Raw genomic sequence first — 57,671 nt, forward strand, 5'->3', positions numbered from 1 at the left:
GGCGTGACGGACAATAATGTCGTTTATATTTTGGTTGCCGACGGACGTAACTTTTGGTACTCCAATGGCATGAGGTATGCTGAAATGGGAGCTGTCATGAAAGCGTTGGGAGCGAAGGATGCTATCAATCTGGATGGCGGTGGTTCGTCTACGTTCATTATCCGCTCGAAGGCGGGATTTGAAGAGAACCGTTTTGCTATCCGCAATTGGCCTTATGATAATGGCGGTGTCGAAAGAGCAGTTGCCAACGGACTGTTGGTGGTGACCGATAATTAATAGTTTGAATCTTAATAGTTGAATCATTATGATACGAAATAATAGAATGTATAGTTGCTGGCAAGGTCTATGGGGAATCATCTGTTGTCTGTCCTTGCTGCTGGGTATGGCAAGCTGTCAGGACTTTACGGATGATACGGGACGCACAATGCCCGAACCGGATTTGAAGTTTGCGGACGGAACGCTGAATCTTCCGTTGGAAGAAAAGGAATATACGGTGGATATCGAATCCAATCTGCCTTGGCGTGTGAAGACTTCCGCCACTTGGATTGACTTGCTTTCATCGAACGGGATGGGTACGGGAAGTTTCAGAATATCGGTATCCAAGAATGCGAATGTAGCTCCCCGCGAAGCGGAAATTGCAGGCTGGATTATCGAAGGTGCCGAAACAAAGCTGAAAGTGGTACAGGAAGGAGTGGGCATCGCTTTAAAAAAACGTGCGGTGAAAGTAGGTGCGGAAGGCAGTGCGGAAGAGGTGATACCTTTTTCGACAATGGTTACTTACACATACGAACTATCCGAAGGATGCGACTGGATACACGTTACCGACGGGGCGGCAATTACTCCGGGCGTCATCAATGAATCGGAACTGAAATTGGCGATTGACCCTTATACGGATATAGACGAGGGACGTACCGCCTCATTGTACCTGAAAGGTTCGAATGGGATTACCGACGTACTGACAATAACGCAGGATAAGAAACCTTTGGGAGACATCGATTACCTGAGAATGTTCTACGAAAGTGCGAACGGAGATAACTGGACGAAGAAATGGAACTTTGACGCTCCACTGGAAACTAACCCGACAAACTGGTTCGGATTGAAGTTTGAGAATAAGAGGGTGGTTGAGATTGATATTCAGTCCCCGAATAATATCGAAGGAGATATTATCCCCTTATGCAACTTGTCGGAACTGAGAAGCATAAAGTTCAAACATCAGAAGTTAGCAGGTATTCCCGAGGAAATAGGACAACTGTCCCAATTGACCACTTTATGGATAATAGAATCTGCTGCAAGCGGAAACTTGCCGGAATCTTTGGGAGAATGTGAATTATTGACTAGCTTTAACATCTCAAATCATCCAACTTCCACTCCGGCCGGATTTAACAACACGTTTACTGGTAATCTGGATATGTTGATAAATATCCCCGGTATGGTGACAATAAAGGCATATTGTAATAATTTGAGCGGGCCGCTTCCGGTTATTCCGTTAGACGGAAACAATAAACCGACCACTTGGAAGAGCCTGAAAGAGTTTATGATTTATACCAACGGATTCAGTGGAAGTATCCCTTACGGATATGGAACGGTAATCGAGAAGAGTGGTTCGAGTGGTATATTCAGAGTGAATGATAATCAGTTGAGTGGACAGATACCTGCGGATATCAAGGCATGGTCGCAATATGCAACCCGGAAAGCTGCGTGGATATTGCAAGGGAATAGTCTTACTGAATAAGATAACTTAATTAATTTATTAACTTAACACATTTATCTGTCTGTTTACAATGAGAAAATACTTCGTTATCCTTGTCTTAGCTCTCTGTTCCGTCGGAACATTGAAAGGGCAGACCGCATCAGATTCTTTGGCAATCGTTTCTGCACAATGGGAGATAATACATGCTCAAAAGGGAATTATCCACAAGAGTGCGTCTATACCTCAGCTTTATCAGTGCCCCCAAGTTATCAACCTGATAGAGATTGACCCCGGCAAAGGGATGAAAGCGGGTATTGCCATATCGGACGGTATGAAAAAGACAAGCCGGATAGCTTCCGAACATCATGCGCTTGCGGCAATCAATGGTTCTTATTTTGATATGAAGCATGGGAATTCTGTCTGTTTCCTGAAAACAGACAGGCAAGTGATTGATACGACAACGATAAACGAGTTTAAACTACGTGTCACGGGAGCCGTTTACGAACGGAAAGGAAAGATGAAGCTGATTCCCTGGAACAGACAGATAGAAAAAAAATATAAGCGAAAGGTGGGTACAATATTGGCATCCGGACCGTTATTATTAAAAGACGGTCGGGTATGCGACTGGAGCTTGTGTGGAAAGGACTTTGTCCAGAATAAGCATCCCCGTAGTGCTGTTTGCATGACGAAGGATGGAAAAATACTGCTTGTCACGGTGAACGGACGTTTTCCGGGGCGTGCCGAAGGGGTGAATATCCCCGAACTGGCACACTTGCTTCGGATATTAGGCGGTAAGGATGCGTTGAACCTGGACGGTGGCGGTTCCACAACATTATGGCTGTCGGGGGCACCGGAGAATGGTGTCGTCAATTATCCTTGTGATAATAAACGTTTCGACCATGCCGGAGAACGCGGAGTGCCCAACATCATTTATGTTTATGAATAACCTTATTGTTTATCAGCTATCGCACGACTTGAAGTTGCGAATAAAATGGAAAATGAAATGAAGAAACTTTTAAGATGCTCCCTGTTGGGGCTATTATTATTGTGCAGTGTCGTTGTAAACGGAGCGCAAGTCCCCAAATATATCTTCTTGTTTATCGGTGACGGCATGGGATTCAACCATGTGGAAGCAACCCAAATTTATGCGGAGAAAGTAGGAACAGATACGGGCGAATGTTCACTGTTATTCCCCACTTTCCCTGTGATGACTTAAGTATGCACGCGCTCGGCTTCTCACTTGATTACGTGTTCATCCGCCGCAGCTACCGCTTTGGCTACCGGAGAAAAAACGACGAACTATGTAATCGGAATGGATGCGGAAAAGAATCACGGGTTAAAATCCCTGGCACGCCAACTGAAAGATAAAGGTTATAAAATAGGAATAATCACTTCTGCTTCTATCGACCACGCTACCCCCGGTGGATTTTATGCTTCACAACCCGACCGTTTTATGTATTACGAAATAGGAGTGGATGCCGCCAATTCCGGTTTCGATTTCTTCGGTGGGGCGGGATTGCTCGAACCTCGCAGCAAGCGTAACCTTTCGGCGCCTTGCCTTTATGACCTGTTCAATCAGAAAGGCTATACGATGTTTCGTGGAATGGACGCTTATAACCGTGCTGCTGCAAAGGATAAAATTCTCCTCTTCCCAACCGATACAGTGAGCAAAAGCCTGAAATATGCGATGGACCGTTCCGCCAAAGACTTGAGTTTGCCTGACTTGACAAAAGCCTGCCTTGCTAATTTTCAGGAAACCGCGAAGAAGGGTTTCTTTATGATGGTAGAAGGCGGAAAAATAGATTGGGCGGCCCATGCCCACGACGGTGGCGCTGTTGTGAAAGAAACCATTGACTTCGACCAATGTATCCGCTTGGCTTATGATTTCTACAAAAAGCATCCGAACGAGACATTGATATTAGTGACTGCCGACCACGAAACGGGCGGTCTTGGACTGGGCAACTCCGATATGAACCTGAATATCGACTTGCTTCAATATCAGAAGTGTTCACAAGAAGCCTTGACTGCTGCTATGCGTGAAATGAAAAGCGGAAAGATGATTCCTTCGTGGGAAGACATGAAAGCGTTTCTGAAAAAGAACCTGGGCTTTTGGGAACAAATTAAGATTACTCCGCGTGAAGAACTTGAATTATTGGTTTGCTACGAAGAGTCTTTCTTGAAGAAGAAGTCGAAAGATGTGGTCAGCCTTTACGCGAAAGATGAACCTTTAGCGGTGGCTGCTATTGCCTTGTTGGATAAGAAGGCGTCATTGGGATGGACAACTAAAACGCATACGGGAGCACCCGTGCCATTGTATGCGATAGGCAAGCAGGCTGTTCTTTATTCGGGCAGGAGAGACAATACGGATATGGCTAATGTTTTGCGGAAATTATTCCTTATCAAATAGGGAGAGGTTTATCAATCAAGAATGTGAGTCAGTATTTGAGTTAGAGGAATCCCGTATGAAAATGAACTAAGCCAATACTGAACATAAATATATGGCTGGATACTACATAATGTCGGCTCTATATGGCGATTTTGACGTTGATTTATTAATCGACAACTGGAGTCGGCCACTTAGCTGACTGAAGTCGGCTGCTTAGTCAACTGGAGTCGGCTATATAGCCGACTTTAGTCGACTGATACGATGTCGGCTGTTTCAATCCGGTATCCGGTCATATTCTTCTTACGTTCTTCCACATAAGAAAACACCTGAGTTTTTGTTTGAACTAGAGCTTCTTTTCTTAAAAGTGTGAACAGTGTGAAGGATGTGAGGAGTTTAAAATGGGGTTGTGAAATCACAGCAAACATCTGTTATTCTACAGTTTATGAGACTGTGAAAAGCGTGAAAGATAAAAGATGAACTTTTATTATAAAGGGTATCTAAATTTATACTTTTGTCAGCTATCATTTTCTGTACTAGATATTTTATGCCTTATTAATTAAGGTACAAAAATAGGCAATTTCTGTTATATAGCGGACATGAATCAGAATAAAACTTTTTCCGGAGAATTGGTTTTGCTTGTTTTGTTTCTCATTCGTGAGGGGGCTTTTTCAAAAAAAACTATCTATGCTTTTTGCAAGTCCCGTTCTTCATATTTGCAGATCGCCTCTATCCATTCTTCTGTCAGTGGCATGGATTCATGTCTTTCAAGATCGAAAGTAACCATAACAGACTTGCAGATACATTTTACTTCATTCGTTTCTGTGTCGATAACCCGCTGGATCAGGTGAAAGCTTTTGGTGCCTATCTTAGAAACAGCAGTCTGTACGGCGATATGATCGGATGCGAATATCTGTTTGACGAAATCCGCTTCGATGTGGACAACGACAATCCCGATCTTTTCCCAATCTACTCCGGGGCATACTGAAGCGAAGTATTCAGTCTTTCCTAAGTCGTAAAAGGAGAAGTAAACTGTGTTGTTGACGTGACCAAATTTGTCTACATCATTGAATCGCAATTGGATAGGTAATGTGTGATGAAATACGATTTCTTCCATTGTTTTCTCTTAAACGTTTTAAATTCGACACAAAAATGGCACTTTTGCTTTCTTGCTTGAAATTGAGGCAAAGATAGAGATTTCTAATGATTCTGCTTTCGGAGATAAGGAAGATTTTCGTTAATAATCGTTTAAAACGAAGTTTTGGGATGTTTGTTCTGTTAGGGAAACACGCTTGTAATAATGTAATAGTTAAATTGTTGTCTGCCAATAGTTGATTTTAAAGGGTGATTTAAAAACGTCAGGATAGATTTCACTAAATGGAATAAATGTGTTATTTTTGCGTCTTGTTCTTAACGGAAATTAATCAAGAAATGATAGAAGATATTAAAAAAGCCTGTCAGGTGATGAATGAAGGAGGAGTGATCCTTTATCCCACTGATACCGTATGGGGTATAGGCTGTGACGCGACTAATGAGGAGGCTGTACGCCGGGTGTATGAGATTAAGAAACGTGCTGATAGCAAAGCTATGTTGGTGTTGGTGGATTCTCCGGTTAAAGTGGATTTTTATGTACAGGATGTACCTGATGTAGCATGGGATTTGATTGAAGTTGCCGACAAGCCGTTGACGATTATTTATTCCGGAGCACGAAATTTAGCACCTAATCTGCTGGCCGAAGATGGCAGTGTAGGGATTCGTGTGACGAATGAAGATTTTTCCAGAAGACTCTGTCAGCAGTTCCGTAAAGCAATTGTTTCTACTTCGGCTAATGTCAGCGGGCAGCCGGGTGCTGCTAATTTTAGTGAAATTAGTGATGAAATCAAATCGGCGGTAGATTATATCGTTGGCTTTCGTCAGGATGATATGAATAAGCCGAAACCCTCAAGTATTATTAAGTTGGAAAAAGGTGGAGTGATAAAGATAATTCGCGAATAAATGAAAGGAGAAAAACTTAGTTTATTGCAGCGTTGTATCAAATGGCGGGAAGCGAACATAAAGGAGAAGCAATTTATCCTGATATTAAGTTTTCTGGTCGGAATCTTCACTGCGTTTGCTGCGTTAATATTGAAATTTTTTATCCATCAGATACAGAATTTCCTGACTAATAATTTCAATGCAACAGAAGCTAACTATTTGTATTTGGTATATCCGGTAGTCGGTATTTTCCTTGCAGGTTGGTTTGTGCGTAATATTGTAAAGGATGATATCAGTCATGGGGTCACCAAAATTCTATATGCCATCTCCCGTAGGCAGGGACGTATCAAGCGACACAATATCTGGTCGTCTACTATCGCCAGTGCCATAACCATCGGATTTGGTGGATCAGTCGGAGCAGAGGCACCAATTGTACTGACAGGTTCGGCAATCGGTTCCAATCTCGGGAGCGTGTTTAAGATGGAGCATCGCACGTTGATGCTGCTCGTAGGTTGTGGTGCGGCAGGTGCCATTGCCGGTATTTTTAAAGCTCCGATTGCGGGACTGGTATTTACCTTGGAAGTGTTGATGATTGACTTAACCATGTCTTCTTTGCTTCCCCTGCTGATTTCTGCCGTGACAGCAGCAACTGTTTCGTACATAGTCACTGGTACGGAGGCTATGTTTAAGTTCCACCTCGATCAGGCATTTGAACTGGAACGTATTCCTTTCGTTATCTTGCTGGGAATTTTTTGTGGGCTGATTTCGTTGTACTTCACACGTGCCATGAATTCGGTAGAAGGTGTATTTGGCAAACTCAATAACCCTTACAAGAAACTGGCTTTTGGTGGTGTGATGTTGAGTGTATTGATTTTCCTTTTCCCACCTCTTTATGGTGAAGGATATGATACGATTAATCTTTTGTTGAATGGAACGTCTGCCGAAGAGTGGGATACGGTCATGAACAACTCTATGTTTTATGGCTATGGTAATTTGTTGCTGGTTTATCTGATGCTGATTATCTTATTGAAAGTATTTGCTTCCAGTGCAACAAACGGTGGAGGTGGTTGTGGTGGTATCTTTGCTCCTTCGCTTTATCTGGGATGTATTGCCGGTTTTGTTTTCTCTCATTTTAGCAATGACTTTGCTTTCTCCGCTTATTTGCCGGAGAAGAATTTCGCATTGATGGGAATGGCGGGAGTAATGAGTGGTGTCATGCATGCTCCATTGACAGGGGTGTTCCTGATAGCCGAGCTGACAGGTGGATATGATTTATTTCTTCCGTTGATGATTGTATCTGTAAGTTCATATCTGACAATTATTGCTTTCGAACCTCATAGTATCTATTCGATGCGTTTGGCTAAGAAGGGACAATTGCTGACACATCACAAGGATAAAGCTGTGTTGACGCTGATGAAAATGGAAAACGTGGTGGAGAAAGATTTCGTTGTCGTACACCCGGAAATGGACTTGGGCGAACTGGTGAAAGCAATTGCAGCTTCCCATAGAAATGTCTTTCCGGTGACAGATAAGAAAACGGGTGAATTGTTGGGAATTGTATTGCTCGACGATATTCGCAACATCATGTTCCGACAAGAACTTTATCATCGTTTCACTGTTAATAAATTGATGATATCTGCTCCTGCCAAAATCTTCGATACGGATGGAATGGAGCAGGTTATGCAAACATTTGACGATACGAAAGCCTGGAATCTTCCGGTCGTAGATGAGGAAGGCCGCTATCAGGGATTTGTCTCTAAATCAAAGATATTTAATTCGTATCGGCAAGTGCTGGTACATTTTTCTGAAGACTAATCCGTGCCTAAGTAATGATAACATATTTAAAATGATGAAGAAAGAGGACTTAAGAATAGTATATATGGGGACTCCCGATTTTGCAGTAGAGGCCCTGCGTCAATTGGTAGAAGGCGGTTATAATGTAGTGGGTGTGATTACGATGCCCGATAAACCTGCCGGACGCGGACATAAGATTCAATATTCTCCTGTCAAACAATATGCGCTCGAACAGAATTTACCGTTGCTTCAACCGGAAAAGTTGAAAGATGAAGCTTTTGTGGAAGCGTTGCGTGAATGGAAAGCGGATTTGCAGATTGTAGTTGCTTTCCGTATGTTGCCGGAAGTGGTATGGAATATGCCGCGACTGGGTACATTTAATCTTCATGCTTCTTTACTTCCTCAATATCGTGGAGCTGCTCCTATCAACTGGGCGGTTATCAACGGTGATACGGAAACCGGGATTACGACTTTCTTTTTGAAGCATGAGATAGATACCGGAGAGGTCATTCAACAGGTACGTGTGCCTATTGCAGATACGGATAATGTAGAAGTGGTACATGATAAATTGATGATGTTGGGAGGAAAGCTGGTTCTTGAAACAGTAGATGCTATACTGAATGGAACGGTCAAACCAATTCCTCAAGAAGATATGGCAGTTGTTGGTGAACTCCGTCCTGCTCCGAAGATATTTAAAGAAACTTGCCGGATTGACTGGAACCAGCCGGTGAAGAAGATCTACGATTTTATCCGTGGATTATCACCTTACCCCGCTGCCTGGAGTGAACTGATTGCTTCCGAAAAAGCAGAAAGTGTGGTCGTGAAAATATTTGAAAGTGAGAAAGTTTATGAATCACATCAATTGGTTGCTGGAACAATCGTGACTGATGGCAAGAAATTTATGAAAGTAGCTGTACCGGATGGATTTGTATCTATTCTTTCTTTACAACTACCCGGTAAGAAACGACTGAAAATCGATGAGTTGCTTCGTGGTTATCACCTGGAAGATGGGTGTAAGATGAAGTGATCTGACAATAAGATAGAATAAAAACCGTCCCGAACACGAGACAATTAGAACCTAAAATAAAAGAATTATGAAACCGATTATCGCTCCTTCTATTCTTTCTGCCGATTTTGGATATTTGGCAAAGGATATTGAAATGGTAAACCGCAGTGAAGCGGAGTGGGTACATATTGATATTATGGACGGAGTATTTGTTCCGAATATTTCATTTGGCTTTCCGGTACTGAAATATGTAGCGAAGTTAAGTAAGAAGCCGTTGGATGTGCATTTGATGATTGTGAATCCGGAGAAATTCATTCCGGAAGTAAAAGCATTGGGTGCTCATACGATGAATGTGCATTATGAAGCTTGTCCACATCTGCATCGGGTGATTCAACAAATCAGAGAAGCCGGGATGCAGCCTGCTGTAACGATCAATCCTGCTACTCCTGTAGCTCTTTTACAAGATATTATCCGGGACGTGTATATGGTGCTTATCATGAGCGTGAATCCAGGATTTGGCGGGCAGAAGTTTATCGAACATTCGGTAGAAAAAGTTCGTGAACTGCGTGCCCTGATTGAACGGACAGGTTCGAAAGCCCTGATTGAAGTAGACGGTGGCGTGAACCTGGAAACAGGAGCCCGTCTGGTTGAGGCGGGAGCCGATGCGCTGGTGGCTGGAAATGCTGTCTTTGGTGCACAGGATCCGGTAGAAATGATTCGTCAGTTGCACGAACTGTAACTAATCTATTGAATTCCTTTTATATCCATCGATATCCATTTATACGCCTGCTTATCCCTTGGATAGCAGGCATTTTTTGTGGAGATCATTTTTTTGACCGTTCATGGGATCCCCTTTGTGGTATTCTCTTCTTTGGCTTTTTTGCTGTATTGTCTTTTGCTCTTTATTTTCTGAAACGCTATTCGCTGCGATGGTGTTTTGGGATAGCTATCTCCGCTCTTTGTTTTACGGGAGGATGGCTTGGGATGACTGGACAATTGCAACAGGCTGTCTGCTCTTTTCCGAAAGAAGAAACTGTGTACCGGGTTTTGATAACGGATGCAGCTCAACCAAAAGAACATACTTACCTCTGTCAGGCATTATTAAAAGAACGTCGTGATACTGCGGGCATATATCCGATAGGACATACTGCGGTTCTTTATCTACAGCAAGATTCGTCTGCCTCCCGTTTGAAGAGTGGAGATGAACTGCTGATTTCTGCCCGCATTTCTCCTCCTCTTAACAATCGAAACTTTGATGAATTTGATTATGCCCGCTTCCTGATGCGGAAAGGTATTAGCGGAACAGGATATGTTGCATCCGGGAAATGGATAAAATGCGACGGAATGAATAACTTTGACCTCAAAAGTGTAGCCAGCTCTTGTAGAAGAAACGTGGTTTCACTTTATCAGGAACTGGGATTCAACGGGGATGAACTGGCAGTACTTTCAGCACTAACAATAGGAGATAAGACAGAATTAAGTGATTCGGTTCGTGAAAGTTATTCGGTAGCAGGTGCAAGCCATATTCTTGCTTTATCCGGTTTGCATATCGGACTTTTATATACAATGCTTTTTTTCATTCTGAAACCTATTGCCCGAAGAGGAAATATAGGTAGATGTGTGCGTTCTGTTTTTCTTCTTGTCTTATTGTGGACCTTTGCTTTTTTTACAGGGCTTTCTCCGTCGGTAGTACGTTCGGTCAGTATGTTTTCGATTTTAGCTATGGCGGATATGGTTGGTCGTGAACCTTTATCTTTAAATACATTGGCAGTAGCTGCGTGGTTGATGTTATTCTGCAATCCTGCATGGCTGTTCGATGTTGGTTTTCAGCTCTCTTTCCTTGCTGTTGCTTCTATTTTGCTTATCCAAAAGCCGATCTACCATTTGATTACCGTGAAAAGTAGAATAGGAAAGCATGTTTGGGGACTGATGAGTGTATCTGTTGCCGCACAAATAGGAACAGCTCCGCTTGTTCTGTTTTATTTCTCCCGATTTTCCGTGCATTTTCTGTTGACGAATTTAGTTGTTATTCCTTTGATTACGATTATCTTATATGCTGCTGTCGTAATGCTTCTTCTGACTCCTTTCTCCTGGCTTCAGATAGGAGTGGCCGGAGGTGTTAAGAAGCTGTTGGAAGGACTTAATTTCTTTGTCCGATGGGTAGAACGGCTTCCTTGCGCTTCTATAGATGGAATTTGGCTTTATCAGTCAGAAGTGCTAGGTATCTATATTGTTATCGCTCTGCTAACCTATTATTTCATGAATCGCCGATACCGGAATCTGCAAATCTGTCTTTTTTCTATCTTGTTGATGGGGACTTATCATGCAACACTGTATTGGCTGGATTGTCCTCAAACGAGTTTAGTCTTTTACAATGTGCGTGGTTGTCCGGCAGTACATTGCATAAAAAGTGACGGGCAATCCTGGATAAACTATATGGATACTCTCTCCAATGAAAAACGTCTGAAACACATGACAGCTAACTATTGGAAGCGTCATCACCTTCTTCCTCCCCAAGAAATAACGGCTGATTGCCGGCACGCTGAACTTAACCGTCAACAGCAGATTATATCCTATCATGGTTGTCGTGTATGTGTCATAAACGATAACCGTTGGCGAAACAAATCCACCGTTTCTCCGTTATATATTCAGTATCTTTACTTATGCAAAGGATATGACGGTCATCTGGAAGAACTCGCCCAGGTCTTTTCTTTCTCTTACGTCATATTGGACGCGTCCCTCTCGGAATACCGCAAACACCTACTTGAAAGCGAATGCAAGAAATCCGGTCTGCGATTTATCTCTTTGTCCGACGAAGGTTCTGTCCGCTTTTTGCTCTAAGTACAAAGATTTATCGTACATTTGCACCTTGATAAAGTTTAAGAGTATGTTGACGAAAGTAATTGAACAAGCCAAAATAGACCATTTTACCAAATGGTTTGAACGAGCTGACAAAATAGTAATTGTATCCCATGTTTCTCCTGACGGCGACGCTATTGGCTCATCATTGGGATTATATCATTTCCTGGATTCACAGGAAAAAACAGTAAACGTAATTGTGCCGAATGCCTTTCCCGATTTCCTGCGATGGATGCCGGGCAGTAAGGATATTCTTTTGTATGACCGTTACAAAGATTTTGCCGATAAGTTGATAGCCGAAGCTGACGTAATCTGTTGTCTCGACTTCAATGCATTGAAGCGTATTGACGATATGGCAGATGCTGTGGCTGCATCTCCTGCACGTAAAATCATGATCGATCATCACCTGTATCCCGAAGATTTCTGTAAGATTGTAATGTCCTATCCTAAGATTTCTTCTACTTCCGAATTGATATTCCGGCTGATTTGTCGTATGGGATATTTCAGTGATATCACGAAGGAAGGTGCAGAATGTATCTACACAGGCATGATGACAGATACAGGAGGATTCACTTATAATTCAAATAACCGGGAAATTTATTTTATCATCAGCGAGCTGCTTTCCAAAGGAATCGATAAGGATGATATTTACCGTAAGGTGTACAATACCTATTCGGAGAGCCGTTTGCGTTTGATGGGCTATGTATTGTCGAACATGACTGTTTATCCGGATTGTAATTCGGCATTAATCACATTGACAAAAGCCGAGCAAAGTAAGTTTAACTATATAAAAGGTGATAGCGAAGGCTTCGTAAACATCCCCCTTTCCATCAAGAATGTTTGTTTCTCCTGCTTCTTGCGGGAAGATACAGAGAAGCCGATGATTAAAATCTCCCTTCGTTCGGTAGGAACCTTTCCATGTAATCAGTTAGCCGCTGAATTTTTCAACGGTGGCGGACATTTGAACGCTTCGGGCGGTGAGTTTTTCGGAACGATGGAAGAGGCAAAAGCGGTCTTTGAGAAAGCGCTTGAGAAGTATAAACCTTTGTTAACAGCAAAAAGCTAAAGATGGAAGGTTAAAAGTGAATATGGAAAGGTTAAAAGATACGAACTTTCAACTTCCCCCTTTCAACTTTTAATGATTTTGAGATACATTTGTGCGGAATATAGCTAAATAACAGATAATGAAGAAACTTGTATTTTTATTTCTCTCTTTGTTAACCGCCGGAAGTCTGTTCCAGGCATGCGACAATTCGAAGACTTATGCAGAAATGCTGGAAGACGAGAAAAATGCGGTGAATAAGTTCATCAAAGATAATGATATTCGTGTCATTTCACTGGAAGAGTTCGAAAGAGACACTGTTACGGCTTCAAAAGAAGCTGGGGATGGATATGACGAATATGTTGCTTTTTCCAACGGCGTATATATGCAGATCGTAGATCGTGGCGGGAAAGAGGAAGGTGAGAATGGGGTTGAGTTTATTAATGAAGTAGACACTTTTGCTAATAATAATGTCATTTGTACTCGTTATGTAGAAAAGGATATGATGACAGGAGAGGTTACTTGTTTCAATGTACCTTTAGAAGAATGGATGGATGCTCCTGATTATTATAAGTTTCCATTAACATTCCGTTATGTACAAAACGCGTCTACTGTTTATGGAATCGTTTTATCCGGTAGTTTGGAATATGATTTATTATGGAATAGTAATGGCTATGGAACTGCAATTCCATCCGGATGGTTGATTGCCTTACCTTATTTGCGTAATAATGCCCATGTACGTCTGATCGTACCTTCTAAGATGGGGCATACAACTGCACAACAATATGTCAATCCTTATTTCTATGATATCTGGAAGTTTGAGAAAGCAAAAAGCTAAAGCACTAACATTAGATAAATCTTTTAGTTAAAAACCTATGACTCTAATCAAATCTATCTCTGGAATCCGCGGAACCATCGGCGGAGGAGCGGGAGAAGGACTGAACCCGCTTGACATTGTAAAATTCACCTCGGCTTATGCTACGTTAATTCGTAAGACCTGCAAAGCGAAGAGCAACAAGATTGTTGTGGGACGCGATGCCCGCATCTCGGGTGAAATGGTAAAAAACGTAGTAGTCGGCACATTAATGGGAATGGGCTGGGATGTAGTAGATATTGATCTTGCTTCTACTCCGACCACAGAACTTGCTGTGACAATGGAAGGCGCTTGTGGCGGTATCATCCTGACAGCTTCTCATAACCCTAAGCAGTGGAACGCACTGAAGTTACTGAATGAACATGGCGAATTTCTGAATGCAGCCGAAGGCAACGAAGTGCTTCGTATTGCTGAAGCAGAAGAATTTGACTATGCCGACGTAGATCACTTGGGTTCTTACCGCAAAGACCTGACTTATAACCAGAAACATATCGACAGTGTATTGGCTCTTGACTTGGTAGATGTAGAAGCTATCAAAAAAGCAGATTTCCGTGTAGCCATTGACTGTGTAAACTCGGTAGGCGGTATCATTCTTCCCGAACTTCTTGAACGTTTAGGTGTGAAACATGTAGAAAAACTCTACTGTGAACCTACCGGAAACTTCCAGCACAACCCCGAACCGCTTGAAAAGAACCTCGGTGACATCATGAACTTAATGAAAGGTGGAAAGGCCGATGTAGCTTTTGTTGTAGACCCCGATGTTGACCGTCTGGCAATGATCTGCGAGAATGGCGTAATGTACGGTGAAGAATATACACTGGTTACTGTTGCCGACTATGTACTGAAACATACCCCCGGTAACACTGTTTCTAATTTGAGCTCTACCCGTGCTTTGCGTGATGTAACTCGCAAGTATGGAATGGAATACAGCGCTTCTGCCGTAGGCGAAGTAAATGTTGTAACGAAGATGAAAGCAACCAATGCCGTTATCGGCGGTGAGGGAAATGGTGGAGTAATTTATCCTGCCAGTCACTACGGACGTGATGCATTGGTAGGTATCGCATTATTCCTTAGCCATCTGGCTCACGAAGGAAAGAAGGTTAGCGAGCTCCGTGCTACTTATCCTCCTTACTTCATTGCTAAAAACCGTGTAGACCTGACTCCGGAAATTGATGTAGATGCTATCCTTGCCAAAGTAAAGGAAATCTATAAGAACGAAGAAATCAATGATATCGACGGTGTGAAAATAGACTTTGCCGACAAATGGGTGCATTTGCGCAAGAGTAATACAGAACCGATCATCCGTGTGTATAGTGAAGCTTCTACTATGGAAGCTGCCGAGGAAATCGGTCAGAAGATAATGGATGTGATTAATGAATTAGCAAAATAATATCCTGCAAAATAGGATTTTATTTATAACATTTGAGTCTCGTATATCATAAAGATAACTGAATAAGTTGTCTCATTGATATACGAGACTTTTTATTAGGATGATATCCACTGAATGATAATAGTTACTCTTCTCCTTGAGTATTAACAATAAAGTTTCTTTTGATTAAGTCTAAACTTCCTTTCGTCTAATAGTAAACTTCTCTTTTGTTATTTACAAACTTAAAATGAAAGCTTCATTTTTATAAATGCAAGCTTTGTTTTTAAAAACGGAACCTTTGTTTTTATAAATGAAGCTTGCATTTATAGATTGGAAGGGATGAAAAGCAACTTTACTGTTAATAAAAAGAAAGTTTGGACTTAATCAAGAGCAACTTTTCTATTAATAGATTACATGAGAAGTAAGCAGTGTTGAGAGAGAAGTAATCAACAAAGCTTACTTCTCTGCGTCGTTAGCATAGATACACCACAAGAATATCAATTGGTATACAACTTTATAGGTCTTATATCAATGATAAACACATGGCTTAAATATGCATATTGATAAACGTACGGCATGAAAATAAAACTGATTGCATTATTTATAATGATGAGATCATTGAAAAATGGAAGAGGCAGACTCTTAGATTGTGTGAACTTAGTAGTGAAGTAATTGTTGAAAAATAGAGGTACTTGATAAAATAGAGTTGCATTTTCCGTATAAAAACGTATCTTTGTGTAAAGAGAATCAAAGACATCGATTATTAATGGCTATTTTCTTTCGCACTGCGAAACAAAACATATAAGCGATTGCCTGATATTTAATAGATGATATTAATGATTAACACAATGAAAATGCGCTTGATTTTTCCTTTTGTTCTATTGATTTATTCATTGATCTGTCAGGCAGATGGTGGTAAAGATTCATATATCTTCCGGAAAGTAGATTATCAGCAAGGATTATCTAATAGCGCTGTGCTTTGTCTTTTTCAAGACAATACAGGGTTGATGTGGTTCGGTACTTACGATGGAGTCAATTGTTATGACGGCAGAAGCATGGAAGTTTTCCGTTCCGATTTTTCAGCTCCCAAGGCTTTGAGTAACAACGTAATCCATTCTATTCAGCAGGCGGATAATAATTGTTTGTGGATTTCTACTCATTTGGGGATTAATCGTCTTTCACAGAATTCACGGCAAGTTGTCGGATATTATGACTTTACAGATGATTATTATCTACATTCCAATTCTAAAGGAAACACATGGGTGGTGAGTCATGGTGGAATTTTCTACTATAATACATCTTATAAACGATTTGTACAGATTAAGAATCTGAAAGTACCCGTAGAAGATATGGATAAACGGGCATTCGTAACGGATGATGGTGTTTTGTGGATTTTCACTCAACAAACAGGGGAGCTGTTACAGGTTTCGCAGGATGCTTTTGATTGTGACACATTATCAATTCATTCAACTGTTTCATCTACTGATTTTCATGCGAAACCTATTGAAGATGTCTTTTATCAGAATGGCGTTCTTTGTTTTATCGATAGTGAGCATGATCTTTATGTTTATGATATTTCCCGACAATCTAAAATTTATATTCGTAACCTTTCTTCATTAGTGCAGAAGAATGGAACTATTGCAGGAATAGCCCTTTTCTATGAAGATATTATTATTGGTTTTCGAACGAATGGGTTAGTCCGTCTCCGTACTTCACAAAAATATAAAGAAGAAGTGGTCGACCGGAATGTACGTATATATAGTATTTATCGAGATCCTCATCAGAATGTCTTATGGGTTGCTTCGGACGGACAAGGAACGATTATGTATGCTAAGAAATATTCTATTGCCACCAATTTGATGCTCAATCAACTGTCATCTAACTTAAGCAGGCAGGTACGTTCTGTTATGACAGACGATAGTGGTGGACTATGGTTCGGGACGAAAGGTGATGGACTGCTGCATATACCGGATTATCGTGAGAATGAGGAGGCTTCTGCCGTTACAGTTTACTCTCCTGAAGGAAAGCAAAATGTTGTGTCTTATATACGATGGAATAAAGAATTTCCTGTTTATAAATTGGTTCAAAGCCGTTATATGGATGGCTTTTGGATAGGATCTGGAGATCCGGGACTATTTTACTATTCTTTTGAAGACAAAGCTTTGCATTCTGTGGAGAATCTGCCGGCACAACCCACCGAGATACATGGCATTTATGAGGAAAATGATAGTGTACTTTATGTGGTGACAGCCGGTTCCGGTTTTCATAAATTAATACTTGAGAAGCAGGCAGGTACCATTCGTTTCAAGTCGCAGAAAAGTTATCATTTTTTTCACGGTCAGCGAGAAATTACGATGTTCTATCCAATGTTGCCCGAAGGGGATTCTATTTTGTGGCTTGGCAGTCGGGAGAAAGGACTCGTACGGTTTGATAAGCGGACTGAAGAATATAAAGTGATTTCTTTGAAAGAAATGCTTCATAAGTCGGTAGACGATGTGCTCAGCCTGTATCGGACCAAAGAAGGGTTGTTATATGTAGGGACAACATCAGGATTGGTATGTTTGAATTCTAATGGCAAACAGATGAAAGCTACCTATATCGGACGGGAGCAAGGTTTGCTCAATGATATGATTCATGGTGTACTTGAAGATGAGAACGGACTCTTATGGCTTGGTACGAATCGGGGGCTGATTAAATATAATCCGATAAATGGCTCATCACATGCCTACTTTTACAGTGCAGGTGTTCAAATCGGTGAGTTTAGTGATGATGCTTATTACATGTGTCCATATACACAGGAGCTTTTTTTCGGTGGGATTGACGGGTTGCTTTATTTGGATAAAGAGGTGCAGGCTGCTCCGGAATTTTATCCGGATATTTTGTTACGTAAGTTGACTGTTGGACATACGCAAGTGGTTCAGGGGGATGGAGATTACTATACAGACGATGGTAAGGCATTACAGTTGAAGGGGACGGAGGTTTCATTTGCACTTTCTTTTGTTGTTCCGGATTTTTTATCAGGAGAAGATATAGAATATTCTTACCAGTTGGAAGGATATGATAAGGATTGGACCTCTTTTAGTAGTATTAATGAAGCCTCATATACAGGAGTGCCGGCAGGTGATTATATCTTTAAGGTACGCTATAAGAGGGATGTATTTGATACAGAATATCGGCATTTTTCTATTCCGGTATATATCCTTTCTCCCTGGTATCGATCGGTGGCGGCTTATTTTGTTTATTTGATCATTTTTTTGTTGTTGTTAGGGTACGTGATATATTTGCTACGTAAAAACTACCTTCAGGAACGGATGATGAAAACACTGATGGGGACAGAAAGTTGCCGGAAATCCGAGACTGTATATACAAACCGTAGGATGCTTGAAGATTTTACTCTTATTTATAATTATTGTGACCAATTGCGTGCAGAGAATCTTTCTTATGAGCAATGTCTTGAGAAAGTGTCACTGATACGCGAAACTGTGATGAGCGCACTTCTTAATCCTGACGCTCTGTTTTTGGAAGAACTTAAACAATTCTTTCCGGATCGGTTTATTGTTTCTGCGCGTATGAGTATACAGGGAGTTTCTCAAGAGGTGTTGCGTACGTTGGAAGAACAAGGGATTGATCATTCTTCTATATCGTCAATGATTCCGGAACACTTAACATTTCCAGTTTACAAGAATGCGTTATACAGTATTCTTTATTGCTGCTATCTCCGGATTACTGAAATGAAGGGTACTCATGGCGTAATAGTAGAAATGTCAGAACAGGATGGTAAGATGCAGCTACATTTTTCTTCTAAAGATGCTACTGCGAAAGCGTTGTATGAATATCTTTCAGATAAAGCTTCTTCGGTGACGGAGAAAGATTCCGATCATGTGTTTGTTGTGCATTTACTTTTAGGTTTTGTACGGTCGGCTTTGGAACGTATTCATGCCGTTCTTCGTTATGATGATGATGAGAGTGGTAGTCGGTTGACGATTATCTTTGAACCGGCGGTCTTGACAGTAGCAGGTGAACAAGGGAAAAAAACTGTGCTTTTGTTGGAAGACAGAGATGAAATGACTTGGTTGATTAGTAATTTCCTGGCTGATGAATACGTGGTTCATCAAGTAAAGAGTGTGCAGCTTGCTTTTGACGAAATTCGTCGGTCGGCTCCGGCTCTATTATTAGTGGATATGACAATGTATGCCAATGCTGAAAGTACTTTTATGGAGTATGTTAGCCGGAATCGTACTCTGCTTTCAAAGACAGCTTTTATTCCATTGTTAACCTGGAAAGTTGGTTCGGCCATTCAGCGGGAACTGATCTTGTGGTCTGATTCTTATATTGTACTTCCTTATGATATATTATTCTTGCGGGAAGTTGTCCATAATGCTATTTATGGAAAGCGGGAAGCGAAGCAGATATATATGGAGGAACTGGGAGATTTGGCGGGACAGATTGTCTGTACAACTACCGAACAAGCTGATTTTATTCGTAAATTGTTAAAGGTGATTGAAGAAAACCTGGACAAGGAAGAACTGGGCTCAACGTTGATCGCTGATCGTATGGCAATGAGTTCCCGTCAGTTCTATCGTAAATTCAAGGAAATTTCCAATACTGCTCCCGGTGATTTAATAAAGAGTTACCGTATGGAAAAGGCAGCCCGCCTGTTACTTGATGAAGAACTTTCTATTCAAGATGTTATTATGGAGGTCGGTATTTCCAGCCGGTCTTATTTTTATAAAGAGTTTACCCGTCGGTTCGGGATGACACCGAAAGATTATCGGGAACAGCGAAAGGTATGCTGATTGTCAGGTTAAATTCTTTCGTATAGGTGATTAGTTGGGAAACATTATTATTTATTTGTTTGTCACAACCTTGTGCTCTAAATTCCTTTTGTCGATTTTATTGTATTGATTATTAGTGTGTTAATCTGTGCTCTAATTTACCATTCTGTGCTTTAGATATGTGTCTTTATTTTGCCGTTTTTTTGGCAAGGTAGAGCATTGGACTTTTATTCGAATAGCCTTTATTTGCAACAATCTTTTTAAAGGGAATTAACCTTATTACTAATCAAATTTAAAGGAATTATGAATGAAAAACTAAAGTATCTTACCTTATTTGTAATAGGTATGATGTTGAGTTTGGGCATGAATGCTCAATCTGTAAAATCAATCTCCGGTACGGTAACCGATGATCAGGGAGAGGCGGTTATCAGTGGTACGGTGAAAGTTAAAAACGGTAGTACAGGAACAATCACTGACATTAACGGTAAATACACTCTCTCTGTTCCTTCCAATGCCACCTTGGTGTTTTCGTATATTGGTTATATCACACAAGAATTTAAAGTCTCGGAATTAAAGAGTAATGTTCTGAACGTAGTTCTGCAATCGGATACGAAAGCACTGGACGAAGTAGTCGTTGTAGGTTATGGTACCATGCGCAAATCAGACTTGACGGGTTCCATTTCCACAGCCAAAGGTAAAGACATGCTGAAAGCACAATCATTCAATGCGCTTGACGGATTGAAGGGTAAAGTGGCCGGTGTGAATATCTTCTCTAATACCGGTCAGCCGGGTGGAGAATCACGTGTCATCATTCGTGGTATTTCTACTATCAACGCATCAGCATCACCGCTGTACGTAGTCGATGGAGTGGTGATGTCAAACTTCGAATTGCTTAATCCGAATGATATCGAATCTATCGAAGTATTGAAAGATGCTTCCTCTGCTGCCATCTATGGTGCCCGTGGTGCAAATGGTGTTATCATGGTGACTACCAAGCGCGGTAATGCAGGAAAAGGAGTCCATGTTTCCTATGATGGTTCATTGTCTATCGGTAAGATGGCTAGAAAAATAGATGTAATGGATGCTAACGAATGGATGTCTACCTTCAAGCAGGGATTGGAAAATGCCAACGAATTTCAAGGCAAGAACTTCACAACTGATCTGTCACAGATATTCACAGACGAACGTTTGTTCAATGCAGACGGTTCTCCGAAATATAATACCAACTGGCAGGATGAAGCATCCCGCACTGCCATCTCTCATAACCATCAGATCAGTATCCAACGTACAGGAGAAGGATCTTCTATCGGAGCATTCATCAATTATACCGATCAACAGGGTATTTTGTTGAATTCTTACTTCAAACGTATCAATGCAAAATTGGCGTATGATGACAAACCGACTGATTGGCTGTCTACTTCCGCTAATTTATTAGTAAATCATACTTGGGGTAATAGAACTTCTGATAACCCTTACGGACAAGGCGCATTGCGTACGATGATCGAACAGTTGCCTTTCTTACCGGTTAAGCTGGATGGTGAATATACGCAGACGAACATTATTAATACAAGCTCTATTCTCAATAATCAGACTGATCCTAATAGCGGAAAACAAGGATTCAGCCCGGAAGGTGTAGGTAATCCCGTTGAGTTGCTCGAACGGATGCAGGCTATGCAATATCGTACGCAGATTTTTGGTAATGCTGCTTTGACTTTCCATCTCATGAAAGGATTGGATTTGAAGACCCAGTTCGGTATCGACTACCACAATAATCGTGATGCTAACTATACGCCGTTCACTCCGCGTCCGATGATTAATCAAAGTTCCGAGGGAGCAGCTTCTGCAAATAACTCCAACTCTTTGTATTGGCAGGAAGAAACCTATTTGACTTATGTGAAAGATATAAACAAACATCACATTAATGCAATGGCGGGTATGTCTTGGCAAGAGTATAATTATACCAAATTCGAAGCTTCCGACAGTAAGTATATTGATGACTTCTACGGATATTATAATTTAGGTTCCGGAACGAACCGTCCTTCTGTAGGCAATGATTACGACAAGTGGGCGATGAACTCTTATTTCTTGCGTCTGGCATATTCTTATGACAACAAGTATATGGCTACCGTAACCGGTCGTTATGATGGCTCTTCCAAATTCGGACAGAACAATAAATATGCATTTTTCCCGTCAGTCGGCTTGGGTTGGATGATTTCTAATGAAGACTTTTTGAAAGATAACTCATTGATCAGCAAGCTGAAATTACATACTTCTTACGGTCTGACAGGTAATTCGGAAATTGGTACATATAAATCATTGGCTACGGTGAGCCAGTCGAATACGATCATTGGTGATGCTCTGCATGTAGTGTCTTATCTGGACAATATGCCTAATCCGGACCTGAAATGGGAAAAGACAGGACAGTGGGACTTAGGATTCGAGTTGGGTTTATTCAATAACAGACTGAATTTCGATATTTCCTATTATTATAAGTATACTTCGGATTTGTTGCTCGACCGTCCGGTTCCTGAATCAACAGGTTACTCTTCCATTATGGATAATATTGGAGCCGTTTCCAATCGTGGTGTAGATATTCTGGTTACAGCATATCCTATTCAGACACATGATTTCCAGTGGACTTCCACTCTTAATTTAGGTTTCAACAAAAACCGTGTAGAGAAGTTGGATGAAAGTGCATCTGTTGATCCTGTCACCGGTAAGCGTCAGATTACGACCGACGGTTTTGTGGGTTACGATATGTTGATTCGTGAAGGTGAAGAGCTTTCCTCTTTCTATGGTTATAAGCGTGCCGGTATTTACGATGGTATTCCGTCTAACTGGGATCCGGAGACAATGAACATACCTTCCACTATTGGTGAAAAGGTAACTTATAAGAAACGCGAAATTATCGGTAACGGATTACCTGACTGGATGGGCTCATTCATCAATACCTTCAATTATAAAGGATTTGATTTGACTTTAGACTTCCAGTTTACATGGGGGGTGGACGTGATGCAAGAATATTATCACTCTACTGTAGCCCGTTTCCTAACTAACGGTATAGACCGTCTTTATAAGGAAGCATGGCATCCAACTCTCAATCCGTCGGGTAAAGAACAGGCAATTCGTCTGAATAACTTTGGTCAGGGAGCTAATAACCAGGCAGATGATGACTGGGTTTGCAATGGTTCTTATTTGCGTTGTAACATGATTCAGCTCGGATATACCTTCAATCCGACACTGATTAAGAAGATCGGTCTGTCTTCATTGCGTTTGTATGCGAATGTGAATAACGCATTCCTGATTACTTCTAAGGACTATAACGGATATGATCCGGATAACTCATCTCGTTTAGGTGACAACAAATGGGGGGCTAACCGCCAATTCTTCACCTATCCGCGTCCGAGAACGTTTACGTTCGGTCTTAATGTAGCATTTTAATTCACCGTTATAAAAACTATAAGAATTATGAAACTATTAAAAGTATATATATCTGCATTTTGTATGTGTTCACTTTCTGTGTTGCTGAATTCATGCGACGATTTCCTGAAAGAAGAACCATTGGATATGAAGTCATCTGACCAATTCTGGAAGACGAAAGCTGATGCGGAGTCGGGTGTGAACGCATTGTATTTCGGTGGTGTACCTTATTTACACAACACTGATGTAGGCGGTGGCTGGACTCCTAAAGCGACAATGTGGGGTGGTATTGTGTCCGGATTGTACGTTGATAAGCGTAAGGATAGAACATTTACTACGGCATCCGAAGGGTGTAATTTCAATATTGAATCTTTTGATGATATTGCAATGAAATACTGGCATGAGTTTTATAAAGGTATTTCACGTGCCAACTTTGTTATTGCCAATATTCCGACAATGACCGGTGTGCTGGATGAAGCTACTATTAATAATTATGTGGCTCAAGGTAAATTCTTCCGTGCATATGGATATTTCTGGCTGGTCAAAGAATTTGGTGGTGTTCCTTATATTTCAGAACCTTACACATCTACAGAAGGTATGTACAAAGAACGTCTTTCTGCTGAAGAGGTTTATAAGAAAATTGAAGCCGACTTGCTGGATATTGTCAACGGGGATGCATTGCCGAATAAAACGTTTTATGATAATGGCTGTTATGTCACTAGGGCAATGGCGCAGACTTTGCTGGCACAAGTTTATTTGCAATGGGCTGGTGCACCGTTAAACGGTGGAACAGACTATTATGGAAAAGCAGCACAGATGGCTTTGAAAGTGATCAATGATAGTCCTCACGAACTTATTCATCCGAATGGAACGACTGATGATTTGAGCTCGGCATATAATGTAATCAAGACTACGAAAAGTTCTGCAGAAATCATTTATGCTAAAGAATATAATTATAGTGATTATAGTGTAGGTAACTCTTATGCTTGTCGTTCTATTGGTACAGATGCTTTCCAATGGGGAGTGTTCCATCCGGGAGGAGACGTGCTGTATAATGCATACCTTCCCTGTGATATGTTGCTTAACAGCTATGCCTCTAATGATATTCGAGGACATGAGAAACAGTTCTTCTTTAAGAAATATACCGATGCTGCAGGAAAGACTTATACTTTGAACAATGCAGGCAACTGGGCGTGGTTTGATGAAAATGCTTTGATTAGCGGTCACGACGGTGATTATAATATGCCGGTATTCCGTTTTGCGGAAGTCTTGCTGATTGCGGCCGAAGGTCTGGCACGTACAAATCATGAAGATAATGCTGTCGGTGGAGCTAAATATTATCTCAATCAAGTGCGTAAACGTGCTGGATTGGCAGATGAGACGGCTACAGGAAATGATTTAATACAATCGATTTTGACTGAACGTTTACATGAGTTACCATTGGAATTTAAGATTTGGGACGACATTCGCCGTACTCGTTTGTATCCGGAAGCATCTACAGAATCAGGAAAATTGAAATGGACTGCTCTTGCATCGGCTCAAATCCAAAACAAGCCAGATGGAAGCACAAGAGCCGGTGCCATTCCTGAATATGCTTTGTTATGGCCTATCCCGTTAGATGAAATTCAGGCTAATCCTGCGTTGGAAGGACATCAGAACCCGGGATGGAATTAATTAGGTAATAATAAATATTTGTTTCTGATAGAATTGGAGAGAGGGTAAAGGCTAATTATCCTCTCTCTATTGCTTAAACGGTTAGTCTTTCGGTTGTACTCTCATTGTATACACATAAATATTATGTTTTGATTCTCAGTTATTTAACTTGTACTCTCGTTGACACTCGTTTCCTTTGGTTGACTATACTGCTATTTTTTCTTATTTTGGCGTATCAGAGGACTGATAATTGCTGAAAGATGCTTTAATTTGTAACATAAATAAAAAAGACTTGATAATCTAGTATTAATAGTTTAATTCGTAGACCATGAACAAAAAGAAACTACTATCTTTCGCAATAGCCCTGCTATTGGGAGTTTCCTCTACCTTTGCGCAAAAGCAACCGGTAGACTATGTGAATCCTTTAATGGGAACTGATTCGAAAATATCACTATCTAATGGGAATACATATCCTGCCATCGCGTTGCCTTGGGGAATGAACTTCTGGATGCCACAAACCGGAAAGATGGGTGACGGTTGGGCTTACACTTATGCATCCGACAAAATCAGAGGTTTCAAGCAAACGCATCAGCCCAGTCCGTGGATCAATGACTACGGTCAGTTCTCAATCATGCCGATGACTAAACAGTTGAAGATCGATCAGGATAGTCGTGCTTCCTGGTTCTCTCATAAGGCAGAGAAAGCCACTCCTTATTATTACAGTGTTTATTTGTCAGAGTATGACATGACAACTGAAATAGCTCCGACGGAACGTTGCGCATATTTCCGTTTCACTTTCCCTGAAACCTCTGATGCCTATGTGGTGGTAGATGCTTTCGACCGCGGTTCGTATGTGAAGGTGATTCCCGAAGAAAATAAAATAGTTGGTTATACGACACGCAATAGTGGCGGTGTTCCTCAAAACTTTAAGAATTACTTTGTGATAGAGTTCGACAAGCCTTTTACTTTCAATAAAGTATGGGCAGACTATCATTTGGTTGAAACACATCTCGAACTGCAATCCAATCACGTGGGTGCTGCTATCGGATTTTCGACGAAAAAAGGAGAACAAGTGCATGCAAAAGTGGCATCCTCATTCATCAGCCCCGAACAGGCGGAACTGAACTTGAAGGAAATTGGTAATAAGACCTTTGAACAGACAAAAGAGGCCGGTCGTAAGGCATGGAACAATGTCTTGGGGCGTATCAAGGTTGAAGACAGCGATGAGAACCGTATGCGTACGTTCTACTCTTGCTTGTATCGTTCGGTGTTGTTTCCCCGTATGTTTTACGAGGTAAACGGTAAGGGGGAGACTATACATTACAGTCCCTATAATGGTGAAATCCGTTCGGGATATATGTTTACCGACACTGGATTCTGGGATACTTTCCGTTGCTTGTTTCCATTTGTTAATTTGATATATCCTTCAATGGGTGAGAAGATGCAGGAAGGCCTGTTGAATACCTATCTTGAAAGTGGATTCTTTCCAGAATGGGCAAGCCCGGGCCATCGTGGTTGTATGGTTGGGAACAATTCAGCTTCTGTAGTGGCGGATGCCTTCATGAAGAATGTAACCAAAGCGGATGCAGAAAAAATGTACGAAGGCCTACTGAAAGGGGCCAATAGCGTACATCCGAAAGTTTCTACTACCGGACGCCGTGGATATGAATATTATAACAAACTGGGCTATGTGCCATACGATGTGAAAATTAATGAGAATGCGGCACGCACATTGGAATATGCATACGATGACTGGTGCATTTACCGTATGGGTGAAAAATTAGGCCGTCCGGCAGAAGAACTGGATGTTTATAAGAAAAGGAGTCAGAACTACCGTAATCTGTTCGATCCGGAAACTAAGTTGATGCGGGGAAAGAATTCTGACGGAACTTTCCAGACTCCTTTCAACCCTTTTAAATGGGGAGATGCCTTTACGGAAGGAAATAGTTGGCATTATACATGGTCGGTATTCCACGATGTACAAGGACTGGTTGATCTGATGGGCGGCAAGAAGATGTTTGTCAGTATGCTTGATTCTGTGTTCAATCTTCCTCCTGTATTTGATGATAGCTATTATGGAGGAGTGATTCACGAGATTCGTGAAATGGAAATTGCTAACATGGGTAACTATGCACATGGCAACCAACCTATCCAGCACATGATCTACTTGTATAACTATGCCGGCGAACCGTGGAAAGCCCAATATTGGTTGCGTGAGACGATGAACCGCCTCTATCTTCCTACTCCGGACGGTTATTGTGGAGATGAAGATAATGGACAGACTTCGGCTTGGTATGTATTTACTGCATTGGGATTTTATCCGGTATGTCCCGGCAGCAATGAATATGTAATGGGAGCTCCTTACTTCAAGAAAGCAACGATTACACTGGAGAACGGCAAGAAACTGGAAATCTCCGCCCCGAAGAATAACGATGATAATCGTTATATTCGTTCATTGAATTATAATGGCAAGAATTATACAAAGAATTATCTGAACCATTTCGATCTGTTGAAAGGCGGTCGTCTGGTGTTTGATATGGATAACAAACCGAATAAGGGAAGAGGTATCAACGAATCAGACTTCCCGTATTCATTCTCTCGTGACGCAAAGTAAGCTGATATGAATAATTTGAGAAAGAAAGTATTGATGATGACTATGGCGGCAGCAACTTTGTCCGCCATAGCTCAACAGCCGGTAGACTATGTGAATCCGATTATCGGGACCAATGGAATGGGGCATACTTTTCCCGGTGCTTGTACTCCTTTCGGATGGGTACAGTTGAGTCCGGACACAGACACAATTCCGCATAATGTAAATGGAGCTTATCAGAAAAATGCCTACGAGTATTGTGCCGGTTACCAATATAGGGACAAGACCATTGTTGGCTTCAGTCACACTCATCTTAGTGGTACGGGACATTCTGACTTGGGAGACATCTTGTTGATGCCTGCTGTTGGCGATGTGAAGTTAAATCCCGGTCGGGCGGATTATCCGGAAGAGGGATACCGTTCACGTTTTGACCATGCTACAGAAAAAGCTGTTCCCGGATATTATGAAGTGATACTGGACGATTATGGCATTAAGGCCCAACTGACAGCAACACAACGGACGGGTATACATAAATATACCTTCCCGAAAGGAAAAGATGGTCATTTGATTTTGGATCTGGTGCATGGTATTTATAATTATGACGGCAAAGTTCTATGGGCCAATTTGAGAGTCGAAAACGATACTCTGTTGACCGGATATCGTATCACCAATGGATGGGCGCGTACGAATTATACCTATTTTGCTATCTCTTTGTCACAGCCGATTAAAGACTACGGATATAAGGATAAGGAGAAAGTATTGTACAATGGCTTTTGGCGTCGTTTCAAGATGGAAAAGAACTTCCCTGAAATCACAGGTCGAAAAATTGTGGCTTACTTTAATTTCGATACGGCTAACAATTCGGAACTGGTCGTAAAAGTGGCATTGTCGGCAGTCAGTACGGAAGGGGCCATTAAGAATCTGCGTGCCGAGGCTTCCGGAAAGAGTTTCGAACAGTTGGCGGAAGCTGCTCGTACAGATTGGAATAGCGAACTGGAGCATTTCGAGATCGAAGGTACGCCCGATCAGAAAGCAATGTTCTATACTTCCCTTTACCACACCATGATTAATCCGTCTGTGTATATGGATGTAGACGGTTCCTATCGTGGGCTGGATCATAACATACACCGGGCGGAAGGATTTACCAACTACACTATATTTTCCCTTTGGGATACCTATCGTGCGGAACATCCTTTCTTGAATCTGGTGAAACCGGGACGCAATGCGGATATGGTGGAATCCATGATTAAACATGAGCAACAAAGCGTGCACGGAATGTTGCCGATATGGAGTCTGATGGGAAATGAAAACTGGTGTATGAGCGGTTATCATGCTGTGTCTGTACTGGCGGATGCAATAACCAAAGGCGTCTTTTCGAATGTGGATGAGGCATTGGCGGCAATGGTCAGTACATCCACCGTTCCGTATTATGAAGGTATAGCTGATTATATGAAGCTGGGATATATTCCGCTTGACAAAAGTGGTACAGCAGCTTCTTCTACTTTGGAGTATGCATACGACGATTGGACTATCTATCAGACAGCTTTGAAGGCAGGTAACAAGGAAATAGCGGAGACTTACCGAAAGCGTGCCCTCAATTATCGTACTATCTATGATACAAGTATTGGTTTTGCACGTCCCCGTTATAGTGACGGTTCTTTCAAGAAAGAGTTTGATGTATTACAAACCTATGGTGAAGGTTTTATCGAAGGCAATTCATGGAATTTCTCTTTTCATGTGCCGCACGATGTATTTGGCATGATCGATTTGATGGGAGGAGAAGGGACGTTCGTGCAGAAATTGGATGAACTGTTCTCCATGCATCTGCCGGAGAAGTACTATGAACATAATGAGGATATTACGGAAGACTGTTTGGTCGGCGGATATGTGCATGGTAATGAACCGAGCCACCATGTTCCTTATCTATATGCGTGGACTTCCCAGCCGTGGAAATCACAGTACTGGCTGCGTGAGATTCTGAATAAGATGTATAAGAATGATATTAACGGATTGGGTGGAAATGATGATTGCGGACAGATGTCAGCATGGTACCTTTTCTCCGTGATGGGCTTCTATCCGGTTTGTCCTGGTACAGACCAGTATGTATTGGGAGCGCCCTACCTACCTTATCTGAAGATGACGCTTCCTAATGGAAAAACATTAGAGATCAAAGCGCCGGGTGTCAGCGATAAGAAACGTTACGTGCAGTCGCTGAAATTGGACGGCAAAGTATACGACAAGATGTATATTACACATGAAGACATTTTGAAAGGAGGCGTGCTTGAATTCAAGATGGGTGCGTCACCTAACAAACGCCGCGGATTATCACCGGAGGATAAACCTTATTCATTAACTAACGGAATCAATCAATAATCAATAAAGAAATATGAAAAAGATACATTTAATCTATGCTGCTTGCCTGCTGGTAGGTATGGGGGCTTGTGCTGCAAGTGTGCAAAAGCAGGTGAAGGATAATTTTGATGTATGGAAAGAGTACAATACAGGTGCTATATTGTTTGAGGATAAAGCACCGGAAACGTTGGGATCGGACATTTATCACCGGATTATTCCCGATGCTGAATCGTACATCAAGGAACAGGCACGTACTGTATTAGCTACTCTTTACAATTCTCCGGAAGATAGTATTCCCGCAGTGCACAAGATACATTATACTTTGGAAGATATCAACGGTATTTCTGCTAAAGGCGGTGGCAATGGTGATGTGACGATTTTCTACAGTACACGTCATATTGAAAAATCTTTTGCAGCGAATGATACGGCAAAGTTGTTTTTCGAAACGCGCGGGGTATTGTTGCATGAACTGACACATGCTTATCAGCTGGAACCGCAAGGAATCGGTTCTTATGGAACCAATCGTGTGTTCTGGGCATTTATCGAGGGAATGGCAGATGCTGTGCGGGTTGCCAATGGAGGATTTGACGGACCGAATGCCCGTCCGAAAGGCGGGAACTATATGGACGGTTATCGTACAGCCGGTTATTTCTTTGTCTGGTTGCGTGATAACAAAGATCCTGAATTCCTGCGTAAGTTCAATCGCAGTACGTTGGAGGTGGTGCCTTGGTCGTTCGATGGTGCTATCAAACATATTTTAGGGAATGAATATAGTATTGACGAATTATGGCATGAGTATCAGGTCGCTGTAGGTGATATACAAGCATAATAATGTAAATATGGTGAGTGTTATGGGTAAAAGAGGATTGTTTTTAGTATGGCTGTGCCTGGTGAATATTTTGCCGGGCATGGCTCAAACCGAGAAACTGATTGATTATGTGAATCCATTTGTGGGAACAGATGGTTATGGTAATGTGTATCCGGGTGCGCAGATTCCTTTCGGAGGAATTCAGATGAGTCCGGACACGGATAGTAAATACTATGATGCGGCTTCCGGTTATAAATATAATCATTCCACCTTGTTGGGGTTCAGTCTGACTCATTTAAGCGGGACTGGTATACCTGATTTGGGAGACTTCTTGTTTATTCCCGGAACAGGAGAGATGAAACTGGATCCGGGGACACGTGAGGAGCCGGAAAAGGGATACCGTTCACGTTATTCTCATGAAAAGGAATGGGCATCACCTAATTATTATGCGGTGGAACTGTCAGATTATGGAGTAAAGGCTGAAATGACGTCAGGGGTACGTAGTGGTATGTTTCGCTTCACCTATCCTCAATCGGATAAAGCTTTTATAATGATTGATATGAACCATACTTTATGGCAATCTTGTGAATGGGCGAATCTGCGCATGGAAAATGATTCTACCATCACCGGATATAAACTGGTAAAAGGCTGGGGACCGGAACGGCATATCTATTTCACGGCTACTTTCTCTAAAAAGTTGACCGGCTTGCGCTTTATGCAGAATAAGAAACCGGTGATTTACAATACCTCCCGGTTTCGTAGCAGCTATGAGGCTTGGGGAAAGAATCTGATGGCTTGCATCTCTTTTGATACAAAAGCCGGAGAGGAAGTGATTGTAAAAACTGCTATTTCATCGGTCAGCACAAACGGAGCAAAGAACAATATGGCGGAACTTGCCGAACTCGCTTTCGATGATCTGAAAGCTAAAGGAGAAGCACTATGGGAAAAAGAACTTGGAAAATATACCCTTACTGCCGACCGTAAAACGAAAAGAACTTTCTATACATCGGCTTACCATGCGGCTTTGCATCCGTTCATCTTTCAGGATGCAGACGGGCAGTTTCGAGGATTAGATAAAAATATAGAGAAAGCCGAAGGATTTACCAACTATACGGTATTCTCTCTTTGGGATACCTACCGGGCTTTGCATCCCTGGTTCAATCTGGTGCAGCAGGAAGTGAATGCCGATATTGCCAATTCCATGTTGGCTCATTATGATAAGAGTGTGGAGAAAATGCTGCCTATCTGGTCGTTTTATGGAAATGAGACTTGGTGTATGATTGGTTATCATGCAGTTTCCGTATTGGCTGACATGATTGTGAAGGGAGTAAAAGGGTTCGATTACGAACGTGCGTATGAGGCTATGAAGACCACGGCGATGAATCCGAATTATGACTGTTTGCCGGAATATCGTATGATGGGATATGTGCCTTTCGATAAAGAGGCGGAATCAGTATCTAAAACATTGGAATATGCGTATGATGATTATTGCATGGCACAGGCTGCCAAGGCTTTGGGTAAAGAGGATGATTATCGTTATTTCTTGAATCGTGCACTCTCTTATCAGACTTTGATTGATCCGGAAACGAAGTATATGCGTGGCAAGGACAGTCAGGGAAACTGGCGTACACCGTTTACTCCGGTAGCTTATCAGGGACCCGGATCTGTAAATGGATGGGGGGATATTACGGAAGGCTTTACTGTACAATATACCTGGTACGTACCACAAGATGTACAAGGATATATGAACGAAGCTGGCGAAGATTGGTTCCGCAACCGGTTGGATGAACTGTTCACAGTAGAGTTGCCGGATGACATTCCGGGAGCACATGATATTCAAGGCCGTATCGGAGCCTATTGGCATGGAAATGAACCTTGCCATCATGTAGCGTATCTTTATAATTACTTGAAAGAACCTTGGAAATGTCAGAAGTGGGTACGGACGATTGCTGAACGTTTCTATGGCGATACTCCGGATGCATTAAGTGGCAATGACGATTGCGGACAGATGTCGGCTTGGTATATGTTCAATTGCATTGGCTTTTACCCGGTGGCTCCTTCAAGCAATATGTATAACATCGGTTCTCCTTGCGTTGAGGCAATAACAGTTCGGATGAGCAACGGAAAAGTGATTGAAATGGTAGCAGATAATTGGTCGCCGAAGAATGTGTATGTAAAGGAATTGTATGTGAATGGCAAGAAGTATGACAAATCTTATTTGAAATATGAGGATATACGTGATGGCGTGAAACTACGTTTTGTCATGAGCAATAAACCGAACTATAAGCGTGCGGTATCGGATGAAGCGGTAGCTCCTTCTTTGTCGTTGCCTGGAAAGACAATGAAATATCAGGCTAATTTGATGAAAACGTGTATATCAAACCAGTGAAAATGACTTTTGAAGGAGTATTACCCAGTCCGTTTGATAGTACGAAGTGATGTTTTTATTACATTTGCCATTGTAAAACGATTATTAATTAAATATCTAAATCATGAGAAGATATTTCCTGTTAGTTGTGTGTTTGTGCTTGGCATCACTACTTCGTGCACAGAATAAGTTAGAGTTAATTTCTCCCAATGGAGAGCTGAAAGTGTCCTTGAATCTCTCGGATAAAATCTATTATAGTATAGATTATAACGGAGATGTATTGTTGAAAGACAATTCCCTTCAGTTGACATTGAGGAATCAGGTGTTGGGACAAAATCCCAAACTGCGCCGTCAGAAACGTACGAGTGTCGACGAGCAATTAACTCCTATTGTTCCTTTGAAATATGCGAAAGTCAATAATCGTTATAATCAATTGCTACTGACCTTTAAAGATTATTCAGTAGAATTCCGTGCTTTTGACGATGGAGTTGCTTACCGGTTTATTACCTCACAAAAAGGTGATGTTGAAGTAATGAACGAAGAGTGTGCTATCAACTTCCCGTCGGATTATCTTCTTCACTTGCAACAACCGGGAGGCTTCCATACAGCTTATGAGGAACCTTACACACATGTTCAAAGTAATGCGTGGAAGCCTGAAGAACGGATAGCTGTTTTGCCAGTATTGATTGACACACAAAAAGACTATAAAATATTAATCAGCGAGTCGGATCTGGCTGATTATCCATGTATGTTTCTCAAAGGAACGGGGACGAACGGAGCAATCTCTGTTTTTCCTAAAGCTCCGCTTGCGTTTGCCGAAAACAGTGATCGAAGCGTGAAGATTACTCAAGAAGCTGATTACATTGCTAAAACAAAAGGTACGAGAAATTATCCTTGGCGTTACTTTGTGATAAGTAAAAATGATAAGCAGTTGATTGAGAATACAATGACTTATAAACTGGCTGAAAAGAATCAACTTCAGAATGTTTCATGGATTAAGCCGGGACAGGTGAGCTGGGAATGGTGGAATGACGCTTCTCCTTACGGACCGGATGTGAATTTTGTTTCCGGTTATAACTTGGATACTTATAAGTATTACATTGATTTTGCTTCTAAATTTGGTATTCCATATATTATTATGGATGAAGGTTGGGCTAAAAGTACACGTGATCCTTATACACCTAATCCCAAAGTAGACTTGCACGAGTTGATTCGTTATGGCAAAGAAAAAAATGTAGAGATTGTGCTTTGGTTGACATGGTTGACGGTAGAAAACAATTTTGATCTCTTCAAGACTTTCAATGAATGGGGAGTAAAAGGACTTAAGATTGATTTTATGGACAGAAGCGATCAGTGGATGGTCAACTTTTACGAACGGGTAGCCCGAGAAGCAGCCAAACATCATTTGTTTGTCGATTTTCATGGCTCTTTCAAACCTGCCGGACTGGAATATAAATATCCGAATGTATTGTCTTACGAAGGAGTGCGTGGAATGGAACAAATGGGCGGTTGTTATCCGGATAATAGTCTGTATTTACCGTTTATGCGTAATGCTGTCGGTCCGATGGATTATACTCCCGGAGCGATGATTAGTATGCAGCCTAATGTATATCGGTCGGAACGTCCTAATGCTGCAAGTATCGGAACACGTGCTTATCAGTTGGCACTCTTTGTGGTTTTTGAAAGTGGCCTGCAGATGTTGGCGGATAATCCTACTCTTTATTATCGTAATGAAGATTGTACCCGTTTCATCACACAAGTTCCCGTAACGTGGGACGAGACTGTGGCACTGGAAGCTAAAGCGGGTGAATATGTCGTTGTAGCAAAACGGAAAGGCGATAAGTGGTTTATAGGAGGAATGACTAACAATGGTGAAAAGGAACGTGAGTTTACCATAAAGTTAGATTTCTTGAATAAAGATCGCTCTTATCAAATGATATCTTTTGAGGATGGTATCAACGCAGGACGTCAGGCGATGGATTATCGTTGCAAGTCAGCCCAAGTGAAAGCCGGAGAACAGCTAACTATAAAGATGGTTAGAAATGGCGGCTTTGCAGCTGTCATTGAATGATGGCACATATTCTAACTTTCCATACGTAAAAATGGGAATCATCTTTCAATCTATCACCATTCTTCTGAAACGCATTGTTCATCGAGCTTTCAGGGTGGTGATAGATTGTTCTCCACCTATCATCTAATCATTCATCTATCACCGTTTGAAATGAACATGCCTGCATATAAATATAAGCTTGTATGTAAATAGAAGTTTCAACAGGGGATACCTTTGGTTTCAAGGCGGGAAACTTTAGTTTCCATTAGGGGAAACTGCAGTTTCAGAGGCTTGAAACTAAAGTTTCCAAGGCTTGAAACAAAGTGTTTTGCGGCTTGAAACTGTTTGTTTCAAGCGTTGAAACCAATCGTTTCACGGCACGAAACACTTTGTTTTGCTATTTGTTCTAAGAAGGCAATGCCTCGGAATTAACGTTTTCTCTTAGAGAACCACTCTTTAAACTCTGCTACTCGGGCTTTGCTGACAAGTATTTTTTCTTTGATTCCTGAATAATACAAGTTGATGGACAGGCGGCTGTTGAACCATAAGTCAATATCTTTAATAGCTTCTCGCGAAATAAGATATTGGCGGTTAGCCCGAAAGAAAAGAGAAGGATTGAGACACTCCGTAAGTTCATCTAATGTTTGAGAAAAACAGTATTCGGTTTCATCGGTTAAGACTACTTTGACCTGACAGTCCTTAATATAAAACAATTGTATCATATCTACAGAAACGGGCAATAGTTTGTCTCCTTTGGTAGGAATAAGGAAATGACTTTTATAGTTTTCCTGCTTTTGGAGTGAATGTATCAGTTTCAGTAGCTCATTCTCCTGTTGTGGAAAGGGGAACTGGTGTTTGTCAGCAGCATCTTGTAAACCTTGGAGCTTATCGAAAGCGTGTTCTATGTCTTCCTTACCGATGGGTTTTAATAAGTAGTCGATGCTGTTTACTTTGAATGCACGTAACGCATATTCATCATAGGCAGTTGTAAAGATAATCGGACAAGTAATATTGATATGATTGAATATCTCGAAGGCGGAACCATCTGCCAGGTGAATATCCATGAATACCAGTTCCGGCATCGGATGAGAACTGAACCATTCGATAGTGGAACTGATACTATCCAGTATGGTCACGATTTCTCCATTCGGTTTTATCTCATTAAGCAGTGAAGTCAGGTTTCGTACTGCTGCTTTTTCGTCTTCTATAATGACAATCTTCATGGTGATTATTGTTCTAGTTGTGATTTTTCAATCAAAGGAATACAAACTGTAAACTCTCTGTCCTCCGTTATTTGTATATCCCGTTTAAACAAAAGCCTGTATCGCTTGGCAAGGTTGGCAAGTCCGATACCGGTTCCGGAAGTTGCAGTCCATTTGGGCTGAATGTCGTTGCTGATAGACAAATTGCCGTTATCGTCCGTCGTGATATGAATGGTCAACGGCTTCCGGTTGCTGATTTCGTTGTGCTTTACTGCATTCTCAATCAACACTTGCACCGCCATTGGAGGGAGGAGATATTCTTCGTAGGCATTGCTTATCTGTATGTCGAATTGTAGATTGTTCTCAAAACGCATCTTTAATAGAAATATATAAGCGGAAACAAATTCCATTTCTTCCCGGAGACTGACACATTGTGACTCATTACTTTGCAAAGTATACCTTAGTACCCGGGAGAGTTCCTGAATGTAATCCTGCGCTTTATCTTGATTTTCGCGTACCAGCGAACGCAGGGTATTCAGCGAGTTGAACAGCATGTGTGGGTTCAGCTGATTCTTCAGTACTTCATACTGATTGCGGAGATTCTCTGCCTGAAGCTGTTCGTTTTCAATAAGTACCAGTTGCTGCTTGAATATAAGATGAATGATGCAGCAACTACTGGTGACGAGACATGCCACAATGAAATCCCGCAATGGATGCAAATAATGATGTACCATGGCATCGATGGCCGGAATATCAAACGTTCTGTGAAGGAAAACAAAAAACTGTCCTGACAAGTTACTCAATATCCATGTCACGATAAAGGAAAGCAAAATCTTTGTCCCTGTAATTTTAATGGACGCCTGATTGAAATGAAACAAACGGGTATTGATGGCAAAAAGTAACAATAGCGACAGAAAGGTAAAAAGTATTTCGTTTGCCACATCTATAAACTTCATCCCCGGGAATAAGGAATGACTTTCGAAACGGTCGAAAAGAGATACTGATTCAGGAAAATGAATCAGTACAGCAACCGCTAAGGAGATGATGACTGTGGAAAGTATATATTTATCTTTTTTTATTGCTTTGGCTATCATACAACAAAGATAGTGGTAAATTATGAGTTACCGGTTATAAAATGTCAATGCTGTTGTCACAGTTGGTCAATTATTGTTTCTGAATGTGTGCCGTGACATACATACCGGGGCGGAATTGTACATTTTCCTCCTTGATGGAAGCATACACTTCGAGCGAACGATTGGTTTCGTCTACTTTTTGTCCGATGGAAATCACGATACCGTGAAAGGTTTGTGTCCCCATTCCGTTTACACGAAACTGTACCGGGCTGCCGACTTGTATGTCTGCAAGATCTTTCTCGTAAGTAGTCAGGCAAAGCATCGGGCTGCTTTTATCGATAAGTTCGCAAAGTGCTTCTCCCGGATTGATATATTTGCCGATATTCATCTCTACATTAGCGGCATAACCACTAATAGGGGCTTTGACTTCCAGTAGCGGTTGTATTCCGTTCTTAAGTAATGCCTCCGTTTGAACGCCTAAAAGAGAAAGTTGTGCAGCAGCGGCGTCCTGGCGACTCTTCATGGAGAGAAAGTCCGCTTTACTTTGCTGGAATTTCTTTTGAGAAGCTGCTTGTTCGGCAGACAGATTTTTTTGCCGTTCGTATTCAGCTAAGAGATATTCGGTCTGTGCGTGACTGTCCAGATAAGTTTGTTGCAGGGTGATGAACTCCGGATTCTCTAACGTGGCGATTACACTGTTTGCAGCCACCCATTGCCCTGGAAGCAGAGAAGCTTTTTTTACAATGCCTCCCATGGTTAAAGCAATGGTTGCCTGACGTTGAGGAGGAAGAACGATTCGTCCGTTGAACGAAACCTGATTAGGCTTTGAGGTAGCTGAAGTGATGGCATCCACTTCGGGTTGTGCGATGGTATCTGCTATCGTTTCGGCAACGGGAATTGCGGCGGATTCGTTATTTGTAGTTTGCTGGTTTCCTTTGCAAGCCGTTAGAACTAGTAAAAGGATGGGATAAACTATTTTTTTCATATCTTATGTTTTATAATAATTATTCAGGGTGATGTATCTCATTCAATGTCTCGATTTTCCACCTACTTGAAAAGTTCATATTCCAGTGCAGCAATATTGTATTGGTAGACTGTTTCAATATAGCCTCTGCGTATCTCTCTGGCGGTGGTAATCGACTGTATATATTCGGCAATGCCTGTTTCGCTCTGCTGCAATTGCAGGTTGGCTGCCTTTGTCAGTTCATCCGCTTCTTTCAAGGCAGAAGAGGTATAATATCGTAAACTCTCATTATATCTGCGAAGGGATGCTTCCAGTTCGAGTGTCTTATTTCTTAACTCCCGGATGTTGGCATCTGCCTGTATTTGCGCTGAAGTAGCAGTTAGCCGTGCCTGCTTCACTTTGCTCTTTTGTGGTAGGAAGTAGATGGGGAAAGAAACCCCGATCATCCAGGCATTCAGATTCTTAAGTGGGAGAATGTCCTGACGGGTATACCCCACACTGATTTCAGGAAAGAAATGGCTCTGCTCTACACGGAGCATTGCTTTCGCTTCATCTGCCTGGCTTTGAAAGTAGGCAGTATGTGCTCCCGACAGGTTTCCATCCGAAATGCCGGTATAGAATAAGGATAAAGTGGAATCCACCGGAACAATGGGATCGTTGGAGTAGCAACTCCATTGGAAACGTGCCAATGCCATTTTCTCTTCTTCTTTTGCTTGGAACCAGCGGTTATGCAGATCGGCAGCTATGGTGGTCATCATATTTTTCTCTAGTAAGGTAATCTCTCCTTGTTGGTATCGTAATTCTCCGATGCGCTGCAGTTCTTCTGCCATTTTATCCTGATCCCGATACATTGAACAGAGGTTAGTGGCATATTGGTAGTAGGCCCACGCCCTTTTCACTTCTGCTGTGATTTCTTTCTCTACCATCTGCCGATAATAGGTGTTCGTTTTTACCTGACGGTTGACTAACGCATTCTTGTAGAATGGCGTTAGAAGGGAGCCCAGGCTTTGCTCGAAAGTCAGTTCCTTGTCTTTTTTGTTTTCTCCGTTAAGTTGACCCCAGGAATAGCTGAACGAGGTAGGCGTTGCTTCTATCACTTCTCCGCGAGTGGCTTTGGCTTGTTGAATAGCATTATTGGCTATTTTCAGGCGAGGATGATTTTGTTTGGCTATTTCTATGGCCTGTTCGAGACTGACTGTTTGTGTCTGTTGAGCGGAAACGAACGCGGGAAGAAACAAGAACAGGAGACACAATCCCCCGAAAGGCCGGCGCAGTTTGATTCCCGGACGTCTCCAGGTAGCAAATGAATTTACAATTTTGTAAAACACTGGAATGATGAGTAAAGTCAGTACGGTAGAAATAATCAAGCCACCGATGACCACTGTTGCCAACGGACGTTGTACTTCTGCGCCGGCTGAAGTGGCTATTGCCATCGGGACGAATCCCAAAGATGCAACCAGTCCTGTCAGGAATACAGGACGGAGCAAGTGTGGAGTCCCTCTTTTGATAATCTGGTTTGTAGTCATGGAATAGGTATTTTGTTTACGAAGTTCGTTGAAGTGATTTACCATCAGGATACCATTCAATACTGCTACCCCGAACAAGGCGATGAATCCTACTCCGGCCGATATGCTAAACGGGAGCCCGCGTAGCCAAAGTGCGGCGATACCACCGATGAGCGATAGGGGGACGGTTGAGAATACCATCAGGGTATAGGTGATGTTCTTGAATGCGAAGAACAGAATCAATAGAATGAGCATTAATGCTACGGGGATGACCACCAGTAAGGTATTGATGGCATTTTGCAAGTTTTCGAACTGGCCGCCGTATTCGAAGTAATATCCCGGTTTCAGTTTTATGTTCTTGTTCAGTGTCTCTTGAATATTGGAGACAACTTGCTGGATGTCTGCGTCACGCACATTGACCCCGATGACGATGCGCCGTTTGGTTGCATCCCGGTTGATTTGCAGTGGCCCACTGACAAGGTCGATGCTTGCTACCTCTCCAACAGGAATTTGAATTCCTTCCGAAGTGCGTACAAACAACTTATCAAGATTCAAGTCGGCCACTTTCTCCTGGTCAAGCCGGACCACGAGATCGAATCTCCGTTCGTTTTCAAAGATTACACCTGTTGACTCTCCGGCATAGGCAGTTCGGATAATGGTGTTAAGCTCTTGTATGTTGATGCCGTAACGGGCTATTTTGCCACGGTTGTATTTCACTACTAATTGGGGTAATCCCATCGTCTGCTCAACGATGACATCTGCTGCTCCCGGCACTTTCTCTACAAAGGTAGCTGCTTCTTTGGCTCTTTCATATAATTCGTGCGTATCTTCTCCATATAATTTGATGGCAATATCTGCTTTTGCTCCCGTCATCAGTTCGTTGAAGCGAAGCTGTATCGGTTGCGAGAAGTTGAATTCGGCAGGTTCGGAGAGCGGAGCAAGTGCATCTTTCATTTTATCCACCATTTCTGCACGGCTTCCGGCACTTGTCCATTCTTTAAATGGTTTCATGATAATCATCACATCGGCATCTTCCACTGCCATCGGGTCGGTGGGAACTTCCGCCGTTCCTATTTTGGCTACAACATGTTTGATTTCAGGGAATTTGTCCATTAATGCTTTCTCTGCCAAGCGGGATACTTCGATACTTTCGGTCAGCGAACTTCCTGCGGGTAGTGTCATTTGCATGGCAAAATCTCCTTCGTCCAAAGTAGGAATGAATTCTGCTCCCAGGCGGGTAAAGAGAAAAAGTGAACCAATCAGCGCGGAGAAGGCTACGATGACGGTACGCCATTTGTGACGAAGACAGGCTCGCAGGGTGTGCTGGTAGGTCTTGTTCAGTTTCTCGAAGAAGCGGTCGGCAAGGGTGGGTTTCACAACAATGGTATGCTTCAGAAAGAGGGAGGCCATCATGGGAACATAAGTCAGTGAAAGAATTAAGGCTCCGATAATGCAGAACACAAGTGTTTTAGCCATAGGAGTGAAATATTTCCCTTCAATCCCGTTCAATGTAAGGATGGGGAAGAAGACGATAAGGATAATCAACACTGCAAAAGTGGCCGAACGTGCAACGCCGGAAGCTCCTTTTTCCACTTCTTTGTCCATCTCTTTGCGGGTCAGTGTGCGGCCTCGGAATTGTTTTCCGTAAATGTGGGCGAGGATACCTTCCAAGATAACGATAGAGCCATCTACTACAATACCAAAGTCAATGGCACCGAGACTCATTAGATTGGCGGTGACATTGAATACACGCATCATGATAAAAGCGAAGAGCATTGCCAGCGGGATGACGGATGCGACAATCAGTCCGGCACGGAGGTTGCCGAGGAAGAGGATGAGTACAAGGAAGACGATAACCGCTCCTTCAATCAGGTTGTTGACAACTGTAGAGATGTTCCGGTTTACCAGTTCCGAACGGTTCAAGTAAGGTTCTATACTGACTCCTTCGGGTAATAGCTGCTGTATTTTTTCTACCCGTTTTTCGAGTTCTTGAGTCACTACATTTGCGTTGGCACCTTTTAGCATCATGGCAATTCCGCCGACACACTCGCCCTCACCATCCTTTGTCATGGCACCGAAACGCTTTGGGGAACCGAAGCGGACAACTCCTACATCACTGATATGTACCGGAATCCCATTCCGGTTGGTCACTACAATCTGTTCAATATCCTTGATGCGGGTAATCATACCTTCCGACCGGATATAGTAGGCATTCTTTATCTTCTCAATGTAGCTTCCTCCGGTATTTTGGTTGTTGCTGCTAAGTGCTTCGAACACCTCGCCGATAGTGATATTCAAAGAAAACAGGGCGTCCGGGTCGACGGCTACTTCATATTGTTTCAGGTAACCGCCGAAACTATTGATTTCTACTATACCGGGGATACCGGACAACTGACGTTTCACCATCCAGTCTTGAATGGTGCGGAGTTCCATTGCGTCATATTTCTTCTCATATCCGGGAGCTACCTTTAATATATACTGGTAAATCTCTCCCAAACCGGTGGTGATGGGCATCATCTCCGGTGTTCCGAGTTCGGAGGGAATCTCGCTTGTTACGCTTTGTATTTGTTCATTTATCAACTGCCGTGCATCGAGTGTGGGGACACTTTCTTTAAAAACGACCGTTACGACCGATAACCCGAAGCGGCTGACAGAACGGATATCTTCGACATTCATAATATTGCTCATCGCTATTTCGATAGGCATAGTGATGAGTTGTTCCACCTCTTGTGGCGCGAGTGTAGGAGATACGGTCACTATTTGTACCTGATTATTGGTAATGTCGGGCACGGCATCAATAGGTAGTGTCAGCATCGCATAGATACCTCCGATAAACAGGAAGAGAGTAGTGAGTCCTACAAACAGCTTCTTCTTGATTGAAAAACGTACAATAGCTGTAAACATGATTTTTGTTGTATTATTATTTCACGGTACAAAATTACTACCTATCTTCATCCGTTATCACTAAGAATAAATGAAGCGGAAAGATTGTGGGGTGAAGTGACGGATTTGGGAATTGAAAGATGTAAAATCATAGTTCTTGTTTCACTGCTGAACAAACATTTCTTTCAGTTTACTCGTTTAATATAAAAACAAACTAAATGTATATTCAGCATGAAAACATTCGTCTTGATGATGGTAAGCCTGTTGTTTGCAATTTCTTCGGAAGCGCAAAACAAGTCTTTTTATGATTTTACAGTGAAAACTATTGATGGTAAGGACTTTCCTCTTTCTTCACTGAAAGGTAAGAAAGTGCTGGTAGTCAACGTGGCATCTAAGTGTGGGCTGACGCCCCAGTATGCTCAACTGGAGAAACTATATGAGAAATATAAAGAAAAAGACTTTGTTGTTATCGGTTTTCCGGCGAATAACTTTATGGGACAAGAACCGGGTAGTAATGAGGAAATAGCCAAGTTCTGTTCTTTGAACTATGATGTTACTTTTCCGATGATGGCTAAGATTCCCGTTAAAGGAAAAGATATGGCTCCTCTTTATCAATGGTTGACGGAGAAAAAACAGAATGGAAAAGAAAACGCACCGGTTCAGTGGAATTTTCAGAAGTTTATGATTGATGAGAACGGACATTGGGCGGGAGTTGTGTCTCCGAAAGAAAGTCCGTTCTCTGAAAAGATTATTACTTGGATAGAGAAGGAATAAGAGAGACTTTTTTCAGCTCTTCTTCGAAGTTGGGAGTGAAGATTCCTTTACCCAGATTTTCTTTTATTTCTTCGATCTTCCAAAATCGTCCACCGTCCAGTTCGTCGCTGGGATGGATTTCTTCCTCATAAACGGTTTTGTGGACAAAAACAAGCTCTTTTTCACGGCTGGATTCAAAAACATAACTGGTGAGAAGCTCGGGAGTGAAGTCTGTGATGCCCAATTCTTCACGGACTTCTCTCTTTAGGGCGATTTCTACGCTTTCGCCCAAATCAATATGTCCACCCACAGCTGTATCCCATTTCCCCGGTTGAATGTCTTTCCATTCGGGGCGTTTCTGTAAGTAGATGTCTCCTTGGGCATTGAATACGTGAAGGTGAACCACCGGATGAAGCAGTTTGCTACCGCTGTGGCATTCTCCGCGAGTGGCGGCTCCGATGATATTTCCCTGTTCGTCTACGATAGGGAACATTTCCTGGTTATTATCGCTTGGCATAGTGTCTCTTATATTGCGTAAAATCTTTCGGAGAGGAGGATTTCTTATGGTATTAATAAAGAAGAATCTCCATAACTTAGGAATCGGAAATCATGCGCCAGTGCATAATCATAAATAGTGCGCCAATTCCCTTTTACAAAAGCTGAAACTAAAAGCAGCAAGGTACTTTGCGGCTGATGGAAATTAGTAACCATCGCTTTCACTATTTTATAATTGTATCCCGGTGCTATGATAATCTGTGTACTGGTGTGAAGGGTTTCCAAACCATTCCTGTCGAGATATCCTAATATCTTTTGCAGCGCAACAACGGGAGGAATTTGGTCGTACTTTTCATAAGGCTGCCATTGTTTGACACGTAGTTCTTCTTCCGTAGCATACGGATTTTCAGCCAATGTGACTCCAATGTGATACAGGCTTTCCAGAGTCCGTACAGAAGTAGTTCCTACTGCAATAGCACAACCGTCATGGTCAATCAGTTTTTTGATGGTACTCCGGTTGACCGATATATATTCCGTGTGCATCTCATGACCTTCGATTTCTTCACTTTTTACAGGTTTGAATGTGCCTGCTCCTACATGTAGAGTTAATTCTTCAAGATCAATCCCTTTTTCTTGAAGAGCATCCAATACTCGTGGAGTAAAATGTAATCCCGCCGTAGGCGCAGCTACCGAACCTTTAATCTTAGAATAAACAGTCTGATAAGTCTCCTTGTCACTTTCTTCCGTATCCCGGTTTAAGTAAGGAGGAATAGGAAGTTCTCCGAATACTTCAAGGATATCGGCAAACGTCACTTCCGGATTATCCCATGCAAAATCTACCCAATGGCTGGTTCCTTTACATTCTCCTCGGGTAGCGGTCAGAGTAATAGGGAATCCTTTGACGGTCATTTCCCGTTTCAACTGTCCGTCTTTCCATTTCTTCAGATTGCCGATCATGCAAAGCCAGGCGGCATGTGCTGTCTGTTGGAAATTCAAGACATAATCGTTTGGCTGGATCGGTTCAAGACAAAACACTTCGATCAGTGCTCCCGTCTCTTTTCGAAAATGGAGGCGCGCCTGAATGACTTTTGTATTATTGAATATCATCAGACTGCCTTGCAGCAGATATTCCGGCAAAGAAGTGAAAACATCTTCACTGATTTCTCCACGACGGTATATTAAGAGTTTGGACTGGTCGCGGGTAGGCAACGGGAATTTAGCAATACGTTCATCCGGAAGAGGATAACTGTATTCACTGATATGGATATGTCTAGGATCTTCTTTCATTGTTTTCTAAAATAAAAAGAGGTTAGAACCCATTCGGTTTCTAACCTCTTTAACCAGTCGGGGTGACTGGATTCGAACCAGCGACCACACGCCCCCCAGACGCGTACTCTAACCGGGCTGAGCTACACCCCGAATTGCGGATGCAAAAGTACAGATTAATTTTTAATTAGCAAATAATCCGTTGATTTTTCTAGTATGAATTGTGCCGATTTATAGCTATTATTCTGATTATTAGTCTTTCTTGTGGTCATGCAAATCTTTATCTCAATGAGTTAGTAGTTCTTTTGATTGCCTCTTATGTGATATAAAAGTACATTTCTTTAATTTTGCTTGAATTAGAAAACAATCTACTTATTTTTCATTTGAAAGCATTAATCCTTTTCTTGTCCTAAAAACACTATAAAAACCAGGTCAGTCTATAATAAAACGAAATAGGAAAATGATAAATGAACTAACAATCAGAGAGTTTGTTTATAAATTAATGTAAATAAAAGGTGTTTGACTTCCTTAGTATGATACTATATTTCCATTTTTGGTGCGTGGTAAATTAGGAAGTTATACATTTGTAAAAAGACTTAGTTTAGAAAGGTGTTAAATGTTAGACATTAAAAATAGAGAGACATTAGAGATATACGTCCTGGGTGACGATTTTAAATTTTATCAAAATCTGAAGTATCTTCCTTTGACTTCTTATCCTTCTAATAATCAATCAGCTTTGATTATATATTGTTTAGGTGGAAAGGCCAAAATTACAGTGCATGAAGATGTACATTGGATACAACCGGAGGAATTGATTATATTATTACCCGGACAATTTGTCTCATTTAGTGAGCCAAGTGAAGATTTCTCGACCGTTACGATGGTTATATCTACTTCACTGTTTAGTGATGCGTTAAGTGGTGTGCCCAGATTTTCTCCGCATTTCTTTTTCTATATGCGGACTCATTACTGGTATCCGCAGACGGAACGCGATATTCCCCGGATGTATAATTATCTGGGTATGATAAAAGATAAAGTTACCTCTCAAGATATATATAGGCGTGAGCTGATTATTCATTTGTTGAGGTATCTGTATCTGGAACTGTTCAATGCTTATCAAAAGGAATCGACCTTGATGACTGCCCGCAGGGATACCCGTAAAGAAGAGTTGGCTAATAAATTCTTTGGGCTTATCATGAAGCATTTTAAGGAGAATAAGGATGTGGCTTTTTATGCGGATAAACTGTGTATTACTTCCAAATACCTGACTATGGTAATTAAGGAGACAAGCGGGAAGTCTGCTAAAGACTGGATTGTTGAATACATCATATTAGAAATCAAGGCTTTGTTGAAAAACACAAGCCTGAACATTCAGGAAATAGCGATTAAAACGAACTTTGCGAATCAATCGTCGCTTGGACGTTTTTTTAGAAAGCATACAGGAATGTCGCTTTCACAATATCGAATGAGTAACTTAGAACAATAGTGCGGACAATTGCCTCACAATAGGCAATAATATCTATAGGGATTGGGAAGAGAAAGGGAATGAAGTCTATTTCATTCCCTTTTACTATGTGGTATATCTGATGTAGGATGGATTAAATTCCCATACATTCGCGATAGAAGTCGAGCATTTCGAAGATAGTGTCCTTATCGGCAGTCTGATTGATGCAAATGTCTCCAATATCTTTTAGTAAGGTGAAATTGATAGTACCTGAAGTATTCTTTTTATCATGCGTCATAAATGCATACAGTTGGTCATATTTCTTGCAGTCGAAAGTAAATACACCATAATTATCCTTGATAAACTGGATCGTTTGCCGCATTTTCTCTTTCGGGAAACCTACTTTGAGATGAGAAAGATACAGTTCGCACACAATTCCCCAAGCTACTGCATATCCATGTAATACAGGACGGTTTTCTGCCAGTGCCATACTTTCGAACGCATGTCCTACGGTGTGTCCCAGATTTAATGCTTTGCGGATTCCATGTTCGAAGGGATCCTGTTCTACAATATCTTCTTTCACTTGTACCGATTGGCCTACCAATTGTTTGAGAGCTGCATAATCAATACTAGAGGAATCGAAATTGAGCAATTCTGCCCAATGTGCCGTATTGCTAATCAAACCATGCTTCAACATTTCAGCATATCCGGAGAAGAAATTGTGTGTGTCCAATGTGCGTAGGAATTCAGTTTCAATCAATACACTGTTTGCCGGAGCGAAAGCACCGATTTCATTTTTCAGTCCGTTGAAGTTGATTCCTGTTTTACCCCCCACTGATGCGTCCACCATGGCGAGCAGGGTGGTTGGTATATTGATATAGGAAATGCCCCGTTTGAATGTAGCTGCGGCAAAACCTCCGAGATCTGTCACCATCCCTCCTCCAAGATTGATAAGTAAAGAGTGGCGGGTAGCCCCTTGAGTGCTTAATGCCATCCAGACGGAAGCGAGTGTTTCCAGAGTTTTATGCACATCTTCTGCTCCGATACAGATTTCTACAGCATCTTTCAACAGCCCCGATTCCTTTAGAGAGGGGAGACAAAGACGCTGGGTATGCTCGTCTGTGAGGACGAATAATTTGTCATGCGGACATAGCTCAATGGCACGACCGAGGCTCGTTTCCAAGCTTTCGCAGAGAATAACTTCTTGTTTACTCATGATTCTTTTGCTTTTTTACTCTGCAAATGTATATAAAATATCTTTTTTTACTTACTTTTGTCTCATTAAAACGTTTAATCATGAAAGCATTATTACCTGTATATTGTCGTCCTTTAGGATATGTTGTCTTGTTGGTAGCTCTGTTTATCCCTTTTATTTTGGTGATGCAGGGAGTAGTAACTGATACTAATTTGCTGTTTTATAAAGAATGTACAAAGTTGTTGATGATGGCAGGATGCTTGTTGATAATCTTTGCATTGAGTAAGAATGAAAGCCGTGAAACGGAGCAAATCCGGAATTCGGCTGTTCGTAATGCTATCTTTTTGACATTCTTGTTCGTCTTTGGTGGTATGTTGTGGCGTGTTATGCAAGGAGATGTGATAAACGTCGATACTTCCTCTTTCCTTACTTTTCTGGTTTTTAATGTGCTTTGTCTGGAGTTTGGTCTGAAAAAAGCGCTTGTTGATCGATTCTTTAAAAGATAATTTTCTTTTCAATTAAACCTTTTGCGATTCGATTTGTCAAAAAGACATTGTTATTGCTACTAATATAATCGTAAATAAGGTAAATGAAAAGATTTTCAGCAGGGTTGGTGCTGATGTTGCTATGCACCTTCTCAATTTTTGCACAGAATAAGGTTATTACCGTTTCGGGACGTGTGGTGGAATCCGATACTAAAGAGCCCGCAGCGCAGGCTACAGTTCAATTGCTATCATTACCTGATAGTGCTTATGCCGCCGGTATAGCCAGTAGTAACCAGGGATGGTTTACTCTCCCCAAAGTAAAAGCCGGAAAATATGTGTTGAAAGTTTCCTATATTGGATTCCGAACCAAGCTCGTACCGGTACAATTATCTGCTAACGCCACTGATAAAAAATTGGGAACCATTACATTGGACCCTGATGCTGTCATGCTGAAGGAAGCGGTGATTACTGCCGAAGCTCCGCAGGTGGTCGTGAAAGAAGATACGCTGGAATATAACTCAACAGCTTACCGTACTCCCGAAGGGGCGATGCTCGAAGAGTTGGTGAAGAAACTTCCGGGAGCAGAAATAGACGATGACGGTAACGTCAAAATCAATGGTAAAGAAGTAAAGAAGATTATGGTGGATGGTAAAGAGTTCTTTGGCGGTGATGTGAAAACCGGATTGAAGAACTTACCGGTCAACATGATCGACAAACTGAAGACGTACGATAAAAAGTCTGATTTGGCACGTGTTACCGGAATAGATGACGGAGAAGAAGAAACTGTTCTTGACCTGAAAGTGAAGAAAGGTATGAATCAAGGTTGGTTTGGTAATGCAAGTGTTGCCGGTGGTACAGAAGATCGTTACGGAAGCAACTTGATGTTGAATCGTTTTGTCGATAATAGCCAATTCTCTTTAATCGGTTCTGCTAATAATGTGAACGATCAGGGATTCTCCGGTGGAGGTGGCGGACCTCGTTTCCGGAACAGCAATGGTTTGACTGCTACCAAGATGTTAGGGGCTAACTTTGCTACCCAGACTGAAAAATTGGAACTGGGAGGTAGTGCCCGTTATAATTTCAGTGATCGGGATGCAACATCTACAAACTACTCGGAACGTTTCCTGCAAAATGGAAATTCTTATTCAAATTCGAACAGTAAAGGCCGCAATAAGAATACGAACTTTAATGCAGACTTTCGGTTGGAGTGGAAACCGGACACATTGACAAATATCATTTTCCGTCCGAACGTTTCTTATGGAAAGTCTAATAGTTATTCTATTTCCGAATCGGGAACTTTTAATGGAGATCCATTTAATTTGGTGTCTAATCCTAATGAGTTTTTGAATAAGATTTTCTGGGGAAGTACGGATGATCCTTTAGAAGCTATTCGTGTCAACGCCAGTAATAGTGAATCAAAATCTGAAGGGCAGAATCTCTCTGCAAATGCTTCTTTGCAAGTGAATCGTAGATTGAATAATCAGGGACGAAACATCACTTTCCGTGGTACATTTAGTTATGGAGATAATGACAGCGAACAGTTTAGTGAATCATTGACGCGTTATTTTGATGATAATGCAAAAAAAGAAGATGATGAGCGTAAACAATATACTACTTCTCCAACCAAAAATTATGATTATACTGCCGAACTGACCTATAGCGAACCGATAGCGAGAGCTACCTTCTTACAGTTCCGCTATAAATTTCAATATAAATATAGTGAAAGTGACAGAAGTACATACAGCTTGATTCCTGATGCCGATAAAGGACAGGATTGGTTTTGGAATTTTGGTGATGGCCTGCCTGTAGGATATGAAGAGAATAAAGATAGAGATTTGAGTAAGTATGCTCAATATAAATATTATAACCATGATATTAATGCAGGACTAAATATTATCCGCGAGAAATATAGATTGAACTTTGGAGTATCTTTGCAACCGCAGAACACCAGATTGGATTATAAGAAAGCCGAAGTAGATACTGTAGTAAAAAGAAATGTGTTCAATTTTGCTCCTAACGTTGATTTTCGTTACAGATTTTCTAAAGTCAGCCAGTTGCGCTTTACCTATCGGGGACGTGCAAGCCAGCCGAGTATGGAAAATTTGCTTGATGTAACTGATGACTCTAATCCGTTGAATATCCGTAAGGGTAATCCGGGATTGAAACCTTCTTTCTCTCATTCTATGCGTTTGTTTTATAATACTTATAATGCAGATAAACAGCGTGGCATGATGGCTCATGTAAACTTGAATATGACTCAAAATAGCATTACTAATGCCACTACTTATAATCAGAGTACTGGTGGAGTGACTGTTAAACCGGAGAATATCAACGGAAACTGGAATGCGATGGGAATGTTTGGATTCAATACAGCATTGAGAGACAAGCGGTTTACCATAAATTCTTTCTCCCGTGCTAATTATACCAATGCAGTTTCTTATCTTTTTAATGACGATACTAAAATAAATGACAAGAACACTAGTACGACACTGACTTTCGGAGAGAATCTGAATGGAACTTTCCGTAACGACTGGTTTGAATTTACCTTGAATGGTTCAATCAACTATAACTTTGAGCGAAATCAACTGCGTCCGGAAAACAATCAAGAACCCTATACATTTGGTTATGGTGCAAGTACTAATATCTCTTTACCTTGGAGTATGACGTTGTCTACCAATATCACTAATAACGCTCGTCGTGGTTATCGTGATGCCAGTATGAATAAGAATGAACTTATTTGGAATGCACAGATTGCCCAAAACTTCCTGAAAGGCAATGCCGCAACCATCAGTTTTGAAGTATATGATATTCTGCGGCAGCAATCTAATATCAGCCGTTCGTTAACAGCCGATATGCGTTCTGTTTCTGAATATAACGGAATTAATAGCTACTGCATGCTTCGTTTCTCTTATCGTCTGAATGTTTTTGGAAATAAAGAAGCTCGCGGCAATATGCGTCATGGCGGTTTTGATGGTGGTGGACCTCGTGGCCCGCGTGGTGGCTTTGGAGGTGGCAGACCACACTAAAGCAGAGTAATAGGTTTAAATAAAAACAGGAAGTCCCGGCACAACGATTCAATGTTGTTGCCGGGACTTCTTTGTTAATCCGAGAATTTACTCTATATTTGTTGTTTAGTATCCGTATGAAAGGAGATTCCTATGATTGATTGGAACTATATGCTTAGCCAGATAGCAACAGTGGCTTTTGATATTCTTTATTTTGGAGCCATTATCGGTACGATTGTCATCATCATTCTTGACAACCGGAATCCGGTTAAAACCATGGCATGGATACTCATATTACTTTTCCTTCCTATTGTCGGACTTGTCTTTTATTTTTTCTTTGGGCGGAGTCAACGTCGCGAACGTATCATTGGGCAAAAAAGCTACGACCGCTTATTGAAGAAACCAATGGCCGAATATCTCGCACAGGATTGTTCGGACGTTCCTTATGAATACTCCCGTCTTATTCAGCTTTTCCAGCAAACGAATCAAGCGTTTCCATTTGAGGGGAACCGTGTGGCAGTCTATACCGAAGGATATACCAAACTTCAATCATTGTTGCGTGAACTGCAAAAAGCGAAGCAGCATATCCACATGGAATATTACATCTTTGAAGATGACGCTATCGGGCGTATGGTCAGGGATGTGCTGATAGAAAAAGCTTCTCACGGGGTTGAAGTACGGGTTATCTATGATGATGTAGGTTGCTGGCATGTGCCTAACCGTTTTTTTGAAGAAATGCGCAATGCCGGTATTGAAGTCAGGAGCTTTTTGAAAGTACGTTTTCCCTTATTTACCAGTAGGGTGAATTACCGCAACCATAGAAAGATTGTCGTTATTGACGGACGCGTGGGCTTCGTTGGGGGAATGAACCTGGCAGAACGTTATATGCGTGGCTTTTCTTGGGGGATTTGGCGAGATACGCATATCATGTTGGAAGGCAAGGCAGTGCATGGTTTACAAACGGCTTTTTTGCTTGATTGGTATTTTGTAGACCGTACGTTGATAACCGCTTCCCGTTATTTTCCGAAGATTGACTCTTGCGGAAGTTCTTTAGTGCAAATTGTCACGAGTGAGCCTATCGGGCCATGGAAAGAAATCATGCAGGGATTGACTGTTGCCATTACCGGTGCAAAAAAATATTTCTATATGCAAACACCTTATTTTTTGCCTACAGAACCAATATTAGCAGCTATGCAAACAGCAGCATTGTCTGGGGTGGATATACGCTTGATGTTACCGGAACGTGCAGATAACTGGATAACTCATCTTGGATCGCGTTCTTATTTGGCAGATGTGATGCAGGCAGGTGTTAAGGTCTATTTTTATAAGAAAGGTTTTCTACATTCTAAGCTGATGGTTTCAGATGATATGCTTTCCACTGTAGGCTCTACCAATGTTGACTTCCGTAGCTTTGAGCATAACTTTGAGGTGAATGCTTTTATGTATGACGTAGAAACTGCCCTTGAAATGAAAGAAATATTTCTTCAGGACCAGCGCGAAAGTACACAGATCTTTTTGAAGAATTGGGGCAGACGTTCGTGGAGACAAAAAGCTGCGGAGTCTATCGTGCGTTTATTGGCTCCGCTACTTTAATAAGGATGAAATTGTATTTGGATCTTATCTGAATAGTGAGAAGTTCACACTTCCATACACCCTTCTCTCAAGGAAATGTGGATTTTCTTCGAAATTATTATCTTTTCCATGCTCCAGTACCAATAATCCTCCTTCTTTGAGAAGATTATTCTGAAAGATTAATTCGGGTATTGTTTCCAACTCTTTTAAAGCGTAGGGAGGATCGGCAAAGATGAAGTCGAACTGTTCGCGGCCATTTTTGATAAACTTGAATACATCTCCGCGTATCGGCAGACATTTGTCTGTCTGCACCTCTTTCATAATTTTGCAGATGAATGAGTGATGTGCAGGATCTTTCTCAATGCTGATAACACGGTCGCATCCGCGGGATACCAATTCGATACTGATGCTTCCCGTTCCGGCAAACAAATCAAGAGCTGTTATTCCTTCTTCAAAATCGATATAGTTATTGAGTACATTAAACAGATTTTCTTTGGCGAAATCTGTCGTAGGGCGTGCTTTAAATGTCCGAGGCACGTCAAATCTTCTTCGTTTGTAAATACCGCTGATTACTCGCATGTTAATAAGGCTTGCATGTCAATATTAGTTGCAGGATTCATGATGAATACCTGTAGGATAAACTTTTTCAATTCACTCATTAAAACGTCTTTCTCCGGAAGTATTCCGGTTAGGTGTAACTCATCCCGTTCCTGATTAAACTCCAGTTGTTTCCAGGCGTACAATAAATAGTAAATACGGTCTTCTGTGTGCGTACATTCAAAGGAATTAGCCAGAAGCAGATGTCCTCGTTCAAAACAATAGATGTCAATGCCGTCTTTGCGTATAGAAGCATACATCTTCTTACTGTTTCCCAATCTGCTTTTTACAGAAAAATAATCGATGAATGGAGTAGATTGAGAATAGAAACGAGCTTCGGGATATTGTTCATTCAAAAAGGTCTGTGCGCTTTTGTCTATGCCGAAGATGACAGCTACATTATTCTTTCTTAGAATATTATAGAGCACCGTTTCGTTTTCTTTTTTCTGATGATTATGATAAAACAGAAGTTCCGCCTGTTCCTCTTCAAACAATTCTAATGGCGCAATCGTAAAACGCTTGCCTGCCATCATAATGTTTACTCGTTTGTAAGGATGATTGAGGAAATCCGATTCGTGAAAGAGTGTTTTTAGATTTGCTGTAAGGGATGAAGACGCATTTATCTCTTTCTCTATTATTGAAAGCGAATCGTCATGAATCGGGTTATAGATAGAAAAAGAAAATCCATCCGTACTAAGACGGATGGATAAAGTATATTGTTTTGATTTAGTAAAATCAATCATTATTCCCAGTTACCAGCACCATTGTTTGGAGTATCGATAGAACCTACCATCAAGCCGCTATATTTGCCTAGTTTAGAATCCAGGTCTTTTAGGTTGATGATTTCTTGTTTGTCAAGTCCGCTCAAATAAGTTTCGTATGGAGCTTTCACTTCGAACAAATATACCGGAGCACCAGACTTGGCAGTGTCATTTTTCACGTTCATTTCGAATTGAGCACCATTTCCGTGAGGAATATATTTCATAGAGTCGGCATTGAATCCTTTGGGATAGATAGTATCCAATACAGCTACCCACATAGTGTCACGTTTGAAGTTTTCAAGTCCCCATTTCTTAACTTCATCGTATCTGCCGGTTTTCTTTGCTTTTTCGATGATAGCCATGGCTTTCTTTTCAGTCAGTCCATCTTCCAATTGCTTGTCAGTTAACATTCCCATCTTCATAACGAACGGCAATTTTTGATTTTTAACGAAATCAATCAGTGTGTCTAATTTGGGTGCATACATTCCGCGGTGCAGCGAACGGTATTCCTGCTGTGCCTTACGGATGTCGATCAAACGGGCAATGACTGCTTTTTCTCTTTCTTTTTTTGCGTTTTCAAAATTGATAGGACCCATAATGCTGGTGTAACAGATGTAAATCAGTGCAGCAGCACAAAGCACCAATACAATATTAAATACTGTTTTCATGATAAATTATGTTTTTAGTTGTTATATTCGCATCGCAAAAATAGAATAAATAAATTTAAATACGATAGTTCCTCGAACTTTTTTCTCGTACAAAAATGATAAATAACTATTTAGAAAGGCAAATTAAGGAAAATTTTCCTTATCAGCCAACTTTAGAGCAGGAAATTGCTGTAAAATCTCTTTCAGAGTTTCTGCTGTCCACACTGGCAGATGAAGTCTTTATCTTAAGAGGCTATGCTGGTACTGGTAAAACATCGTTGGTAGGGGCATTGGTGAAAACGATGGATCAGCTGCTGCAGAAATCTGTATTGTTGGCTCCTACAGGACGTGCGGCAAAAGTTTTTTCAGCGTATGCAGGACATCCGGCTTTTACTATTCATAAAAAAATATATAGACAACAATCTTTTTCTAATGAGCTTAGTAATTTTTCGATCAATGATAATTTAGCTACCAATACATTGTTTATTGTCGACGAGGCTTCCATGATTTCAAACGAAGGACTGTCGGGCAGTATGTTTGGAACAGGACGTTTATTGGATGATTTGGTGCAATTTGTGTATTCGGGACAAGGTTGCCGACTTTTGTTGATGGGAGATACAGCACAGCTTCCCCCGGTAGGTGAGGAGTTGAGTCCTGCGCTTTTTGCTGATGCATTGAAAGGTTATGGACTTGAAGTACGTGAGATTGATCTTACCCAAGTGGTTCGCCAGGTGCAAGAATCCGGAATATTGTGGAATGCCACGCAGTTGAGGCAACTGATAGCGGAGGATGATTGTTATTCTTTACCTAAGATAAAAATAACAGGTTTTCCTGATATTAAACTGGTACCCGGAATTGAACTGATAGAAGAACTGACTAATTGTTACGATCATGATGGTATGGATGAAACGATTGTTGTCTGTCGATCTAATAAACGTGCGAACTTATATAATAATGGAATACGTGCACAAATTCTTTGGCGTGAAGATGAATTGAACACAGGAGATATGTTGATGATAGCCAAAAATAATTACTATTGGACAGAGAAATATAAGGAGATGGATTTTATCGCTAATGGAGAAATTGCAGTTGTCCGACGTGTTCGTCGAACTCGTGAAATATACGGTTTTCGTTTTGCCGAAGTTACTCTCCGCTTTCCTGACCAGAATGATTTTGAATTGGATGCGAATCTATTATTGGATACTTTGCATTCGGACTCACCCGCATTGCCGAAAGAAGACAATGACCGATTGTTCTATACGGTACTTGAGGATTATATAGATATTCCAAACAAAAGAGACCGGATGAAAAAGATGAAAGCCGATCCGCATTACAATGCTTTGCAGGTGAAATATGCATATGCAATAACCTGTCATAAAGCGCAAGGCGGACAGTGGCAGAATGTATTTTTAGATCAGGGGTATATGACGGATGAGTATTTGACTCCGGATTATTTCCGGTGGTTGTATACAGCTTTTACTCGGGCGACGAAGACATTGTATTTGGTGAATTATCCGAAAGAGCAGGTGGAATAGATGGTTGGAATATAAAGTATGAAATCAGTAAGTTTGAAATCAATTGATTTCATATTTGTTGATTTCATACTTTATTCCTATTTTTGCATCAAAACAGATGAATATGGAAACTCCTTTCTTATATGGGCGAATAGCTGAAAACGAGAATTTTACGAATCGTAGGAATGAAACAGAGTTCTTAAAGAAAAACTTTAAAGGGCTGATAAATACTGTTATTATATCTCCTCGCCGTTGGGGAAAGACGTCTTTGGTGCATAAAGTCGCTAAATTGATATCTGAGGAAGAAAAGAATGTCATCATTTGTCAGGTTGATATTTTTAATTGTCGTACAGAAGAAGAGTTTTATACTGTTTTTGCAAATTCTTTATTAAAATCTACCACTACTGTTTGGGAAGAATTTGTCGGTGGGGTAAAGAAATACTTGGGACGACTGGCTCCTATAGTTTCTATATCTGATGCAACTCAAACTTATGAACTTTCGTTTGGTATTGATTTTAAGGACAGTCGTTTGTCTTATGATGAAATTTTGGATTTGCCTCAGGTGATTGCTAATGATACGAAAAAAAGGATTGTTGTTTGTATTGACGAGTTTCAAAATATCAATGAGTATGAAGAGCCATTGGCTTTTCAACGTAAACTGCGTTCCCATTGGCAAAAGCATACTTCAGTTTGTTATTGTTTGTATGGTAGTAAGCGGCATATGTTGCTGAATATATTTAATAACTATGGTATGCCATTTTATAAATTTGGTGATATTCTTTTTCTTTCAAAGATAGAACATGCGGAGTGGGTTACTTTTATTTCTGAACGTTTCGCTGATACGGGAAAACAGATCTCAACAGAATTGGCAGGACTTATTGCCGATAAGATGAAAAATCATCCTTACTATACTCAACAATTAAGTCAACAAGTTTGGTTTCGTACGCCGGATAATGGTTGTACGAAAGAAATTGTTGAAGAGGCTTTTAATAGCTTGATTGCTCAATTGAGTCTGTTATTTGCTAATGTTGTTGATTCATTGACACCCAAACAAATTAATTTTTTGCTTGCAGTAGCCGACAGCGTTTCTAATTTTTCATCAAAAGAAGTATTGACTAAATATAAATTGGGTACATCTGCCAATATTAAAAATTTGCGTAAGGCAACATTGGAAAAGGATTTAATTGATGTATTGTCTGGAAATATCATTGAAATTCAAGATCCTGCATTTGAATACTGGTTGAAATATGTGTATAGATAGTAAGATTTATTATCACGTCAATTAAAAAATGAAAACCGCAAT

General features: G+C 41.3%; 39 protein-coding genes, 1 tRNA gene and 1 pseudogene (1 of these 41 only partly in view). 29 read left to right on the plus strand and 12 right to left on the minus strand.

Annotated elements, in window-relative coordinates; all coding sequences use genetic code 11:
- The 6 genes and pseudogenes from BSAG_RS10310 to BSAG_RS0223245 form a co-directional block, all read left to right on the plus strand.
- A protein-coding gene (locus BSAG_RS10310; protein WP_008997574.1) for a phosphodiester glycosidase family protein crosses the window boundary here: on the plus strand, nt 1–276 show its final stretch. Its footprint begins 657 nt before the window's first position; the window shows 276 of its 933 coding nt (coding positions 658–933); its start codon lies off the left edge, out of view; its stop codon occupies nt 274–276.
- Nucleotides 277–304: 28 nt separating this feature from the next.
- Nucleotides 305–1,732 carry a BACON domain-containing protein gene (locus BSAG_RS10305; RefSeq protein WP_004314610.1) on the plus strand — a complete coding sequence of 476 codons (1,428 nt, stop codon included), beginning with the start codon at nt 305–307 and terminating at the stop codon, nt 1,730–1,732.
- A 49-nt stretch (nt 1,733–1,781) separates the two neighbouring features.
- Nucleotides 1,782–2,636, plus strand: coding sequence for a phosphodiester glycosidase family protein (locus BSAG_RS10300; protein ID WP_004314609.1), 855 nt, complete (start codon nt 1,782–1,784; stop codon nt 2,634–2,636).
- 57 nt (nt 2,637–2,693) lie between these two features.
- Nucleotides 2,694–2,906, plus strand: a complete 213-nt coding sequence (locus BSAG_RS24980) for a hypothetical protein (RefSeq protein ID WP_004314608.1) — start codon at nt 2,694–2,696, stop codon at nt 2,904–2,906.
- An 18-nt stretch (nt 2,907–2,924) separates the two neighbouring features.
- A pseudogene (locus BSAG_RS25945) lies at nt 2,925–3,152 on the plus strand (alkaline phosphatase); the annotation flags it as partial.
- 141 nt (nt 3,153–3,293) lie between these two features.
- Nucleotides 3,294–4,097 carry an alkaline phosphatase gene (locus tag BSAG_RS0223245; RefSeq protein WP_255344346.1) on the plus strand — a complete coding sequence of 268 codons (804 nt, stop codon included), beginning with the start codon at nt 3,294–3,296 and terminating at the stop codon, nt 4,095–4,097.
- Nucleotides 4,098–4,758: 661 nt separating this feature from the next.
- Here the strand turns inward: BSAG_RS0223245 and BSAG_RS10290 are convergent.
- Nucleotides 4,759–5,190 carry an acyl-CoA thioesterase gene (locus BSAG_RS10290; protein WP_004313074.1) on the minus strand — a complete coding sequence of 144 codons (432 nt, stop codon included), beginning with the start codon at nt 5,188–5,190 and terminating at the stop codon, nt 4,759–4,761.
- 314 nt (nt 5,191–5,504) lie between these two features.
- Here BSAG_RS10290 and BSAG_RS10285 point away from each other — a divergent pair, with 314 nt between their 5' ends.
- The 16 genes from BSAG_RS10285 to BSAG_RS10210 all read left to right on the plus strand — a co-directional run bounded on the left by BSAG_RS10285 (nt 5,505) and on the right by BSAG_RS10210 (nt 35,028).
- Nucleotides 5,505–6,068 (plus strand): L-threonylcarbamoyladenylate synthase, encoded by a 564-nt coding sequence (locus tag BSAG_RS10285; RefSeq protein WP_004313073.1) that lies wholly within the window; start codon nt 5,505–5,507, stop codon nt 6,066–6,068.
- Nucleotides 6,069–7,862 carry a chloride channel protein gene (locus BSAG_RS10280; RefSeq protein ID WP_004313072.1) on the plus strand — a complete coding sequence of 598 codons (1,794 nt, stop codon included), beginning with the start codon at nt 6,069–6,071 and terminating at the stop codon, nt 7,860–7,862.
- Nucleotides 7,863–7,896: 34 nt separating this feature from the next.
- A complete protein-coding gene (gene fmt / locus BSAG_RS10275) occupies nt 7,897–8,868 on the plus strand; it encodes a methionyl-tRNA formyltransferase (RefSeq protein WP_004313070.1) in 972 nt (323 codons plus the stop codon).
- A 67-nt stretch (nt 8,869–8,935) separates the two neighbouring features.
- Entirely contained in the window at nt 8,936–9,586 is a 651-nt protein-coding gene (gene rpe, locus BSAG_RS10270) for a ribulose-phosphate 3-epimerase (protein ID WP_004313068.1), read from the plus strand.
- Nucleotides 9,587–9,594: 8 nt separating this feature from the next.
- Nucleotides 9,595–11,688 (plus strand): ComEC/Rec2 family competence protein, encoded by a 2,094-nt coding sequence (locus BSAG_RS10265; protein ID WP_004313066.1) that lies wholly within the window; start codon nt 9,595–9,597, stop codon nt 11,686–11,688.
- Nucleotides 11,689–11,734: 46 nt separating this feature from the next.
- A complete protein-coding gene (locus tag BSAG_RS10260; protein ID WP_004313064.1) occupies nt 11,735–12,772 on the plus strand; it encodes a DHH family phosphoesterase in 1,038 nt (345 codons plus the stop codon).
- A 118-nt stretch (nt 12,773–12,890) separates the two neighbouring features.
- Nucleotides 12,891–13,586, plus strand: a complete 696-nt coding sequence (locus tag BSAG_RS10255) for a DUF4827 domain-containing protein (protein ID WP_004313062.1) — start codon at nt 12,891–12,893, stop codon at nt 13,584–13,586.
- 37 nt (nt 13,587–13,623) lie between these two features.
- Entirely contained in the window at nt 13,624–15,012 is a 1,389-nt protein-coding gene (gene glmM, locus BSAG_RS10250; RefSeq protein ID WP_004313060.1) for a phosphoglucosamine mutase, read from the plus strand.
- An 815-nt stretch (nt 15,013–15,827) separates the two neighbouring features.
- Nucleotides 15,828–19,787 (plus strand): helix-turn-helix domain-containing protein, encoded by a 3,960-nt coding sequence (locus tag BSAG_RS10245; RefSeq protein WP_004313059.1) that lies wholly within the window; start codon nt 15,828–15,830, stop codon nt 19,785–19,787.
- Nucleotides 19,788–20,069: 282 nt separating this feature from the next.
- Nucleotides 20,070–23,207 carry a SusC/RagA family TonB-linked outer membrane protein gene (locus tag BSAG_RS10240; protein ID WP_004311032.1) on the plus strand — a complete coding sequence of 1,046 codons (3,138 nt, stop codon included), beginning with the start codon at nt 20,070–20,072 and terminating at the stop codon, nt 23,205–23,207.
- Nucleotides 23,208–23,234: 27 nt separating this feature from the next.
- The gene (locus BSAG_RS10235) at nt 23,235–24,860 is read left to right on the plus strand and encodes a RagB/SusD family nutrient uptake outer membrane protein (RefSeq protein ID WP_004311031.1); all 1,626 of its coding nucleotides are present in this window, start codon (nt 23,235–23,237) and stop codon (nt 24,858–24,860) included.
- 307 nt (nt 24,861–25,167) lie between these two features.
- Nucleotides 25,168–27,453 (plus strand): GH92 family glycosyl hydrolase, encoded by a 2,286-nt coding sequence (locus BSAG_RS10230; RefSeq protein WP_004311030.1) that lies wholly within the window; start codon nt 25,168–25,170, stop codon nt 27,451–27,453.
- 6 nt (nt 27,454–27,459) lie between these two features.
- Nucleotides 27,460–29,802 carry a GH92 family glycosyl hydrolase gene (locus tag BSAG_RS10225; RefSeq protein WP_004313056.1) on the plus strand — a complete coding sequence of 781 codons (2,343 nt, stop codon included), beginning with the start codon at nt 27,460–27,462 and terminating at the stop codon, nt 29,800–29,802.
- Between the two features lie 13 nt (nt 29,803–29,815).
- Nucleotides 29,816–30,610 carry a basic secretory family protein gene (locus BSAG_RS10220; protein ID WP_004313054.1) on the plus strand — a complete coding sequence of 265 codons (795 nt, stop codon included), beginning with the start codon at nt 29,816–29,818 and terminating at the stop codon, nt 30,608–30,610.
- A gap of 10 nt (nt 30,611–30,620) precedes the next feature.
- Nucleotides 30,621–32,978: a GH92 family glycosyl hydrolase gene (locus BSAG_RS10215; protein WP_004313053.1), complete on the plus strand. Its 2,358-nt coding sequence runs from the start codon at nt 30,621–30,623 to the stop codon at nt 32,976–32,978.
- Between the two features lie 103 nt (nt 32,979–33,081).
- Nucleotides 33,082–35,028 carry a glycoside hydrolase family 97 protein gene (locus tag BSAG_RS10210; RefSeq protein WP_004313052.1) on the plus strand — a complete coding sequence of 649 codons (1,947 nt, stop codon included), beginning with the start codon at nt 33,082–33,084 and terminating at the stop codon, nt 35,026–35,028.
- Between the two features lie 407 nt (nt 35,029–35,435).
- Here the strand turns inward: BSAG_RS10210 and BSAG_RS10205 are convergent, their stop codons facing one another.
- The 4 genes from BSAG_RS10205 to BSAG_RS10190 form a co-directional block, all read right to left on the minus strand.
- On the minus strand, nt 35,436–36,230 hold the full coding sequence (locus BSAG_RS10205; protein ID WP_004311025.1) for a LytR/AlgR family response regulator transcription factor: 795 nt from the start codon (nt 36,228–36,230) through the stop codon (nt 35,436–35,438).
- A 5-nt stretch (nt 36,231–36,235) separates the two neighbouring features.
- Nucleotides 36,236–37,303: a sensor histidine kinase gene (locus BSAG_RS10200; RefSeq protein WP_004313051.1), complete on the minus strand. Its 1,068-nt coding sequence runs from the start codon at nt 37,301–37,303 to the stop codon at nt 36,236–36,238.
- A 70-nt stretch (nt 37,304–37,373) separates the two neighbouring features.
- Nucleotides 37,374–38,267 carry an efflux RND transporter periplasmic adaptor subunit gene (locus BSAG_RS10195; protein ID WP_004313050.1) on the minus strand — a complete coding sequence of 298 codons (894 nt, stop codon included), beginning with the start codon at nt 38,265–38,267 and terminating at the stop codon, nt 37,374–37,376.
- A gap of 62 nt (nt 38,268–38,329) precedes the next feature.
- Nucleotides 38,330–42,655 (minus strand): CusA/CzcA family heavy metal efflux RND transporter, encoded by a 4,326-nt coding sequence (locus BSAG_RS10190; RefSeq protein WP_008016017.1) that lies wholly within the window; start codon nt 42,653–42,655, stop codon nt 38,330–38,332.
- 210 nt (nt 42,656–42,865) lie between these two features.
- Between BSAG_RS10190 and BSAG_RS10185 the strand changes: the two genes are divergently transcribed.
- A complete protein-coding gene (locus BSAG_RS10185) occupies nt 42,866–43,408 on the plus strand; it encodes a glutathione peroxidase (protein ID WP_008016018.1) in 543 nt (180 codons plus the stop codon).
- Here the strand turns inward: BSAG_RS10185 and BSAG_RS10180 are convergent.
- From BSAG_RS10180 to BSAG_RS10170, 3 genes are all read right to left on the minus strand, one after another.
- Complete coding sequence (locus tag BSAG_RS10180) at nt 43,386–43,904, minus strand: NUDIX hydrolase (RefSeq protein ID WP_004314599.1); 519 nt, start codon at nt 43,902–43,904, stop codon at nt 43,386–43,388. The genes BSAG_RS10185 and BSAG_RS10180 overlap by 23 nt on opposite strands.
- Before the next feature lie 44 nt (nt 43,905–43,948).
- Nucleotides 43,949–45,169, minus strand: coding sequence for an S-adenosylmethionine:tRNA ribosyltransferase-isomerase (locus tag BSAG_RS10175; RefSeq protein ID WP_004314598.1), 1,221 nt, complete (start codon nt 45,167–45,169; stop codon nt 43,949–43,951).
- Nucleotides 45,170–45,226: 57 nt separating this feature from the next.
- Nucleotides 45,227–45,301 (minus strand) — tRNA-Pro (locus tag BSAG_RS10170).
- A gap of 463 nt (nt 45,302–45,764) precedes the next feature.
- Here BSAG_RS10170 and BSAG_RS10165 point away from each other — a divergent pair.
- Nucleotides 45,765–46,634, plus strand: a complete 870-nt coding sequence (locus BSAG_RS10165) for a helix-turn-helix domain-containing protein (protein WP_004314597.1) — start codon at nt 45,765–45,767, stop codon at nt 46,632–46,634.
- 112 nt (nt 46,635–46,746) lie between these two features.
- On the opposite strand, the gene aroB is transcribed toward BSAG_RS10165, so the two are convergent.
- Nucleotides 46,747–47,808, minus strand: coding sequence for a 3-dehydroquinate synthase (gene aroB / locus BSAG_RS10160; protein WP_004305415.1), 1,062 nt, complete (start codon nt 47,806–47,808; stop codon nt 46,747–46,749).
- An 80-nt stretch (nt 47,809–47,888) separates the two neighbouring features.
- Here aroB and BSAG_RS10155 point away from each other — a divergent pair, with 80 nt between their 5' ends.
- The 3 genes from BSAG_RS10155 (at nt 47,889) to cls (ending at nt 52,870) form a co-directional block, all read left to right on the plus strand.
- Nucleotides 47,889–48,293: a hypothetical protein gene (locus BSAG_RS10155; RefSeq protein ID WP_004305412.1), complete on the plus strand. Its 405-nt coding sequence runs from the start codon at nt 47,889–47,891 to the stop codon at nt 48,291–48,293.
- 83 nt (nt 48,294–48,376) lie between these two features.
- The gene (locus BSAG_RS10150) at nt 48,377–51,298 is read left to right on the plus strand and encodes a TonB-dependent receptor (RefSeq protein ID WP_004305411.1); all 2,922 of its coding nucleotides are present in this window, start codon (nt 48,377–48,379) and stop codon (nt 51,296–51,298) included.
- 132 nt (nt 51,299–51,430) lie between these two features.
- The gene (gene cls / locus BSAG_RS10145) at nt 51,431–52,870 is read left to right on the plus strand and encodes a cardiolipin synthase (RefSeq protein WP_004314596.1); all 1,440 of its coding nucleotides are present in this window, start codon (nt 51,431–51,433) and stop codon (nt 52,868–52,870) included.
- Nucleotides 52,871–52,894: 24 nt separating this feature from the next.
- On the opposite strand, the gene BSAG_RS10140 is transcribed toward cls, so the two are convergent.
- Genes BSAG_RS10140 through BSAG_RS10130 form a run of 3 tightly spaced genes read right to left on the minus strand, consistent with a single transcriptional unit; the run spans nt 52,895 to nt 54,875 of the window.
- The gene (locus BSAG_RS10140; RefSeq protein WP_004314595.1) at nt 52,895–53,428 is read right to left on the minus strand and encodes an RsmD family RNA methyltransferase; all 534 of its coding nucleotides are present in this window, start codon (nt 53,426–53,428) and stop codon (nt 52,895–52,897) included.
- Nucleotides 53,419–54,189: a DUF3822 family protein gene (locus tag BSAG_RS10135; protein ID WP_004311006.1), complete on the minus strand. Its 771-nt coding sequence runs from the start codon at nt 54,187–54,189 to the stop codon at nt 53,419–53,421. Before BSAG_RS10135 ends, BSAG_RS10140 begins: the two co-directional genes overlap by 10 nt.
- Complete coding sequence (locus BSAG_RS10130) at nt 54,189–54,875, minus strand: hypothetical protein (RefSeq protein WP_004301363.1); 687 nt, start codon at nt 54,873–54,875, stop codon at nt 54,189–54,191. Before BSAG_RS10130 ends, BSAG_RS10135 begins: the two co-directional genes overlap by 1 nt.
- A 95-nt stretch (nt 54,876–54,970) precedes the next feature.
- On the opposite strand from BSAG_RS10130, the gene BSAG_RS10125 reads away from it, so the two are divergent.
- Together BSAG_RS10125 and BSAG_RS10120 are read left to right on the plus strand one after the other, a co-directional pair.
- Entirely contained in the window at nt 54,971–56,389 is a 1,419-nt protein-coding gene (locus tag BSAG_RS10125; protein ID WP_004314594.1) for an ATP-dependent RecD-like DNA helicase, read from the plus strand.
- Between the two features lie 97 nt (nt 56,390–56,486).
- Complete coding sequence (locus BSAG_RS10120) at nt 56,487–57,629, plus strand: AAA family ATPase (RefSeq protein ID WP_004314593.1); 1,143 nt, start codon at nt 56,487–56,489, stop codon at nt 57,627–57,629.
- Nucleotides 57,630–57,671 lie beyond the last annotated feature (42 nt).

The organism is Bacteroides sp. D1 (assembly GCF_000157095.2).
Lineage (GTDB): Bacteria > Bacteroidota > Bacteroidia > Bacteroidales > Bacteroidaceae > Bacteroides > Bacteroides xylanisolvens.

Coding starts and splice junctions, on each gene's coding strand:
- BSAG_RS10165 (WP_004314597.1), top strand. CDS start 45,765: ATGTTAGACATTAAAAATAGAGAGACATTAGAGATATACGTCCTGGGT.
- BSAG_RS10140 (WP_004314595.1), bottom strand. CDS start 53,428: ATGCGAGTAATCAGCGGTATTTACAAACGAAGAAGATTTGACGTGCCT.
- BSAG_RS10230 (WP_004311030.1), top strand. CDS start 25,168: ATGAACAAAAAGAAACTACTATCTTTCGCAATAGCCCTGCTATTGGGA.
- BSAG_RS10215 (WP_004313053.1), top strand. CDS start 30,621: ATGGTGAGTGTTATGGGTAAAAGAGGATTGTTTTTAGTATGGCTGTGC.
- BSAG_RS10175 (WP_004314598.1), bottom strand. CDS start 45,169: ATGAAAGAAGATCCTAGACATATCCATATCAGTGAATACAGTTATCCT.
- BSAG_RS10305 (WP_004314610.1), top strand. CDS start 305: ATGATACGAAATAATAGAATGTATAGTTGCTGGCAAGGTCTATGGGGA.
- BSAG_RS10200 (WP_004313051.1), bottom strand. CDS start 37,303: ATGATAGCCAAAGCAATAAAAAAAGATAAATATATACTTTCCACAGTC.
- aroB (WP_004305415.1), bottom strand. CDS start 47,808: ATGAGTAAACAAGAAGTTATTCTCTGCGAAAGCTTGGAAACGAGCCTC.
- BSAG_RS10285 (WP_004313073.1), top strand. CDS start 5,505: ATGATAGAAGATATTAAAAAAGCCTGTCAGGTGATGAATGAAGGAGGA.
- BSAG_RS10125 (WP_004314594.1), top strand. CDS start 54,971: ATGATAAATAACTATTTAGAAAGGCAAATTAAGGAAAATTTTCCTTAT.
- BSAG_RS0223245 (WP_255344346.1), top strand. CDS start 3,294: ATGGACGCTTATAACCGTGCTGCTGCAAAGGATAAAATTCTCCTCTTC.
- fmt (WP_004313070.1), top strand. CDS start 7,897: ATGAAGAAAGAGGACTTAAGAATAGTATATATGGGGACTCCCGATTTT.
- BSAG_RS10190 (WP_008016017.1), bottom strand. CDS start 42,655: ATGTTTACAGCTATTGTACGTTTTTCAATCAAGAAGAAGCTGTTTGTA.
- BSAG_RS10225 (WP_004313056.1), top strand. CDS start 27,460: ATGAATAATTTGAGAAAGAAAGTATTGATGATGACTATGGCGGCAGCA.
- glmM (WP_004313060.1), top strand. CDS start 13,624: ATGACTCTAATCAAATCTATCTCTGGAATCCGCGGAACCATCGGCGGA.
- BSAG_RS24980 (WP_004314608.1), top strand. CDS start 2,694: ATGAAGAAACTTTTAAGATGCTCCCTGTTGGGGCTATTATTATTGTGC.
- BSAG_RS10185 (WP_008016018.1), top strand. CDS start 42,866: ATGAAAACATTCGTCTTGATGATGGTAAGCCTGTTGTTTGCAATTTCT.
- BSAG_RS10245 (WP_004313059.1), top strand. CDS start 15,828: ATGATTAACACAATGAAAATGCGCTTGATTTTTCCTTTTGTTCTATTG.
- BSAG_RS10155 (WP_004305412.1), top strand. CDS start 47,889: ATGAAAGCATTATTACCTGTATATTGTCGTCCTTTAGGATATGTTGTC.
- BSAG_RS10130 (WP_004301363.1), bottom strand. CDS start 54,875: ATGAAAACAGTATTTAATATTGTATTGGTGCTTTGTGCTGCTGCACTG.
- BSAG_RS10280 (WP_004313072.1), top strand. CDS start 6,069: ATGAAAGGAGAAAAACTTAGTTTATTGCAGCGTTGTATCAAATGGCGG.
- BSAG_RS10300 (WP_004314609.1), top strand. CDS start 1,782: ATGAGAAAATACTTCGTTATCCTTGTCTTAGCTCTCTGTTCCGTCGGA.
- BSAG_RS10195 (WP_004313050.1), bottom strand. CDS start 38,267: ATGAAAAAAATAGTTTATCCCATCCTTTTACTAGTTCTAACGGCTTGC.
- BSAG_RS10205 (WP_004311025.1), bottom strand. CDS start 36,230: ATGAAGATTGTCATTATAGAAGACGAAAAAGCAGCAGTACGAAACCTG.
- BSAG_RS10255 (WP_004313062.1), top strand. CDS start 12,891: ATGAAGAAACTTGTATTTTTATTTCTCTCTTTGTTAACCGCCGGAAGT.
- BSAG_RS10235 (WP_004311031.1), top strand. CDS start 23,235: ATGAAACTATTAAAAGTATATATATCTGCATTTTGTATGTGTTCACTT.
- rpe (WP_004313068.1), top strand. CDS start 8,936: ATGAAACCGATTATCGCTCCTTCTATTCTTTCTGCCGATTTTGGATAT.
- BSAG_RS10120 (WP_004314593.1), top strand. CDS start 56,487: ATGAATATGGAAACTCCTTTCTTATATGGGCGAATAGCTGAAAACGAG.
- BSAG_RS10150 (WP_004305411.1), top strand. CDS start 48,377: ATGAAAAGATTTTCAGCAGGGTTGGTGCTGATGTTGCTATGCACCTTC.
- cls (WP_004314596.1), top strand. CDS start 51,431: ATGATTGATTGGAACTATATGCTTAGCCAGATAGCAACAGTGGCTTTT.
- BSAG_RS10135 (WP_004311006.1), bottom strand. CDS start 54,189: ATGATTGATTTTACTAAATCAAAACAATATACTTTATCCATCCGTCTT.
- BSAG_RS10210 (WP_004313052.1), top strand. CDS start 33,082: ATGAGAAGATATTTCCTGTTAGTTGTGTGTTTGTGCTTGGCATCACTA.
- BSAG_RS10290 (WP_004313074.1), bottom strand. CDS start 5,190: ATGGAAGAAATCGTATTTCATCACACATTACCTATCCAATTGCGATTC.
- BSAG_RS10240 (WP_004311032.1), top strand. CDS start 20,070: ATGAATGAAAAACTAAAGTATCTTACCTTATTTGTAATAGGTATGATG.
- BSAG_RS10260 (WP_004313064.1), top strand. CDS start 11,735: ATGTTGACGAAAGTAATTGAACAAGCCAAAATAGACCATTTTACCAAA.
- BSAG_RS10220 (WP_004313054.1), top strand. CDS start 29,816: ATGAAAAAGATACATTTAATCTATGCTGCTTGCCTGCTGGTAGGTATG.
- BSAG_RS10180 (WP_004314599.1), bottom strand. CDS start 43,904: ATGCCAAGCGATAATAACCAGGAAATGTTCCCTATCGTAGACGAACAG.